This is a genomic window from Empedobacter sp. GD03797 (genome assembly GCF_029842105.1).
Lineage (GTDB): Bacteria > Bacteroidota > Bacteroidia > Flavobacteriales > Weeksellaceae > Empedobacter > Empedobacter falsenii_C.
Window position 1 is genome coordinate 1 of record NZ_JAOCFS010000011.1, and the last position, 57,671, is coordinate 57,671.

The 57,671-nt window shown below is 31.7% G+C and carries 57 protein-coding genes and 2 tRNA genes (1 of these 59 running past the window's edge); 13 read left to right on the top strand and 46 right to left on the bottom strand.

Annotation, left to right across the window (positions count from 1 at the left end):
* Positions 1 to 1,269, bottom strand: a 1,269-nt coding sequence (locus tag N5D90_RS09020) for an alpha/beta fold hydrolase (protein ID WP_280062222.1), incomplete at its 3' end; no start/stop codon positions are given.
* A 166-nt stretch (positions 1,270 to 1,435) separates the two neighbouring features.
* Here N5D90_RS09020 and pgi point away from each other — a divergent pair.
* Complete coding sequence (pgi, locus tag N5D90_RS09025; protein ID WP_280062223.1) at positions 1,436 to 3,088, top strand: glucose-6-phosphate isomerase; 1,653 nt, start codon at positions 1,436 to 1,438, stop codon at positions 3,086 to 3,088.
* Between the two features lie 46 nt (positions 3,089 to 3,134).
* On the opposite strand, the gene N5D90_RS09030 is transcribed toward pgi, so the two are convergent.
* Together N5D90_RS09030 and N5D90_RS09035 are read right to left on the bottom strand one after the other, a co-directional pair.
* Positions 3,135 to 4,373, bottom strand: coding sequence for an MFS transporter (locus N5D90_RS09030; RefSeq protein WP_280062224.1), 1,239 nt, complete (start codon positions 4,371 to 4,373; stop codon positions 3,135 to 3,137).
* Entirely contained in the window at positions 4,373 to 6,106 is a 1,734-nt protein-coding gene (locus N5D90_RS09035) for a thiamine pyrophosphate-dependent enzyme (RefSeq protein WP_280035186.1), read from the bottom strand. The genes N5D90_RS09030 and N5D90_RS09035 overlap by 1 nt, the downstream gene beginning before the upstream one ends.
* A 432-nt stretch (positions 6,107 to 6,538) precedes the next feature.
* Between N5D90_RS09035 and N5D90_RS09040 the strand changes: the two genes are divergently transcribed.
* The 3 genes from N5D90_RS09040 to N5D90_RS09050 are packed head-to-tail and all read left to right on the top strand — an operon-like array spanning position 6,539 to position 9,054.
* Complete coding sequence (locus tag N5D90_RS09040) at positions 6,539 to 7,030, top strand: hypothetical protein (protein ID WP_280062225.1); 492 nt, start codon at positions 6,539 to 6,541, stop codon at positions 7,028 to 7,030.
* A 47-nt stretch (positions 7,031 to 7,077) separates the two neighbouring features.
* Positions 7,078 to 8,529, top strand: a complete 1,452-nt coding sequence (locus N5D90_RS09045) for a hypothetical protein (RefSeq protein WP_280062226.1) — start codon at positions 7,078 to 7,080, stop codon at positions 8,527 to 8,529.
* A 12-nt stretch (positions 8,530 to 8,541) separates the two neighbouring features.
* The gene (locus N5D90_RS09050) at positions 8,542 to 9,054 is read left to right on the top strand and encodes a hypothetical protein (RefSeq protein WP_280062227.1); all 513 of its coding nucleotides are present in this window, start codon (positions 8,542 to 8,544) and stop codon (positions 9,052 to 9,054) included.
* Positions 9,055 to 9,108: 54 nt separating this feature from the next.
* Here N5D90_RS09050 and N5D90_RS09055 read toward each other — a convergent pair whose 3' ends face one another.
* From N5D90_RS09055 to N5D90_RS09075, 5 genes are all read right to left on the bottom strand, one after another.
* On the bottom strand, positions 9,109 to 9,630 hold the full coding sequence (locus N5D90_RS09055) for a plastocyanin/azurin family copper-binding protein (RefSeq protein WP_180905630.1): 522 nt from the start codon (positions 9,628 to 9,630) through the stop codon (positions 9,109 to 9,111).
* A 96-nt stretch (positions 9,631 to 9,726) separates the two neighbouring features.
* Positions 9,727 to 10,374 carry a 7-carboxy-7-deazaguanine synthase QueE gene (locus tag N5D90_RS09060; protein ID WP_280062228.1) on the bottom strand — a complete coding sequence of 216 codons (648 nt, stop codon included), beginning with the start codon at positions 10,372 to 10,374 and terminating at the stop codon, positions 9,727 to 9,729.
* A 4-nt stretch (positions 10,375 to 10,378) separates the two neighbouring features.
* Entirely contained in the window at positions 10,379 to 11,254 is an 876-nt protein-coding gene (locus N5D90_RS09065) for a bifunctional 5,10-methylenetetrahydrofolate dehydrogenase/5,10-methenyltetrahydrofolate cyclohydrolase (protein ID WP_280062229.1), read from the bottom strand.
* 189 nt (positions 11,255 to 11,443) lie between these two features.
* Positions 11,444 to 12,289: a hypothetical protein gene (locus tag N5D90_RS09070; protein ID WP_280062230.1), complete on the bottom strand. Its 846-nt coding sequence runs from the start codon at positions 12,287 to 12,289 to the stop codon at positions 11,444 to 11,446.
* 83 nt (positions 12,290 to 12,372) lie between these two features.
* Complete coding sequence (locus N5D90_RS09075) at positions 12,373 to 14,487, bottom strand: prolyl oligopeptidase family protein (protein WP_280062231.1); 2,115 nt, start codon at positions 14,485 to 14,487, stop codon at positions 12,373 to 12,375.
* A gap of 200 nt (positions 14,488 to 14,687) precedes the next feature.
* Between N5D90_RS09075 and N5D90_RS09080 the strand changes: the two genes are divergently transcribed.
* Positions 14,688 to 16,112 (top strand): MATE family efflux transporter, encoded by a 1,425-nt coding sequence (locus N5D90_RS09080; RefSeq protein ID WP_280062232.1) that lies wholly within the window; start codon positions 14,688 to 14,690, stop codon positions 16,110 to 16,112.
* Between the two features lie 35 nt (positions 16,113 to 16,147).
* Here the strand turns inward: N5D90_RS09080 and N5D90_RS09085 are convergent, their stop codons facing one another.
* Positions 16,148 to 17,473, bottom strand: coding sequence for a hydroxymethylglutaryl-CoA synthase family protein (locus N5D90_RS09085; RefSeq protein ID WP_280062233.1), 1,326 nt, complete (start codon positions 17,471 to 17,473; stop codon positions 16,148 to 16,150).
* A 174-nt stretch (positions 17,474 to 17,647) separates the two neighbouring features.
* Between N5D90_RS09085 and N5D90_RS09090 the strand changes: the two genes are divergently transcribed.
* Complete coding sequence (locus N5D90_RS09090) at positions 17,648 to 18,286, top strand: HdeD family acid-resistance protein (protein WP_280062234.1); 639 nt, start codon at positions 17,648 to 17,650, stop codon at positions 18,284 to 18,286.
* Positions 18,287 to 18,328: 42 nt separating this feature from the next.
* On the opposite strand, the gene cls is transcribed toward N5D90_RS09090, so the two are convergent.
* On the bottom strand, positions 18,329 to 19,819 hold the full coding sequence (gene cls, locus N5D90_RS09095) for a cardiolipin synthase (protein ID WP_280062235.1): 1,491 nt from the start codon (positions 19,817 to 19,819) through the stop codon (positions 18,329 to 18,331).
* Positions 19,820 to 19,952: 133 nt separating this feature from the next.
* On the opposite strand from cls, the gene N5D90_RS09100 reads away from it, so the two are divergent.
* The 4 genes from N5D90_RS09100 (at position 19,953) to der (ending at position 22,366) form a co-directional block, all read left to right on the top strand.
* A tRNA-Phe gene (locus N5D90_RS09100) sits at positions 19,953 to 20,028 on the top strand.
* A 112-nt stretch (positions 20,029 to 20,140) separates the two neighbouring features.
* The gene (locus N5D90_RS09105) at positions 20,141 to 20,491 is read left to right on the top strand and encodes a phosphomannose isomerase type II C-terminal cupin domain (protein ID WP_038336510.1); all 351 of its coding nucleotides are present in this window, start codon (positions 20,141 to 20,143) and stop codon (positions 20,489 to 20,491) included.
* Between the two features lie 35 nt (positions 20,492 to 20,526).
* Positions 20,527 to 20,955: an adenylyltransferase/cytidyltransferase family protein gene (locus N5D90_RS09110; RefSeq protein ID WP_180905607.1), complete on the top strand. Its 429-nt coding sequence runs from the start codon at positions 20,527 to 20,529 to the stop codon at positions 20,953 to 20,955.
* Positions 20,956 to 21,058: 103 nt separating this feature from the next.
* Positions 21,059 to 22,366 (top strand): ribosome biogenesis GTPase Der, encoded by a 1,308-nt coding sequence (der, locus tag N5D90_RS09115; protein ID WP_180905606.1) that lies wholly within the window; start codon positions 21,059 to 21,061, stop codon positions 22,364 to 22,366.
* Between the two features lie 108 nt (positions 22,367 to 22,474).
* Here der and N5D90_RS09120 read toward each other — a convergent pair.
* Positions 22,475 to 22,548: transfer RNA gene (locus N5D90_RS09120), tRNA-Arg, on the bottom strand.
* A gap of 190 nt (positions 22,549 to 22,738) precedes the next feature.
* Here N5D90_RS09120 and N5D90_RS09125 point away from each other — a divergent pair.
* On the top strand, positions 22,739 to 23,806 hold the full coding sequence (locus N5D90_RS09125; protein ID WP_280062236.1) for an ABC transporter substrate-binding protein: 1,068 nt from the start codon (positions 22,739 to 22,741) through the stop codon (positions 23,804 to 23,806).
* The gene (locus N5D90_RS09130) at positions 23,807 to 24,298 is read left to right on the top strand and encodes a MepB family protein (RefSeq protein WP_280062237.1); all 492 of its coding nucleotides are present in this window, start codon (positions 23,807 to 23,809) and stop codon (positions 24,296 to 24,298) included.
* Between the two features lie 364 nt (positions 24,299 to 24,662).
* Here N5D90_RS09130 and N5D90_RS09135 read toward each other — a convergent pair whose 3' ends face one another.
* The 30 genes from N5D90_RS09135 to N5D90_RS09280 all read right to left on the bottom strand — a co-directional run bounded on the left by N5D90_RS09135 (position 24,663) and on the right by N5D90_RS09280 (position 50,438).
* The gene (locus tag N5D90_RS09135) at positions 24,663 to 25,682 is read right to left on the bottom strand and encodes a phenylalanine--tRNA ligase subunit alpha (protein ID WP_038336503.1); all 1,020 of its coding nucleotides are present in this window, start codon (positions 25,680 to 25,682) and stop codon (positions 24,663 to 24,665) included.
* A gap of 149 nt (positions 25,683 to 25,831) precedes the next feature.
* Positions 25,832 to 26,968 (bottom strand): DegT/DnrJ/EryC1/StrS aminotransferase family protein, encoded by a 1,137-nt coding sequence (locus tag N5D90_RS09140; RefSeq protein WP_280062238.1) that lies wholly within the window; start codon positions 26,966 to 26,968, stop codon positions 25,832 to 25,834.
* A 35-nt stretch (positions 26,969 to 27,003) separates the two neighbouring features.
* On the bottom strand, positions 27,004 to 27,609 hold the full coding sequence (locus N5D90_RS09145) for an acetyltransferase (protein ID WP_280062239.1): 606 nt from the start codon (positions 27,607 to 27,609) through the stop codon (positions 27,004 to 27,006).
* 6 nt (positions 27,610 to 27,615) lie between these two features.
* Complete coding sequence (locus N5D90_RS09150) at positions 27,616 to 28,275, bottom strand: acetyltransferase (protein WP_280062240.1); 660 nt, start codon at positions 28,273 to 28,275, stop codon at positions 27,616 to 27,618.
* A gap of 6 nt (positions 28,276 to 28,281) precedes the next feature.
* Complete coding sequence (locus N5D90_RS09155) at positions 28,282 to 28,881, bottom strand: MBL fold metallo-hydrolase (RefSeq protein WP_280062241.1); 600 nt, start codon at positions 28,879 to 28,881, stop codon at positions 28,282 to 28,284.
* The gene (locus tag N5D90_RS09160; RefSeq protein WP_280062242.1) at positions 28,881 to 29,624 is read right to left on the bottom strand and encodes an SDR family NAD(P)-dependent oxidoreductase; all 744 of its coding nucleotides are present in this window, start codon (positions 29,622 to 29,624) and stop codon (positions 28,881 to 28,883) included. Before N5D90_RS09160 ends, N5D90_RS09155 begins: the two co-directional genes overlap by 1 nt.
* Before the next feature lie 9 nt (positions 29,625 to 29,633).
* Complete coding sequence (locus N5D90_RS09165) at positions 29,634 to 30,395, bottom strand: SDR family NAD(P)-dependent oxidoreductase (RefSeq protein ID WP_280062243.1); 762 nt, start codon at positions 30,393 to 30,395, stop codon at positions 29,634 to 29,636.
* Positions 30,388 to 30,609, bottom strand: a complete 222-nt coding sequence (locus tag N5D90_RS09170) for a phosphopantetheine-binding protein (protein WP_280062244.1) — start codon at positions 30,607 to 30,609, stop codon at positions 30,388 to 30,390. The genes N5D90_RS09165 and N5D90_RS09170 overlap by 8 nt, the downstream gene beginning before the upstream one ends.
* 18 nt (positions 30,610 to 30,627) lie before the next feature.
* Positions 30,628 to 31,695 carry a ketoacyl-ACP synthase III gene (locus tag N5D90_RS09175; protein ID WP_280062245.1) on the bottom strand — a complete coding sequence of 356 codons (1,068 nt, stop codon included), beginning with the start codon at positions 31,693 to 31,695 and terminating at the stop codon, positions 30,628 to 30,630.
* Positions 31,695 to 31,925: an acyl carrier protein gene (locus N5D90_RS09180; protein WP_280062246.1), complete on the bottom strand. Its 231-nt coding sequence runs from the start codon at positions 31,923 to 31,925 to the stop codon at positions 31,695 to 31,697. The genes N5D90_RS09175 and N5D90_RS09180 overlap by 1 nt, the downstream gene beginning before the upstream one ends.
* The gene (locus N5D90_RS09185; RefSeq protein ID WP_280062247.1) at positions 31,906 to 32,736 is read right to left on the bottom strand and encodes a GNAT family N-acetyltransferase; all 831 of its coding nucleotides are present in this window, start codon (positions 32,734 to 32,736) and stop codon (positions 31,906 to 31,908) included. Before N5D90_RS09185 ends, N5D90_RS09180 begins: the two co-directional genes overlap by 20 nt.
* Positions 32,737 to 32,749: 13 nt before the next feature.
* Positions 32,750 to 34,255, bottom strand: a complete 1,506-nt coding sequence (locus tag N5D90_RS09190; protein WP_280062248.1) for an amino acid adenylation domain-containing protein — start codon at positions 34,253 to 34,255, stop codon at positions 32,750 to 32,752.
* 6 nt (positions 34,256 to 34,261) lie between these two features.
* The gene (locus tag N5D90_RS09195) at positions 34,262 to 34,867 is read right to left on the bottom strand and encodes a sugar transferase (protein ID WP_280062249.1); all 606 of its coding nucleotides are present in this window, start codon (positions 34,865 to 34,867) and stop codon (positions 34,262 to 34,264) included.
* 1 nt (position 34,868) lies between these two features.
* Positions 34,869 to 35,765 (bottom strand): glycosyltransferase, encoded by an 897-nt coding sequence (locus N5D90_RS09200; RefSeq protein ID WP_280062250.1) that lies wholly within the window; start codon positions 35,763 to 35,765, stop codon positions 34,869 to 34,871.
* Complete coding sequence (locus N5D90_RS09205; RefSeq protein WP_280062251.1) at positions 35,766 to 36,743, bottom strand: EpsG family protein; 978 nt, start codon at positions 36,741 to 36,743, stop codon at positions 35,766 to 35,768.
* A gap of 1 nt (position 36,744) precedes the next feature.
* Positions 36,745 to 37,629: a glycosyltransferase family 2 protein gene (locus N5D90_RS09210; RefSeq protein ID WP_280062252.1), complete on the bottom strand. Its 885-nt coding sequence runs from the start codon at positions 37,627 to 37,629 to the stop codon at positions 36,745 to 36,747.
* Positions 37,630 to 37,640: 11 nt separating this feature from the next.
* Complete coding sequence (locus N5D90_RS09215; protein WP_280062253.1) at positions 37,641 to 38,912, bottom strand: flippase; 1,272 nt, start codon at positions 38,910 to 38,912, stop codon at positions 37,641 to 37,643.
* 12 nt (positions 38,913 to 38,924) lie between these two features.
* Entirely contained in the window at positions 38,925 to 39,785 is an 861-nt protein-coding gene (gene rfbA / locus N5D90_RS09220; protein WP_280062254.1) for a glucose-1-phosphate thymidylyltransferase RfbA, read from the bottom strand.
* A 296-nt stretch (positions 39,786 to 40,081) separates the two neighbouring features.
* Positions 40,082 to 40,657, bottom strand: a complete 576-nt coding sequence (gene rfbC / locus N5D90_RS09225) for a dTDP-4-dehydrorhamnose 3,5-epimerase (protein ID WP_280062255.1) — start codon at positions 40,655 to 40,657, stop codon at positions 40,082 to 40,084.
* Between the two features lie 82 nt (positions 40,658 to 40,739).
* Positions 40,740 to 41,090, bottom strand: a complete 351-nt coding sequence (locus tag N5D90_RS09230; protein ID WP_114998499.1) for a four helix bundle protein — start codon at positions 41,088 to 41,090, stop codon at positions 40,740 to 40,742.
* A gap of 103 nt (positions 41,091 to 41,193) precedes the next feature.
* Complete coding sequence (gene rfbB, locus N5D90_RS09235; protein ID WP_280062256.1) at positions 41,194 to 42,240, bottom strand: dTDP-glucose 4,6-dehydratase; 1,047 nt, start codon at positions 42,238 to 42,240, stop codon at positions 41,194 to 41,196.
* Between the two features lie 6 nt (positions 42,241 to 42,246).
* Entirely contained in the window at positions 42,247 to 43,590 is a 1,344-nt protein-coding gene (locus tag N5D90_RS09240) for a nucleotide sugar dehydrogenase (RefSeq protein ID WP_280062257.1), read from the bottom strand.
* Positions 43,587 to 44,603, bottom strand: a complete 1,017-nt coding sequence (locus N5D90_RS09245; protein WP_280062258.1) for an NAD-dependent epimerase/dehydratase family protein — start codon at positions 44,601 to 44,603, stop codon at positions 43,587 to 43,589. Before N5D90_RS09245 ends, N5D90_RS09240 begins: the two co-directional genes overlap by 4 nt.
* A complete protein-coding gene (locus N5D90_RS09250) occupies positions 44,603 to 45,022 on the bottom strand; it encodes an adenylyltransferase/cytidyltransferase family protein (protein WP_114998507.1) in 420 nt (139 codons plus the stop codon). Before N5D90_RS09250 ends, N5D90_RS09245 begins: the two co-directional genes overlap by 1 nt.
* A 101-nt stretch (positions 45,023 to 45,123) precedes the next feature.
* Positions 45,124 to 46,116 carry a mannose-1-phosphate guanylyltransferase gene (locus tag N5D90_RS09255; RefSeq protein WP_280062259.1) on the bottom strand — a complete coding sequence of 331 codons (993 nt, stop codon included), beginning with the start codon at positions 46,114 to 46,116 and terminating at the stop codon, positions 45,124 to 45,126.
* 128 nt (positions 46,117 to 46,244) lie between these two features.
* On the bottom strand, positions 46,245 to 47,687 hold the full coding sequence (gene pyk, locus N5D90_RS09260; RefSeq protein ID WP_280062260.1) for a pyruvate kinase: 1,443 nt from the start codon (positions 47,685 to 47,687) through the stop codon (positions 46,245 to 46,247).
* A 32-nt stretch (positions 47,688 to 47,719) separates the two neighbouring features.
* Positions 47,720 to 48,178 (bottom strand): IPExxxVDY family protein, encoded by a 459-nt coding sequence (locus N5D90_RS09265; protein ID WP_280062261.1) that lies wholly within the window; start codon positions 48,176 to 48,178, stop codon positions 47,720 to 47,722.
* 4 nt (positions 48,179 to 48,182) lie between these two features.
* A complete protein-coding gene (gene rnc, locus N5D90_RS09270) occupies positions 48,183 to 48,935 on the bottom strand; it encodes a ribonuclease III (RefSeq protein ID WP_221854049.1) in 753 nt (250 codons plus the stop codon).
* Complete coding sequence (gene fabF / locus N5D90_RS09275; protein ID WP_280062262.1) at positions 48,935 to 50,188, bottom strand: beta-ketoacyl-ACP synthase II; 1,254 nt, start codon at positions 50,186 to 50,188, stop codon at positions 48,935 to 48,937. The genes rnc and fabF overlap by 1 nt, the downstream gene beginning before the upstream one ends.
* 13 nt (positions 50,189 to 50,201) lie before the next feature.
* Positions 50,202 to 50,438 carry an acyl carrier protein gene (locus N5D90_RS09280; protein WP_038336002.1) on the bottom strand — a complete coding sequence of 79 codons (237 nt, stop codon included), beginning with the start codon at positions 50,436 to 50,438 and terminating at the stop codon, positions 50,202 to 50,204.
* Positions 50,439 to 50,666: 228 nt separating this feature from the next.
* Between N5D90_RS09280 and pckA the strand changes: the two genes are divergently transcribed.
* Entirely contained in the window at positions 50,667 to 52,238 is a 1,572-nt protein-coding gene (gene pckA, locus N5D90_RS09285) for a phosphoenolpyruvate carboxykinase (ATP) (RefSeq protein ID WP_280062263.1), read from the top strand.
* Between the two features lie 194 nt (positions 52,239 to 52,432).
* Here the strand turns inward: pckA and N5D90_RS09290 are convergent, their stop codons facing one another.
* The 5 genes from N5D90_RS09290 to N5D90_RS09310 all read right to left on the bottom strand — a co-directional run.
* Positions 52,433 to 53,083 (bottom strand): tRNA1(Val) (adenine(37)-N6)-methyltransferase, encoded by a 651-nt coding sequence (locus N5D90_RS09290; RefSeq protein WP_280062264.1) that lies wholly within the window; start codon positions 53,081 to 53,083, stop codon positions 52,433 to 52,435.
* 49 nt (positions 53,084 to 53,132) lie between these two features.
* Positions 53,133 to 54,581 carry an ATP-binding protein gene (locus tag N5D90_RS09295; RefSeq protein ID WP_280062265.1) on the bottom strand — a complete coding sequence of 483 codons (1,449 nt, stop codon included), beginning with the start codon at positions 54,579 to 54,581 and terminating at the stop codon, positions 53,133 to 53,135.
* Between the two features lie 2 nt (positions 54,582 to 54,583).
* Positions 54,584 to 55,171 (bottom strand): riboflavin synthase, encoded by a 588-nt coding sequence (locus N5D90_RS09300; RefSeq protein WP_221854045.1) that lies wholly within the window; start codon positions 55,169 to 55,171, stop codon positions 54,584 to 54,586.
* Positions 55,172 to 55,274: 103 nt separating this feature from the next.
* Positions 55,275 to 57,122, bottom strand: coding sequence for a glutamine--fructose-6-phosphate transaminase (isomerizing) (glmS, locus tag N5D90_RS09305; protein WP_280062266.1), 1,848 nt, complete (start codon positions 57,120 to 57,122; stop codon positions 55,275 to 55,277).
* A gap of 45 nt (positions 57,123 to 57,167) precedes the next feature.
* Positions 57,168 to 57,671: the 3' end of a DUF4270 family protein gene (locus N5D90_RS09310; RefSeq protein ID WP_038336008.1), read on the bottom strand. The gene runs 1,107 nt beyond the window's last position; 504 of the gene's 1,611 nt are visible here — the last part of the coding sequence; the start codon falls outside the window, past its right edge — the gene reads right to left on this strand; the stop codon is at positions 57,168 to 57,170.

Consider the following 57,671-nt stretch of genomic DNA (forward strand, 5'->3'; position numbering starts at 1 on the left):
AGAATGTTGAACGTTAAAAATTAAAGCTGTATTTCCACCATCACTCCAACCAACAAGATTGACTTTCTTTAGATTAAGTTTTTGAATGACTTGAAATAAATCGTTTGCAAATTCTTCGTAAGTGTATGGAGTATTTGTCAAATCGGTACTTCTTCCTTGCCCACGCGTATCAACAACAATTACTCGATAATGCTTGGCAAAAAATGGAATTTGTTGATAAAAATCTTCTATACTTCCATTATTTCCATGTAGAAATATCAAAGGCTCACCTTGTCCATATTCTTCATAATAAATTTTCGCATCATTTATATCAATATATTTTCCTGACTTATTTTTTCCATAAATCGACTTTTTAGCACTCTCTTTATGTTGATAATATGAAATTAATTCTTTCGTTTTTGCATCAATTTCTTCAGGCTTTTCCTCATTTATAGTCAATTTATCTTTTGAATATAAAATATCTAAGTTAGCTATAAAAACCCCTGCAGAAGCTTCCCAATTACCTTGACTTTGATATCTAAACAACAAGTCTTTTGCTAAAGATTTTTTAGCAGAAACACCAAAAACAAAATCTTCTTGAGCAAGCTTTTTATAATCAACTAATTGTAGTGTCACAGCTATTTTATCCACATTTTTGAATCGAAATTTATATGGTGTTAAATCAATTTTTTGCCATCCAGTTGTAGATGTTTTATAAATAATATTTTCATCTAAAAGCGATTCTGTTGGCAAACCATTTTTAACAACGTAAATATTAACTTTTAACGTGATTTCTTCATATTTGGAACTTGGAATAATATGAAAATTAAATGCATTTAGTTTTGTATTTGGGTAAATTTCAAAAATATTTCCTTGTTCAATTGTTGGTACATTTTGATTAAACATTTTAGAAAAAGTAAGCATTGGACGAGTTTTTTGACCAATAATTTTCTCTTTCATTTTTTCTGTTTTAAGCGTAACTTCTGACAATGAAATTGATTTTTCATTCAAGATTATAATTGAATTCTGTTGAACTTCTTCTATAGATTTTGAAATTTCATCATAACCTAATGCATCAAAAATTAATTGACTTTTAGATAGATTTTCTGGAATTTCGATAGAAAAGTTACCATTTTCATCTGTAATTGCTCCAACTTCTGAATTTTTTATTCCAATCGAACAATATGAAATTGGCAAATTATTACTGTCTTTTACACTTCCTTTTAATTTAATTTGAGCTTGAAGAATTGTACAAATTGTTACGATTAATATAAAAAAATAGTTGCGCATATTTTATTGTTTTGGTTATAAGACGAATTGTTTTTAAAAAGGTTACATGAGAAGATTGATAATTATTTCTTAAATTTTTGTTTCCTACAACGTTATCGTGACAACATTGATTTTGAGATGAAGTTGAAATGATTAAATTTGTTAAGGAAAGAATACTAAAAATATTATGGCTTTAAATACAATCAATCCAACAACTACAAAGGCTTGGAATGCTTTAGAACAACATTTTCAAACGATTCAGCATACATCAATCAAAGAATTATTTGCTCAAAATGCAAATCGTTTTGAAAAATTTTCAATTCAATATCCTTCATTATTAGTAGATTATTCAAAAAATAGAATTAATGCAGAAACGATTCAACTTTTGGTTGATTTGGCGAAAGAAATGGATGTTGATACGGCAATTCAGCAAATGTTTGAAGGAGATGTCATCAACGTGACAGAAAAACGAGCTGTTTTGCATACAGCTTTACGTAATCGCTCTAATGAAGAAGTTTTGGTTGACGGAAAAGATGTGATGCCTCAAATTAATGAGGTGTTAGATCAGATGAAATCTTTTTCGGAAAAAGTAATTTCGGGTGAATGGAAAGGTTTTTCAGGAAAAGAAATTACAGACGTTGTCAACATTGGAATTGGAGGTTCTGACCTTGGACCTGTGATGGTGACGGAAGCGTTGAAACATTATAAAACTCGTTTGAATATTCATTTTGTTTCGAATATTGATGGAACTCATCTAGCAGAAACTTTTAAAGCAATAAATCCAGAAACAACTTTATTTATAGTTGCTTCAAAAACTTTTACGACGCAAGAAACAATGACAAATGCTTTTTCTGCGAAAGAATGGTTTTTGAATTCTGATGCGCAAGAAGCTGATGTTGCGAAACATTTTGTTGCGTTATCAACCAATGCAGAAGGCGTTGCAAATTTCGGAATTGATACGGCAAATATGTTCCAGTTTTGGGATTGGGTTGGCGGTCGTTATTCATTGTGGAGTGCGATTGGTTTGAGCATTGCTTTGGCAGTTGGTTTCGATAATTTCGAAGAATTGTTAGAGGGAGCGCATGAAATGGATGTGCATTTCAAAACAGAAACTTTAGATCAAAATATTCCGGTTGTATTAGCGCTTTTAGGAATTTGGTACAACAATTTCTTTGGTGCAGATTCGGTTGCTTTGTTACCTTATGAGCAGTATTTATCGCGATTTGCAGCATATTTTCAGCAAGGTGATATGGAATCGAATGGTAAATATGTTGGTCGAGATGGGAAAAAAGTGGATTATGAAACGGGACCAATTATTTGGGGAGAACCAGGAACAAATGGACAACATGCTTTTTATCAATTAATCCATCAAGGAACAAAATTAATTCCAGCCGATTTTATTGCAGGTGCTAATTCATTGAATGTTTTAGGCGATCATCATGCAAAATTATTATCAAACTTTTTTGCTCAAACAGAAGCTTTAGCTTTTGGGAAAGATGAAGAAACAGTTGTTGCTGAATTGGAAAAAGCAGGGAAATCGAAAGAAGAAATTGATTTCTTAACTGCTTTCAAAATTTTTGAAGGAAATCGTCCTACAAACTCAATTTTATATGAAGTGTTGACTCCAAAAGTTTTAGGAAATTTAATTGCGATGTACGAACACAAAATTTTTGTGCAAGGAGTTATTTGGAATATTTTCTCTTTTGATCAGTGGGGAGTAGAGTTAGGAAAACAATTAGCAAATGTGATTTTACCAGAGTTAGAAAATGATGAGCAAGTTACTTCTCATGATGCTTCTACAAATGGATTAATCAATGCTTATAAATATTGGAGAAAATAATTTATCAATATAATTACTAAAAAATCCGCTCAATGAGCGGATTTTTTTATGAATTTTTGTGACCAGTTTCTTTTAAAAATAAGGTTAGAATAATGGCAATAAATATTCCGATGATCCAAAACCAAATTGCTTGATGATAATGTCCAGTTTTATCCGTAACATTTACAATTTCGTTTCCATATAATTTAGCAAAAACAGGATTTACTAGAGAAGTTACACCAAACGTCAAAAAGTTTTGAACTCCAGTAGCAGAGCCTTTTACATAATCTGGATTAGCTTCTTTGATAACCGAATATGGAATCATTGCGACTCCAGAGAAAAGCCCAAAAACGAAAAATGTAACTTTTATTGGAATTAAATCTGGAAGATAAATGAGTTGTAAAAACATCAAGATCATTCCGATACAACCAAAAAGAATAACAGGTTTTCTTTTTCCTATTTTATCCGTTACATAACCCATCAATGGACATCCAACTACCCAGCCTAGTGACGCCATAGCAGCAGTCATAGCAGCAGTGTGAGCATCATAACCTAAGTCTAATTTGAAAAAAGGAACAGCCCAAGTCATGGCAAAAATCGTTGTCGGTATAAATAATAATCCAGAAATAATACCAGTTAACCAAGAATTTGGATTGCTGAAAATAATTTTGAAAGGTTCAATAAAAGAGGTTTGTTTACTTTTTTCGATCTCTTCTTCAGACGATTTTGGAGTTATGAACAGCATTGCTACAGCTGGAATTATACATAAAACTCCAGCAATTATCCAAAATGTTTTATATCCAAAACCATTTTCTAATAATGGCGCAACCACAAATTGACCTGCCGCTCCACCAAGCATTCCTATACATTGAGAGAAGCCTATTGCTGTTGCTAAAGATTTTGAAGAGAATCCTTTGGTTGCTAAATAGACACAACCAGGAAAAGCAAATGCGCTACCCGCTCCTTGTAATAATCTGCCTGTTGTTCCAGCAAATTGGGAGGAAGCGATAAATAAAATACATCCTATTCCGAGTATAAAACATCCTGCAAACATCGAATATCTTGCACCAAATTTGTCTAAACATATTCCAGCAATTAAAGCGAATATCGAATAGGTGTAATAATATGTTCCAATGAGAGAAACTAAATTTTCTTTAGAAATGTTGAAATTCTGAGCCAAATCTGTGATCATTAATGAAGGCGCAGAACGAGTTGCGTAATCAATGAAATAGAAGACTAAGCCTAAAACCCATGCAATGATGAAAAGTTTTTTACTTGATTGTGTGATAGATGATGATTGATTCATTATAAATCTTTTAAATGTTTATAATTGGATTTAATCGTTTCCATTACTTCATCCATTTTTCCACCTAACATTAGTTTTGCCATAGATTTTGTCATTCCAATCATTTGATCAAGATCTACTTTTGGAGGCATTGCTAAAGCGTTTGGATTTGTAAATACATTTAATAAATACGGTCCATTATGAGCAAAAGCTCTTCCGATTGCATCAGGTAAATCATCAGGATTTTTAACTGATTCGCTTTCTATTCCCATTGCTTTTCCAATCAAAGTAAAGTCAGGATTTTCCATATCTGTTTCATTGTCAGGTAAACCAGCAACTTCCATTTCCAATTTAACCATTCCTAATGTTCTATTATTAAAAATAATAAGTTTAACAGGTAGATTATATTGTTTGATGGTTGCTAAATCTCCTAATAACATTGAGATTCCACCATCACCACACATAGCAATAATTTGTCTATCAGGATATGCCATTTGTGCACCAATCGCTTGAGGCATTGCATTTGCCATAGAACCATGATTGAAAGATCCTAACATTTTTCGCTCTCCCGTACCCGTTATATAACGTGCTCCCCACACACAACACATTCCTGTATCAACTGTAAAAATGGCATCTTTTGTAGCTAACTCATCTAATAAATAAGCTGCATATTCGGGTTGAATGGCATTTTCTTTTCCTTTTTCATGAACAAATGTCATTTTGCTTTCAAGAACTTTCTTGTACATTTCTAATTGACTATCCAAAAAATCTTTGTCTTGCTTTGGTTCTAATAACTCAATTAATTCGTTAATTGTTTCTTTTGCATTTCCGACTAATCCTAAATCAATTTTAGCTCTTCGTCCAAGTTTAGAGCCATCTGAATCAATTTGAATGATTTTTTTATCTGTTGGAATAAAATCTTTATAAGGAAAATCGGTCCCAATCAAAATAATTAAATCAGCTTTGTGCATAGCATGATAAGCAGATGGTTGACCAAGTAATCCTGTCATTCCTATTTCATTTGGATTATTGGGTTGAATACTCATTTTTCCTTTGAACGAATATCCAACTGGAGCATGCAAATGACGAGAAAGTTTTATAACTTCTTCATTTGCTTGAGATGCGCCAATTCCACAGAATAAGGTAATATTATTAGCATCATTTATAATAGAAGCAGCTTCTCTTAATTCAGTTTTATTTGGAGTAATAATAGGTTGATTGAAATAGAAATTCGAGGTATAATTACTTTCAACGGCTTCCATTTCTGCAATATCTCCTGGAAGTCCAATAATTGCAACATCTTTTTTTGAAATAGCATGTTGTATAGCTGTTTGTACCATTCTAGGAACTTGTTCTGCTCGAGTAATAATTTGATTATAACAACTACAATCATCAAAAAGTTTAATAGTATTCGTTTCCTGAAAATAATCTGTACCAAATTCTATTGTAGGCAGAGTAGAGGCAATTACAACTAAAGGAGTTCTTGATTTATGCGCTTCATAAACTCCGTTAATTAAATGTACATGACCAGGACCAGAACTTCCAGCGCAACATCCAATCCCATTTAATTCTGATTCGGCAGTTGCAGCTATTGCACCAGCTTCTTCATGTCTTACATGAACCCAATCAATTTTGTCACTTTGTTTAACTGCGATATTAAAAAAATTGAGACTATCACCAGTTACTGCATAAACACGTTTTATGTTCGCTTTTTCTAGTAATTCTACAATTTGATGTGCTACATTCTTTCCCATAATAAAGTATTTTTTGATTGTGACTAACAAGTTATGAAATTATAGGATAAAAATATTTGAAATAAGTGTTAAATATTTGAATAATAAATTGTTGTAAAATAAAAAAGCCTGTTGAGAAACAGGCTTAAAATTAACACATGAGGACAAAATTTACTCTACTAAATCTTATACGATTAATATAATTCAATATTTGTGCCAAAACTATATTTGACATATAAAATAAATGTTTAATCTATGTTTATTAGTTTTTATTTTTAATGATTAAAAACAGTTTTATATAAGAGTTTTTAAACGAGATAATATATATAAATACTTTACTTTCGTATAGCTTTAGGCTTTACCCACTTCTCTTCCTACTATCTCTAGTTATTTTTAATAATTTAATGAATTATTTTCTCAGATATAGAAATATAGGACTTCTATTTTTTTTTGATGTTTTCTACTATTCTTTTTGGTTACCAAAAAGATACAATAGTCGAAAGTGGTCAAATACTTATTTTTATATCTAAGAATACGGAAACGAATTTATTAGAAAAAATAACAGTAGATAAAACCATAAACAAAACCACTGTCGAAAAAAAGACGATTACTAAACCTAAAAAACTCAAAAAGGTTTTAGTCGTTAAAAATGAGAATAAGCAACAAAAAGAACATGTCTACAAGCCAAAAACAGCTATTTTATCGTCTAAAATAAAAATTTTATCTGGTTGTAATCTTCCTGATAGCTCGGGGAAAATAGTTTTAAAAGAAAATTTTTATAAATATCATCAAAAAGTAGCGAGGACAAATTCGATTTTTAAAATAAATCTGTCTGATATTTCTAATAATTTACTTTCGATTAATAATTCTTTTATTCATATTCGAATAAATGTAATCGATAACATTTTAACTCGTCCACCTCCATTATTTATTTTTCTTTCGTAAAACCATCAACTAAATCTACTGTATTAGTTTTAATAATATAGTTATAAATGAACAATTTAAGAAAAATAATAAGCGCAATTGTAGTGATGATTACATGCAATTTGAGTGCGCAAACTGTTATCTTCAAAGAAGATTTTGGGAAAAGTACAATAAGAACATCATCTCAATATGTACCACAAACAGGAAAAGATGGAAGTTTAGGCTTCTTCAAACACGGATCTTCTTTTTATCGACTTGCAGATAAATATTTGTCTGATTTATCAACTTTACCTTCAACCAATACTTATGGTACAAATAAAGGTAGTTATAACCAGGATGTGTGGAATATTGATAATGGTTTTTATGCCGTAATAGCACCTAGCCATATTTATGATATGACTAAAGTAATGCCAGATGGTAATAATATTGGATGGATTGGAGAATGGTGGTACAATCAAAATCCAAAACCAGCAGATCATACTGATGGATCTTTGGATGGAGCTGTATTGGTAGTAAATGGAGGTATGGTTCTTAACCAATATTACCGTCGAGTAGTACAATTAGAACCTGGGAAAACTTATAAATTATCTGCTTGGTTATATGGAGCAGGAGGAAAAATAGTGGGAGTAAATTTTGAAGCACAAGATATACTAACAGAAAAAGTATTAGGATCATCCAACATTGATCATAATATTACTGATTTTTCTGATAGAGCGGATAATGTGATGAAATTAAGTGCTGAAAATACTTGGGAACAAAAAACATGGACTTTTAAAGCTCCGAATGACGCAAATTGTATTAATATAGCTATTGCTCTAAGAAATAATATATCTTCAAATAGTGGTAATGATTTTTTTGTAGATGATATTACATTAGAAGAAACAACAGAAACTGGTACAGAGTATGACTGTCCAGATACTAATGTTGTAATTGATGATATAATTAAAGCAACAGATGACCATATAGATTTATCAACTACTTCTAGCATAAATATTATTGATAATGATTTATACGGAACAAGTGGTGAAAAAGTTACACTTTCTGGCTCTAACAAGAATTCTACAATTTCTATAATTGGAGAATGGCCTGCGGAAGCGATTTTAAATACAGAAACAGGTGTTGTTACATTTGCAAGTGGATTTATACCACCAGTTGGAGGATTAAGATATCAAATATGTAGCTTAATTGGGATTTGTTCTTCTGCAACAATTACATTTAGTACAACTCCAACTCCCGGAACACCTTGTACGAAAACACCAAATACAACAACAGCAACTTCTTTTACCAATGTTGGAGTTTCTACCATGTCAACAAAATTAGAGAATTGGCCAACTGCAATTCCAAATGGATTTTTAGCATTAGAATCTTCAACAAAAGGTTTTGTCATTACAAGAACTGCTGATGTAGCTAAAATTGTTGATGCAAAAGAAGGAATGATTGTGTATGATACAACCGAAAAATGTGTCAAATTATACAACGGAACTATTTGGCATTGTATCGAAAAAAGTTGTAACGAATAAAGATTATTAAAAATGAAAAATATAATATACGCTGCTATTTTATGCGGTTTTGCATCAATTTCTTTTGGTCAAGTGTCAATTGGTAAAAATGCAGTGGATGGGAATAATACAATTTTAGATTTCGAAGAATCAACAACAAATGGAATTATTTTACCAGCTGTTACTACTGTACCTACAGGTTTGGATGCAACGAATAATGGTGGAACCTTTGCTTTTGACTTAACAGATTCTAAAGTGAAAATGTATGAGAATGGTATTTGGGTTGAGTTAAGTGATGTTGGAGAAAAAACAGCTTTATTAACAAATTCTTCTAATGAAGTAGGTGATGGAGTAATTATTGGAGCTGAAACAACGACTGCAACAGGAATTTTAGTTTTAGAATCGGATAAAGATGCGATGATTTTACCTAAGGTTAATCAACCTGAAATTAATGTAAAAAGTCCATATCCTGGAATGATTTGTTACGATACAGCAAGTAAAACTGTTGCCATTTTTGATGGTAAAGTTTGGAATTATTGGAAATAATCATTCAATCTATTCATAAAAAAATGCGAGAAAAACTTCTCGCATTTTTTATTGTTATTTAACTGCTTTTATTTTTCCATTCATTGTTGCAAAATGCCCTGGGAAAGAACATAAGAAATCGTATGTACCTTCTTCTAAAGTAAATTTGATTTGATCATTTTCTTTACCACCTAATAATTTTGTATGTGCAATAATTTCTGATTGTAATTCGGTCGGAATATAATCTGTCGCCTTAGCAGAAGCCGCTGTATTTGCAAAAGCAGAAGCATCAGAACCAGGTTTTAATAAAATAAAATTATGTCCCATTGCTTCTTTTGACATTTCACCAGCATTCATCAAGATTAAAGTTACTTCTTCGCCAGCTTTCACTGTAAACTCAGTTTTATCGTAGCGCATATCATCACTTGCTTTCAAAACAATATGATTGTTTGTAGCAGGCGTAGCTGTAGAAGTTTCAGCATCTTCTGATGGAGCTGTACTATAATCTATTTCTGGTTGAGTTGATTCATCTTTCTTAGAACCTCCGCAGCTCATCATCAAAATTGCCGCGAAACTCATCAAAGCTATTTTTTTCATTATTTCAATTTTTTGTTTGATATAAAAATAATGAAATTCAGTAACTTAAAAAAGTTTACTCAGTCTAAATAGAACTGATTTTAAACAGATAAATATCTAAGGAATATCCAAATATTTGTGTGTTTGTAAAGAATAACGCCATTTCGGATTTTCTTTTACATATTCCACAATCAATGGAAGGTTTTTGTCACGTTTGCTCCATTCTGTTTGCAAGAAAAGCATACAATCTTTTCCAACACGAGCAGCTTGTTCTTCAGCAAACTGAAAATCGTGATTATTGAACACAATACATTTCAATTCATTTGCAGCTTCGCAAACTTCGTCTAACGGCAACATTAATTTCTTCGGAGAAAGACAAACCCAATCAATTTCTCCGCTCAACGGATAAGCACCCGAAGTTTCAATATGGATTCTTGCACCTTTCTCGTGTAGTTTTTTTGTCAAATAAGTCAAATCCCACATCAATGGCTCTCCTCCTGTAATGATGATTGTTTTGGCTTGAGAAGTTGCCAAGTCTACCAATTCATCAACATTAGTTAAGGGATGCTTGTCAGCATCCCAACTATCTTTTACATCGCACCAATGGCAACCTACATCACAACCTCCTAATCGAATAAAATAAGAAGCCACACCTGTGTACATTCCCTCACCTTGAATAGTGTAAAAATGCTCCATTACAGGCAATAATTTCCCTTCTTGTATCAATTGTTGTTCTTCTGCAGTTGTTGATGCAATGTGTATCATAATTTTATTTTTTGTTGTTGTATGCCAACAATGTGTTTTTTAATAACATAGCGCGTGTCATAGGTCCAACTCCTCCTGGAACTGGCGTTATCCACGATGCTTTTTCTTTTACATTATCAAAATCTACATCACCAGCTAATCTAAATCCTCGTGGATTAGTTTCGTCATCAACGCGTGTAATTCCTACGTCAACGATAACTGCTCCATCTTTTACCATATCAGCTTTTAAGAAACCTGGAACACCTAATGCAGTGATCACAATATCAGCTTCTTTTGTAAATTGTTCTAAATTTTGAGTTTTCGAATGAGTTAATGTAACTGTACTGTTTCCAGGATTTCCGTTTTTACTCATCAAAATACTCATTGGGCGACCAACGATGCGAGAACGACCAATCACAACTGTATGTTTACCAGCTGTATCAATGTTGTAACGCTCTAACATTTCCATAATTCCGTAAGGCGTAGCAGGTAAAAATGTTTCCATTTCTAATGCCATTTTACCGAAATTCATTGGATGAAAACCATCTACGTCTTTCTTAGGATCAATTGCATTGATAACCGCTTCTTGATCGATGTGTTTTGGTAATGGTAATTGCACGATAAATCCGTCCAATGTATCATCATTGTTCCATTTTTCAATTTCTGCAATCAAATCTTCTTGAGAAATTGTATCAGGCAAACGTAATTCTGATGACTCGAAACCTACAAAATGACAATCCTTGATTTTATTGTCAACATAGGTTTGAGAAGCACCATTACCTCCTACTAAAATTGCACCCAAATGTGGTACACGAACTCCTTGGTCCTTGTAATTCTGCACCAGCTCCTTGATCTCTTGTTTGATCTCTTTTGCCAGTTTAATACCGTCTAAAATTTGCATTGTTTTGTTGTGTTTGCGCAAAGATACGGACAAATTGGAAAATAAATCATTAAGTTTTGAGTTGATGATTTTTTGATTAAATAGAAAAACCACTTCGTTGTGAAGTGGTTTTAGCGTTATTGATATTTTTTTATCTATCTAAACTCTATGATTAAGCAAATCAGATGGATTTTGATTTATTATAATTATTTATTCTTGTAAAATCATTAGTTTTCTTACATCATCTAAAAAATCATTATCCTTTTCACAAGGAATCCTTTTATTCAATTTATTTTCAAAATATTCATTAAATCTCTTACAGTTTTTTACAGCATAAAATTTTTGTTCATTATTAAATAAAATAAAAGGATATAAAATATATTTTAACCTATAAGGTGCTCCATAATAACTTCCTACAGCCATTTTTGTAATTGCTTCACCTGAAGGAATAGCAGATATTTCGCTGTAAAAATAATCCGAATTTGCAAACTTTACTTTTAAGAAATAGTTTTTTGAATAATCTATCATAAAACCACCTTTCATTTCCTTCGCTTCGTTTTTATTAGATGCTTTTATGCTTAAGTAAAGATTTCCTTTGTAAACAACTGCAAAAGTATTTCTTAAAATATCATCACTTCCAACATATTTAAAAGCCATTAAGTCTTTTGGATTATCATAATATTTTTGACCTTCTTCTCTTCCAACAACCTTTTTTGTTGAGGAAGGAATTTTTTTATAAAAATCTTCAATTGTTTCATAAATACCTTCAGGCAAATCATTTTCATAATATTTATCCTTTATTTCGGTATAAGTATTTTGATCCACTTTATTAATAAAATCAATAGAATCAAAAATAATTTCAGAAACATCTTCTTTTATTATTGCTTGATTAGAAGACTTATTCATTTTAAGTTTATATTCATAAACTTTATCTCCATAAAAAACATCTTCAACTTCCATTTTTTTTCCGTCTGATAAAACTAAAGTTGCTTTTTTAATATACTGTCCAAAAGAAAGAGTAGAGCATAAAATAAATAGTGTTAATAATTTTTTCATTCAATAATATTTTGGATAAAATTAAAAAATCCACCTGAATAATCAGATGGATTTTGGTTTTATTGACTGAATTAAAAAATCTTTTATTTCAATTTTTTGATTCCCATGTTCCACAAAGTGAATGCATATTTATCAGCTGTTTCATTGATCACAACTTCTGTCGAACGACCTGCTCCGTGACCAGCTTTTGTTTCAATTCTGATTAAAACTGGATTATCACACGCTTGTTTCGCTTGTAAATTAGCCGCAAACTTATAAGAATGCGCAGGAACTACACGATCATCATGATCTCCTGTTGTGACTAATGTTGCAGGATAACATGTTCCTTCTTTTACGTTGTGAACTGGTGAATATCCTTTCAAATACTCGAACATTTCTTTACTATCATCAGCTGTTCCATAATCATAACCCCAACCTGCACCTGCAGTAAATGTATGATAACGTAACATATCTAAAACACCAACCGCAGGCAATGCTACTTTTGCTATTTTTGGATTAATTGTTTCTGTTGCTCCAACTAATAAACCTCCGTTAGATCCTCCTGATAATGCAGTAAAATCTGGTGAAGTGTAATTGTTTTTCTGTAAATATTCTGCAGCAGCAATGAAATCATTAAAAACATTTAATTTATTGAATTGACGCCCTCCATCGTGCCATTTTTTACCATATTCTCCACCTCCACGTAGGTTTGGAACAGCGTAAACTCCACCATTTTCAATCCAAGCAGCAGTTGCTGGACTAAATCCTGGTGTTAAACTAATATTGAATCCGCCGTATCCATAAACAATTGTAGGATTTTTACCATTTTTCTTCAATCCTTTTTTATACGTAATAATCATCGGAACTTTTGTCCCATCTTTTGACGTATAAAAAACTTGTTCAGAAATGTAATCATCTGAATTAAATTTCACATTTGGTTTAATGTAAACATCCGAAGAACCCGTTTCTACATTGTATTTGTAGCTTGTAGATGGTGTGATATAATTTGAAAATCCGAAATAGATTTCTTTCTCTGATTTTTTTCCTCCAAATCCTGATGCAGAACCAACTCCAGGCAATGTAATTTGACGAACTTTTGATCCATCATATTTGTATTGCTCTACAACCGAAATTGCATCTTTTAAGTATTTAGCAAATAAATAACCTCCTCCTGTAGAAACAGATAATACATTTTCAGTTTCTGGAATAACTGTTTTCCAAGCAACTTCGCTCAAATCAGAAATAGTTGCTTTAACTACTTTATTGTTTGGAGCTTTGTTATTCGTAAAAATGTAAAAAGTTTCTCCATCATTGTCAATCACAGAAGTATTTGTGTCAAAATTATTCACAATCGTTTTGATTGGACTATTTGCTTGAGACAAATCTTGATAATACAACTCATTTCCTGTTGTTGTATTCGCAGCTGTAATAATTAAGAAACGCTCATCATCCGTCAAATAAGCACCAACATAGCGACGAGGTGTTTCAGTTCCTCCAAAAATCAATTGATCTTTTTTCTGAGCCGTTCCTAATTTGTGGTAATATAATTTGTGTTGATCTGTTTTTTCTGATAATTCAGATCCTTTTGGTTTATCATAAGATGAATAATAAAAACCTTCGTTTCCTTTCCAAGCTGTTCCAGAGAATTTAACATCAATCAATGTTTCTCCAACTTGTGTTTTATCTTTTGCATTAAGAACAATAACTTTTCTCCAATCCGATCCACCTTCTGAAATAGAATATGCGACTAAACTTCCATCTTTAGAAAAACTAACATCTGCTAAAGAAACAGAACCATCTTTTGAGAATTTATTTGGATCTAAAAAAACTTCTTCTGTTCCGTTTTCACCTAATTTACGGTACAAAACTGAATGTTGTTGTAAACCATCATTTTTGTAGTAATACGTATAATCTCCTTCTTTAAAAGGCGTCGAAATCTTCTCATAATTCCAAATATCCGTCAACGATTTTTTCAATTGCGTACGTAACGGGATTTCATTCAAATAAGCATAAGTTGCTTTATTTTGTTCAATTACCCATTTCTTCGTATCCTCAGACAAATCGTCTTCCAACCAACGATATGGATCTTGTACATTCTCTCCAAAATACGTATCAACATGATCAATTTTTTTTGTATCTGGATACTTTTTCTTATAACTCTGTGCATTCACTCCTACCATAAGGGCAACATTAAATAAAATAAAAGCAGTTTTTTTCATTTCTTCTTAGTATAGCTGTTTTGGTAAAGATAATAAAATCAAAAAGATAAATTGGTATTGAAAAAAATGATTTAAATTTGCGCAAAATCCTCTCAGATTTTAATTAAAATGAATACTTAACACTTCGCGGCAACTTAACGTTTAATTCATTTTTATTTAAAAATTTATCAAGTATTTTTAATTTTTAAAAACCAAAAAAAATGACTGTAGAAAAGTCTTTAACAGCCAAAATTGGGTCTATTTTTTCGTTAATAAAACAATCTTTTTCAAGCGAAAACTTAGATTTAACCGCATTACCTCTAAAAAAATCAGTATTTCTATTAGCTATTCCGATGATGTTCGAAATGGTGATGGAATCTGTCTTTGCATTGGTCGATTTATATTTTGTAGGACATTTAAAAGAAAGCGCTTTCGCTATACAAACCGTTGGTCTTACAGAATCCTTATTAACAATTGTTTATTCGATTTCGATCGGAATAAGTATGGCTGCAACTGCCATTATTGCACGAAGAATTGGTGAAAAGAAACCCGAAAAAGCTTCGGAAAGTGCTTCGCAAGCAATTTTATTATCGATAATAATTACAATTCTGTTGAGTATTTTCGGATTTATATTCGCAAAAGATTTATTGATTTGGATGGGCTCAACCGAACAAGCCGCAGAATATGGGAAGAATTTCACTAAAATAATAATGGCAAGTTGTTTATCAATTGTATTATTATTCTTGATTAATGGAATTTTTCGTGGAGCTGGGAATGCAGCAATTGCCATGAAAAGCTTGTGGTTAGCTAATGGAATCAATATTATTTTGTGTCCAATTCTTGTTCGTGGATGGTTCTTTTTTCCTGAAATGGGATTAGAAGGAGCTGCCTTAGCAACTGCTATTGGACGAAGTGGCGGAGTGATTTATCAATTGTATTGTCTAACGAAAAAAGATTCATTAATTCAAATCAAATGGAGCTATTTCGTCCCAAAATCTAAACTCATTATCAATATTGTAAAAATTGCAGTTCCTGCTATTGTACAATACATTATTGCAAGTTGTAGTTGGATTATTCTCGCTCGAATTGTTGCTCAATCTGGTGGAGAAATTGCATCGTCTGGTTATCAAACTGCTTTACGATTGATGATGTTTTTTATGTTACCTGCTTGGGGATTGAGTAATGCTGCGGCAACTTTAGTTGGTCAAAACTTAGGAAATAAAGATCCCGAAAAAGCAGAAAAATCAGTCCTTATGACCATGAAATTTAACATCATTTACATGTTGATTGTAAGTGTTATTTTCTATGGATTAAGCAATTATTTAGTCTCAATTTTTACAACAGAAGAACATATCAAAATCGTTGCAAAAGAGGGAATGTACATTCTTGCAACTGGTTTTTTATTATACGGAATTGGAATGGTAATGATGAATGCTTTTAACGGCGCTGGAGATACGATGACGCCAACCATCATTAATTTTGTTGGATTTTGGTTATTCCAAATTCCATTAGCGTATGTGTTAACGTATCATTTCAACCTAAAAGAAGAAGGCGTTTTTATAGCAATTCCTGTTTCGGAAACGTTTATTGCAATTTTAGCATTTATTCTCTTTAAACGAGGGAAATGGAAGCAGAAAATAGTATAAAAAAAATCGCTCAAATGAGCGATTTTTTTATGTTTTTATCCTTTGTAAGTATAATATCTTGCACCTTTCAAATCTGGAATTTCAGTTTCAATGCGATCTAAGGCAAAACCTTTCGAATCATTAATAGATGTTTTTAGATTTTTATTGTGTAGATCTTGGTATTGTTCAAAAGAAATCGCTTCTCTTTGATTCAAATAATTGAACAAATCTATTTTATTCATCACATTTTTCCAACCTTCGCCAATTTGTCCTTGAAAAACTTTTGATTTAGATCCAGAACCATACGCAATAAATCCAACAGTTTTTCCATTCAACTCTTCATCATTATCAGCACTAACTTGTAAAGCTGATAAAAATGCCGTGAAAACAGAAGCTGTGTACATATTTCCGATCTCTGAAGAAGCACGTTGAGTTGGTTCTACTTTTTCTTTGATTAAGGCTTTATATTCATCCGATTTTGAAACAATTTTCAAGTTCTCATTCGAATTATTTTGACCATTTTCTAACGCAAAAACATCCGAAAACATTCTTTTTCCTTGAAATGCATAAGGCAAGTGAAAAGCAATAAATCGCCAATTTTCATACAATTTACCTTCAACAGCAGCTTTTTCTTTAAAATCAAAATAAGCTTCTCTAACTCTGTTTTTATAACATTCGTTAGAATATTGACCTTCGAAAACTGGTTCATCAGAAAAGATTTCGATTTCAGATTTTGTAGTTCCTAAAGCATTCAAAATATTTGCATCAGAAGTTGATTGATGAGGCTTGAAGAAATCAAAAACAGATTCCATTCCAATTCCCCAATTGTTATCAAACGCAATCAAATCTGGTTGATTAGAAATTAACATCGCTACTGCACCAGCACCTTGTGTATATTCTCCCGTCGATTCTAAACCATATTTTGCATAATCGGCCGCAATTACAATCGCCTTTTTAGCTGGATTTACACGAACATAATCGATAGAATTGTGCATTGCATCTACTCCACCCACGCACGCAAACGTCATATCCACAACATCTGTGTGCTTGAAAGGTCGTTCTCCGAATTGATTTGCCAAAACAGATTCTACCAATTGAACTGCGTAAGTTGCCGTTGGTTTTGCGCCATCCAAAGCACTTTCTGTTCCTAAATAAATTCGTCCGATTTCGTTTGGATTAATATTAAAATCAGTCATCAATTTCAATAAAGCATTCGCAGCAATCGTTGCTGTATCTTCGTGAGCATCTAAAACTGACATTTTCTTTAAACCCAAACCAATTTCAAGTTTATCAGGATCAATATTACGCTGAATTGCTAAATCTTTTATTGGTAAATATATATGCGGAACGTAGATAGAAGCCGCCTCTATTCCATACTTCATTTTCGTTATTTTTTAAGCGAACTTCAAAGTTAAGCGTATTTTAATTTTTATTAGGTATGAAATAAATCCTGAATTTTAAGAAATCGATATTCATTATAAATTAATCAAAAAAGTATAGGTTTAATTGTAAAATGTCTTAAATTTAGGAGTAATATTTAAAATATTTTTTTCAAAATGGCTCGTACTTTTTACAAATCAATCAAAAATTCAGTCAAATATTGGTGGATTTTATTAATCATAGGATTATTATTCGTTGGACTTGGAATTTACACATTCGCTTTTCCAACAGCATCGTATGTTGCACTTTCAGTATTTTTTGCTGTATCTTTTTTATTTTCTGGAATTTCGGAAATCATTTTCTCGATTTCAAATAAAGATGAAATTGACAGTTGGGGCTGGACATTAACTTATGGAATTATCACAGCAATTGTCGGATTTATGTTAGTTGTTAATCCAATTTTAAGCTTAGAAGTTTTTGCTTATTATGTTGGGTTCTTAGTGTTATTCCGCTCAATTTCTGGAATTAGTTATGCTTTCGACCTAAAAAATTATGGTGTAAAAGATTGGGGTGTTTCGTTATTTTTGGCAATTGTAGGATTAGTTGTTTCGCTTATTTTATTATCAAAACCACAATTAGCAGGTTTAACAGCTGTTGCATGGCTTGGTTTAGCGGTTATTTCGACAGGATTATTTGCGATTTTTATTTCACTACAATTGAAGAAGATTAAAGATATCCCGAATAATATTTCAGACGATTTGAGAAGTCGATATGAAGAAATTAGAAAAGAAATCGAAGATTTTAAAAATCAATAAAAAACAAAAACCTCCACTTTAATTGAAGTGGAGGTTTTTGTTTTACAATATTGGTGCTAATAATCTACAAATTGATGCAAACGCACGGTTATACCAAGGTCTATTTTCCCATTTTTCAATAGTTAATAATTCGGAATCGTCTTTATCTCTATCAAATTGAACACTCATTTGTTGTAATAACGTCACGTTTTCAATCACCGAAGTAATCTCGAAATTAATCATAAAACTACGGTAATCTAAATTCACTGTTCCAATAAAAGCCAATTTGTCATCGACCGTAATTGTTTTGGCGTGAATAAATCCTTTTTCATACAAATACACTTTTACACCTCGCTTCATCAAAGGTTTTAGGAATGATAATGACGCTTGTTGCACCACAATAGAATCGCCTTTTTTAGGAATAATCAACTCCACTTCTACTCCACTCGAAACCGCAATCATCATCGCTGTCTTAAATTCATCACTTGGTATAAAATATGGCGTGCACAATTGCACTTTCTTTTTCGCCAAAGTAATTGCCAAAATCATAGCTTCCATTGCCGAGTGTAAATCACTTCCTGGTGAAGAAAGTCCGAAACTAACCGTTGAAAAATCGTTCTTTTCTTTACTTGAATAAAAATATTTTGGATCAGAAATATTGAACTTTTTGCCTTCCGTCATCATCCAATTTAAGTAAAAATGCAATTGCAAACTATTGATAGAATCTCCTTCAATCATCACAGAAGTATCACGCCAATAAACCTTATTATTTGGGCTTATTACACCATTTTGATTGATGTATTTATCACTAATGTTAATTCCGCCTACAAATGCTTTTTTGCCATCAACAATCAAAATTTTGCGGTGATTACGGTAATTAGAATTCGCCAAAGAAGAAAATCGAACAGGTAAAAATGTTTGAAATTCGACTCCTGTCCCATCAAATCTTGATTGATGTTTATTTAGTTTCGGCGAGCCAAAATCATCCGCAGTAACACGAACTTCTACACCATTTTTAGCTTTTTCAATCAGAATATCAATGATTTCATTTCCGATATGATCTTCATCAAAAATATAATATTCGAGATGAATATGATCTTTCGCTTCACGTAAAGCTTCCAAGAAAAGAGGGAATTTTTCTTCTCCATTTGTCAACAACTTTACTTTATTATTTGTTGCAGGATAAGCAACTCTTGCATTATTTAAATAACGATAAACCTGCGACAACGAACCTATTCTTGTATTTACTTTATCTAAATCATCTTGAACAAATTGATCCATTTCAGTCCATTTTTCATTGATGATTTTTTGATGATTTTTATCTATTCGACTAAAAAATTGATCTTTTTTGAATTTCTGTCCAAAGAAAAAATATAGAATTATTCCTATAAATGGTAGAAAAACAATCACTAATATCCATGCAATTGTTTTGGTTGGATTTCTATTTTCGATCAAAATAGTAACAATCACCATTATATAAAGGATTGTAAGCGGTACCCAATACCATTCTTTGATAAAGTTCCAGATGTGCAAAAGTGTGATTGACCATTCCATTTGTTACAGATTCGTAATTTTTTTATAAAAATAAATGAATAAAAATCAACTGCTTAAAAAATTAACAGAAAATATTTAAAAATAATTTTGGAAATGATGAATAAACCTTCTTATATTTGCAATCCAAAATGACGGTGCCTTAGCTCAGTTGGTAGAGCAAAGGACTGAAAATCCTTGTGTCCCTGGTTCGATTCCTGGAGGCACCACCACATTTATAAAACCTCAAGCATGTGTTTGAGGTTTTTTTTTTGAATGAACATAACAATTTATTCATCGAGTATTTTAGAGTTGTATCTAAATATTCCGTAAATTGCATAAAACATGGAAATAGGAAATAGACCTTGGGGTTCTTATTATGTATTAGAGGACACCGATATATATAAATTAAAAAGAATAGAAGTGAATGTTGGTGGGCGTTTGTCTTACCAATATCACAATCATCGTGCGGAAGTTTGGACAATTGTTCAGGGAACTGCAATGGTGACACTTGACGATAAAGAATATGAATACAAGGCGGGAGAAGTCGTTATTATTCCATTAAAAGCAAAACATCGTATTCAGAACATAGGTAATGAGACATTAATTTTTATCGAAGTTCAGCATGGTACGTATTTTGGGGAGGAAGACATCATTCGCATCGAAGATGATTACAACCGATCATCTGAAGATTAACAAAAACTAACTATAAAATACTAAACTAATTGACTATGAAAATCGGAATTACATTTAGTGCTTTTGATTTGCTCCATGCTGGACATATCAAAATGCTAGAAGACGCAAAACAACATTGCGATTATTTGATTGTGGGTTTACAAACTGATCCTACATTAGATCGACCAGAAAAAAACAAACCAACACAAACTGTTGTAGAACGCTACATTCAGTTAAAAGGCTGCAAATTTGTTGACGAAATTGTACCTTATGCAACTGAAGAAGATTTGGAAGATGTTTTGAGATCGTTCAAAATTGATGTGCGTATTTTAGGTATTGAATACCAAGATAAAAACTTCACAGGACGTAAATATTGTGAAGAAAAAGGAATCGAATTGTACTACAATTCAAGAGACCACCGTTTCTCAAGTTCTGGACTTAGAAAAGTGGTTGCTGAAAAAGAACTTCTTAAAGTTGTAAAATAAAAATGGAGTAAGGTTAGAGTTTATCTAACCTTTTTTATTTACAATACTTTCTCAATCAAAAAATTAATGTAAAAAATAATTCTAAAAATTATACCTTTGCAAAATGTCAAATATAGTTGCAATTGTAGGAAGACCAAACGTTGGTAAATCTACGTTCTTCAACAGAATGATCCAAAAAAGACAAGCTATCGTTGATGACACTTCTGGTGTTACACGTGACCGTCACTATGGAAAATCTGATTGGAATGGAAAAGAGTTTACCGTAATCGATACCGGAGGGTATGTCGTTGGTTCAGATGATACCTTTGAAGAAGAGATCCGCAAGCAAGTTGAATTAGCTATTGATGAAGCAAATGTAATTTTGTTCATGGTAGACAATCAAGTTGGTTTAACGGATATGGATAAGGAAGTTGGCAACCTTTTAAGACGCACTAAGAAGCCTACATTCTTAGTTGTGAATAAGGTCGATACCAACAAAAATTTAGACGATTCTTATGAGTTTTATAACTTAGGATTCGAAAAAATGTACACAATCGCTGCAATGAGCGGAAGTGGAACAGGTGAATTATTGGATGATGTGGTAGATTGTTTTACAGAAGAAGAACACATTGATCCATTCGAAGGTTTACCTAAAATTACGATCGTAGGTCGTCCAAATGCTGGAAAATCTACATTAATCAATGCATTATTAGGTGAAGAACGTAATATTGTAACGGATATCGCAGGAACAACACGTGATTCTATCGAAACGTTGTACAATAAATTTGGACACGAATTTGTTTTGGTAGACACTGCCGGAATGCGTAAAAAAGGGAAAGTTAGCGAAGATTTAGAATTCTATTCTGTGATGCGTTCGGTTCGTGCAATCGAAGAATGTGACGTTTGTGTCTTAGTAATTGATGCAGAACGTGGAATTGAAGCACAGGATTTGAACATTCTTTATTTAGCAGAACGTAACCGAAAAGGTGTTGTCATCTTAATCAACAAATGGGATTTATTGGAGAAAGAAACCAATACAATGAAAGAATACAAAGATGCTATTCTAAAACGTATTGCGCCTTTTACAGACGTTCCTGTGTTGTTTATCTCGGCTCTTACAAAACAACGTGTCTTGAAAGCTGTTGATACATTTATCGAAGTTTACGAGAATCGTAGTCGCCGTATCAAAACAAGTAAATTAAACGAAACTTTGTTACCGATTATCGAGATTACACCTCCACCTGCAGTAAAAGGAAAATACATCAAAATCAAATATGTAACGCAGTTACCTACAAAAACGCCTCAATTTGCGTTTTTCTGTAACTTGCCGCAATATATTAGAGATCCTTACAAACGATTTATTGAAAATCAATTGAGAAAGGAATTTAATTTTGAAGGAGTTCCAGTTGAAGTTTACTTCAGAAAGAAATAATAAAAATCCAAAAAGTCCATTTACAATTTGTAGATGGACTTTTTTATTGATAACAATAGAATTTAACATTCATAAAAAAAGCTCAACGATTGACGCTGAGCATTTTTGTGACCGAGACAGGATTCAAACCTGTAACCTCTTGAGCCGTAATCAAGTGCGCTATTCAGTTGCGCCACTCGGCCGTTTGAAATAATTGAAAGTATTTTCCCTTATTTCGAATGCAAATATACAGCACTTTTATCGTAAAAACCTAAGCTTTTCGAGAAAAATTTTTAACAATAATTTAATTTACAACGTATCAATTGCTTACAAAAATATTTTTTTATGATTTTGGCAGAATTCTTAACTTGCTTCCACTAAATTCAAACCAAAATGATTAAAAAATTAATTCTAAGTTCATTCATTCTTCTTGCCATTAGTAGTTGTAAACAGTCGAAAGAAGCTGTTAAAACTGAACAAGAAAATACAACTTTTCAGTTTGCAAAAAATATTTCTATCGAAGAAAACAACGAAACAATCACGATAAAATCATCTGGAAATACGATTTCTTTTGATAAAAAAGACTTGCCAATCAAAACTGTGATGGTAGAAACTTCGTCTGCTGTGACGTTTTTAGATCAATTAGGAAGTCTTAATTTAATCAAAGGAGTTTGCGATGCAGATTTTATTTACAATCCTAAAATTGCTGAAGGGATCGCGAATAAATCAATCTTAAAAGTTGGAAATTCGAACGAATTATACACAGAAATCATCTTAAAAAATAAACCACAATTGATTATTGCAAATTCAAATCCTGTTTTGGCAAAATTTCATCAACAATTGGAACAAAATGGGATAAAAGTATTGTATTTGGATGAATACAAAGAGCAAAATCCAATGGGACAAGTTGAGTATTTGAAGGTTTTCGGAAAATTATTCGGAAAAGATACAGAAGCTGAAAAACGTGTAGAAACGGTTAAAAATAATTATGATTCGATCAAAAATATCATTCAAACCAAAGCACAAGGTAATGTTTCAACAATTGTCAATACAATGTATGGCGATATTTGGTATGCTCCGACAAATGATTTGTTGCAAGCAAAATTGATTGACGATGCGAAAGGAAATTATATTTTCAAGAATAAAACAGGTGAAAATAGTTTGAGCTTAACGTTTGAAGAAGTTTATACAGTTGGAAAATCTGCAAATTATTGGATCAATGTAACAAACGTAAATTCATTAGCAGAAATGAAAGCTTCTTATCCAAATTATGCGTGGTTTGATGCGTTCAAAAAAGGAAATGTATATGCTTACAATAAACGAATGAATGCAAAAGGTTCGAATGATTATTTTGAGCAAGGAATTCTTCGACCAGATATTATTTTGAATGATTTAGGAAAAATTTTCTATCCAAATTTATTTCCAACTTATGATTTATACTTTTATCAACAATTGAAATAAATGACTGAGATTATTCAAAAACTTGAAGATTTTGTTCTAAAATCAATGAATTTATCCATTTCTAAGCTAGAAAAAGATTTAGAATGTGATGAATGTGTTGGTTATAATTTCAATGTTAATGAGTTTTCTATAAAATTTAGAAAAGCGAAAATTACGCCTAAAAAAGTTGGTCAATTTGTAACGTTATGGAAACGAAATACAGCTAAACAAACCGAACCTTTCGATGAAAATGATGTATTTGATTATTATATTATTGCTGCAGAAGATGATTCTAAACTAGGTTTTTATATTTTTCCGAAATCAATTTTAATTGAAAAGAATATTTTGACCTCAATTAAAAAAGAAGGAAAAAGAGGTTTTAGAGTTTATCCGAATTGGGTAAAACCTGAAAATAAACAAGCGGAGAAAACTCAAAATTGGCAACAAGATTATTTTGTAGAAATCGACAATCAACAGATTGATTTAAATAAAGTTAAATCATTATTCAAATAATAATTTAGATGTCTCGACTAGCTCGACATGACATTTCCTGAATACTTTTTTATGAAAATTAAAACTAGGGAAAATGTCATTCCGACATTAGGAGAAATCTCTACTATATTTATATTTGAAAATTTGAGATTTAAATAAAAATATCCTATAAATTAGATATTCCTTATATTTTTATGTCACTTTTTACTTGACTAAAAAGTAACCAAAAAGTCAAGGCTGTAAATCTATGACGTTAAGACCATTTTAATAAGACGATACATTAATTATTACTTTGTAAAATATTCTTAAAAAGAATCAAATCAATGTTTTTCAAAATAAAAAAATCCGCTTGATAAGCGGATTTTTCATTTATATTCTATTAATCTTAAAATAATTCTGATTGGAATTGCTCTAAGAAACGTTTATCATTCTCTGTGTACAAACGGATATCCCCAATTTGATACAACAACAACGCAATACGCTCAATTCCCATACCGAATGCATAACCCGAATATTTTTCAGGATCGATATCTACATTGCGCAAAACGTTAGGATCTACCATTCCACATCCCATAATTTCTAACCAACCTGTCCCTTTTGTCATACGATAATCGGTTTCAGTTTCTAATCCCCAATATACGTCAACCTCTGCAGAAGGCTCTGTAAATGGGAAATATGAAGGACGTAAACGAATTTCAGATTTACCAAATAACTCAGTTGTAAAATAACTTAAAGTTTGTTTCAAATCTGCAAACGAAACACCTTCGTCGATATACAAACCTTCGATTTGGTGGAACATCATATGCGAACGAGACGAAATCGCTTCGTTACGGTAAACACGACCTGGCGCTAAGAAACGCATTGGCGGTTGATTTTTCTCCATATGACGAATCTGCGTAGAGGATGTATGCGTACGCAACACAATATCTGGATCAGTTTCGATAAAAAATGTATCTTGCATGTCTCTCGCAGGGTGATGCGCAGGCAAATTTAACGCTGTAAAATTGTGCCAATCATCTTCGATTTCTGGACCTTCAGAAACGCTAAATCCAATGCGATTAAAAATCTCGATAATACGATTTTTTGTAATGTTAATTGGATGACGAGATCCCAATGTAAAAGGCTCTCCAGGACGCGTTAAATCTAAAGAAGAATCTGTTTTTCCTTCGTTTGAGATTTCATTTTTAAGAACAGTTGATTTTTCAGTTGCTAATGTTTTTAATTCATTCACAACTTGACCAAATTCCTTTTTTTGTTCATTCGGAACAGATTTGAACTGTGTAAACAAGTCCGTTAAAATTCCTTTTTTTCCTAAAAATTTAATTCTGAATTCTTCAATTTCAGCAGCATTTGTTGAATGGAAGTTTTTTACTTCTTCAATATATTGTTTGATTTGGTCAATCATAATTTCTGATCAATTTGATTACAAATTTAACCGATAATCAACTTATAACAAATTATTCGAGTACTTTTATTAAAAACGTCTAATTCTTATAAATAAAAATCCTCCTAAGAAAACTTAAGAGGATTTGATTGATATTATATTTTTAAAAATTATTTTCCAAATACTTCTTTTACTTTAGCTGTAATTCGTTCGCGTTCTGCATCTGTTAAATTAGAACCAGAAGGAAGACATAATCCATTTTCGAATAATTCTTCTGCTACCGTTCCTCCATAATAAGGTGCATCTGCAAAAACAGGTTGCATGTGCATTGGTTTCCATAATGGACGAGATTCGATATCATCTACCAAGAATGCTAGACGCAAATCTTCACGCGTTTTCCCTGCTACTTTTGAATCAATTAAAATCGCAGATAACCAATGGTTAGAGAAATAATCAGAACTTGGTTCTACAAAAACAGTTACGCCATCAATATCCGCAAACAACTCTTGGTAGAATTTATTCATTGCACGACGAGCTGCTACTCTATCCGCTAAAACTTCCATTTGTCCACGACCGATACCTGCTGTAATATTACTCATACGGTAATTGTACCCAATATGTGAGTGTTGATAATGAGGTGCATTATCACGCGCTTGTGTCGCTAAAAATACCGCTTTATCTTTATCTTCTTGTGTATGGGAAACCAAAGCTCCTCCACCCGAAGTGGTGATAATTTTATTCCCGTTGAATGATAAAACACCAAAACGTCCAAATGTTCCCGCAGATTTACCTTTGAAAGTAGACCCTAAAGCTTCCGCAGCATCTTCGATCACTGGAATGTTATATTTATCGGCAACAGCATGTACTTCGTCAACCTTATAAGGCATTCCATACAAATGAACCGCTAATATTGCTTTTGGCGTTTTTCCTTTTGCAATACGATCTTTAATAGCCTCTTCTAATGCTATTGGACAAAGATTCCATGTATCTTTTTCAGAATCGATGAAAACAGGTGTTGCGCCTTGATAAGCAATTGGATTTGCAGTTGCTGAGAATGTCATTGATTGGCAAAGAACCTCATCTCCGTAGCCAACTCCACATTCAATCAAAGCTAAATGAATTGCCGCTGTACCAGCAGATAAAGCAGCTACTTTAACATCTGCATTTAAGAATTTTTCTAAATCTGCTTCAAAACCATTAACATTTGGTCCTAAAGGCGCTACCCAGTTTGCATCGAATGCTTCGTGAATATATTTTAATTCATTTCCACCCATATGTGGAGATGATAACCATATTTTTTCAGCCATTTTTATAGTTGTTTTTGTTGTACAAATTTAGTTAATTATAAATTTGAAATATCTTTAATCTTAATAATTTTTCCAGGATTTCCTACGACTGTTGCACCATCAGGAACATCTTTTATAATGACAGCTCCTGCACCGATTGTACACCATTTACCTATTTTGATTCCTTGAATAATACATGCACCAATCCCAATATGTGTACCTTCGCCTACCTCAACATTTCCTGCTAAAGCAGCATTTGGAGATATATGCACATAATCACTAATTATACATTCGTGGTCAATAGAACCATTGGTATTAATAATACAATGTTTACCAATGTTTACTTCCGAATTAATCGAAACTCCTGACATTACAACAGCACCTTCTTCTATTTTTGCTCTTTTTGAGATAGAAGTTTTAGGATGGATTAATATAGGAAAATTAATATTTAAATTTTGTTGTACTATATTCTTTCGAATACCATTATCACCGATAGAAATGAACAGCTCTTTGCAATTATTTGGAATACTCGGAAGAACGGGATAACCAAACAATTCATGAGAAACAGGAGCATTATCAATGATTCCATTGATGGTTAAATCAAGCAATTCTGCTATTTCAACAACCACTTTTCCATGACCATTTGCTCCAAACAAATACATCGTTTCTTATTGTTTTATAATTGTCACCTTCTCTTTAAATCGATGAAAAACAGTTTCGTTATCTGTTACATTTTTATCAATAACCATTCCTGCTTGAATTATATTATTTGAACCTATCGTAACGGATGGGATAACTGTACTCCTAATTCCAAAAAAATTCTGGTTACCAATGTTCACATTACCAGCTAAACCTGCTGTTGATAAAAAATTATAATCTCCAATCACACAGTCGTGACTAATGAAACTATACGAAGTAACTAAATTAAAATCACCAATACTTACATTAGGACCAATAACCGAATTTGGGTAAATTACATTTCCTTTTCCAAGCTTTGCAGACTTAGAAATAACAACTGATGGATGAATAATGTTTGGGAAATCTAAATTTTGAATATCTAATTTTTGAGCTATTTTAGCTTTACCTTCTGGTGATGCAAATCCAAAAATATAAGAATATTTATCTGAAAAATGATGTTCTGCAATCGGTCCTAAAAAAGATCCCTCAAAACCATACTTTTCAGATTTTAACTTAAAATCTTCTTCGCTATCATTCAAAAAACCATAGATTTCAAATGTTGCAGAAGGATCTTGCTTTTGAATATCTTCCAAATAAGAAATTACCTCCGAAGCTACAGCTCCACTTCCTATAAATATTATTGGTTTCATTTTTTATTATTGGTTATAATTGTATTCTTCTCCATGTCCTGGATAAATAGTTAATCCATTCAACATTTCTTTATATTTTTCAATACTTTCTTGGTATTGCTTTTTGGATCCTGTTGGCAGATTGGTAACGATTCTTGTTCCTTGCAGTAAAAAATCTCCTGAAAAAAAAGAATCGTTTATTTTTAAACTAATAGACGAATCGGTGTGACCAGGTGTTTTAAAAACTTTAAATTTCAAATCAATCATCTGTAGGTCTCCTTCTTCTATGATAAGATCTGATTCTTCTACAATTAAATTAATTTGATTGTGAAAAATGGCTAAATTCTTCTTCGGATTCGGTAAACGTTCAGATGTTTTTTGAGATGAAATCACCTTTACTTCAGGAAAATTATTTCTCAAGAAATTAACACCTAAAATATGGTCAAAATGCTCGTGGGTAAGAAAAATAAACTCCAATTCTAAATTACTTTCTTTTAAAAAGTCAATAATTCTTGCATCATTTTCAGTTCCAGGGTCAATAATAATTGCCTTATTATTACTTGGATTAGAAATAATATAGGTTATAGAATCAATTGGTGTATTTTCAAACTTTTGTAAAGCGAACATTATCCTGTGATATTGATACTTCTACCTCCGTCAACTGTTAATTGCTGTCCTGTAATCCAACTTGATTGCTCGGACAATAAAAAGTTAACTGCATCTGCAATATGATTTGGCAAACCAATCCCTAACGGATATTGGGCAGACATTCTATTGCTTACTTCCTCATTTTCGAAGATAGATTTCGTCATTTCTGTAATTACAGCACCTGGCAAAACAGAATTTACTCTTACTTTTGGAGCCAATTCTACAGCCAAACTTCTCATTAAACCATCCAATGCAGCTTTTGAAGCACCATAAGTACTCATTGCTTTTGCTCCTCTATTGCTAATATTACTCGAGATTAAAACAACACTGTTTAAAGCAGAATTATTTGCTTTTTTGTTTGTTAAAAGCTTAATAATTGTATTTGCTGAAAAAACATTGGTTTTAAAAGTTTCCAACATCAAATCTTGGCTTACTAACTTCAACGGAACCATTTTCATAAAACCTGCACAATGCACAAATTTTTCAATAGAAATCTGATTTTCAGTATTAAAACTAGAAATATTTTTTTCTAAACTATCCAAATCACATAAATCTAAAGGCAGTGTATAAACTGTATTCTCAGTTGAACATTTAGCTTTTAGAGCCTCCAATTTTTCTATATTTCTACCACTAAGAACAATATTGTATTGTTTAGAAACCGAAATCGCAATTTCTTCTCCAATACCAGCTGTTGCTCCCGTTAATAAAACTGTTTCTTTCATAACCTAAATTTATTGTGCTGTAAAACCACCATCAACAGACAAAATAGAACCTGTAACCCATTTACTCATATCCGATAAAAGATAGGTAATTCCGTAGGCAATATCTTCCGCTTCACCCAATCCTAAAGGATGTAATTGGTTTAAACGATTATTGTATTCATCATCAAAAGAACCTGAAACATCATCTAACATTTGAGTTTTGATAAAACCTGGTGCAACGCAGTTTACACGAATATGTTTTGGTGCTAATTCTATCGCTAAAGATTTTGTAATTCCGTGCAAAGCCGATTTTGACATTGCATACGCAACATTTGCAGCAGAACCAACAAGTCCATATACAGATGAAATGAAAACAATTGATGGGTTTTCTATTTTATACATTTTATGTTTGGTAAATACTTTTGCTAACTCTAAGGCTGCAACCGTATTTATTTTTAAAACTTTATCCACAGTATCTGTATTTAAAGTTTTAAGCGGAGAAACATAAGGAATTCCAGCGATATGAACCATTCCATCCAAAGGACCGAAGGTTTTTATTTTATCTCCAACCAAATTCTTAATACCATGACTATCTGATAAATCTATTGCTAAATAATCACATTGATCATTACAAGATTTCAAAGTAGCTTTTAATGCATCTTCGTTAATATCTAACAAAAGAAGCTTTGCATTTATCGATGATAAATACAAAGCTGTTGCTTTTCCTATTCCAGAACCTGCTCCTGTGATTAAGATAGCTTTATCTGAAAAGTCTAAGAAATTTTTATGCATTTTTCTTACTTAAAATTAATTGATGCAAACCTTCGATTGTATTTGCTTCAGCAATTTCTGCATTTGTTAATGACACACTAAATTCATCATCAGCTAATGCAATTATAGATAAAGTTGTTAAAGAATCCCAAGCTTCAAAAGATGTTAACTCATCTGAAGGGTTTACAGTATCAACTTCCATAATTTCTGCCATTTGTTCTAAGAAATCTTCCATGTTATGATGTTTTTTATTTTAGTTATAGATTAGTTTACAAAAGTCCAAATTTCCAAGTTTCATAATGATAGTGCCCCAAGTAAGGCCTACTCCGAAACCAGAAAAACATACTTTTAATTCTGAATTTTCTAATTTTTCTCCTAAATTGTATGTTGTTACAACTGGAATGGTAACTCCACTTGAGTTTCCAAAATTTTCTACCACATTTGATGGTAATTTTTCTCTGCTAACACCAATTTTATCTGCTAATTTTTGTAGCATAAAGCGATTTGGTTGATGAAATAAGAAATAATCAATCGTTTCTACACTATCATTCGAATTTTCAACGATATTTTTAATCTGCTCAGGTACTTTAGTTTGAACAAAGTTGAACACATTATCCCCTTGCATCACCAAATGATTTTTGCTTCTTTTGTTACCAAAAGCATCTTCATAAAGTTCAGATGTTTCTTCGGTAATAGGCATTCTTGCTCCACCTGCAGGCACATTCAATGCCATTGCTCCGCTTCCATCCATGCGAATTTCACCTACAATTGATGTGGCATCAGTTGTATTTTCTATAATAGTAATTGCTGCTGCATCACCAATTAAAGGGTTACTATTTCTATCGAATTTTGAAACTTTAGGGCTTAAAACATCTGCATTACACAAAACAACTTTGTTAATACCTTCGTTATTCAATAGCATAAAAGCTTGTTGCAAACCCACTACAAAACCTGCGCAACCTTGATTGATATCCAAACAAATTACCTGTTCATCTAACTCATATTTTCCGTGCAGGATATTACTTGTTGGTGGCATAATGTATTCTGGACTTTGGCTTACAAAAAGTATAGCGTCGATAGAATCTTTGTTTAGCAAATTGTTCTCAAACAAATAATCTAAACCTTTTACTACTAAATCGTAACTTGTTGTAGATTGATCTGCCACAACTCTTTTCGATTTAAATCCCATTGCTGTTTTCAACTTTAGTGATTTGGCTTCAGAAAAGCTATAATTGTGCATTTCATCTTCAAACATCACTTCGTTTGAAGGTAAAATACTTAGCATTCCTGTAATTTTTTTATTTGAGAAATTGATTTTCATTATTTCGCTCCGTTCTTTATTAATAATGCTTCAATCGCATCTATCGTTTCAAAGTTTTCTGGTAAAATATCTGTACCGTCTATTGAAATTCCGAAAGTTTCGTCAAGTTCCGTTACTAAAGTGATTAAATCAAACGAATCTAACATTCCATTAGAAATAAACTCTGTTTCTGTTCCAAAATTAAATTCTGGACGAATTCCGTTCAATATTTCAATAATTTGGCTCTTCATATTTTTTATTTTTATTTATTAAAATTAGGTTGTGCATATCTTCTTCTACGAACCCAAAATGCTTATATCTTTTTATGGCATTCTCGTTGCTTTCTATCACCCAAAAAAGCTCTCTTTTTACGTTTTCACCAATATTGAAAAACAATTGAATCAATTTTGATCCAATCTTTTTTTCTCTATAATTCGGGTGTACAAACCAATAACGCAAATGACTTGTTATTCCGTGGATTTCAAAAACTATAAATCCTTGAATTTCATTATTATCCGAGAAATAATATGCACTTTTATTTTCGATAAAGGCATCAATTTCTTCAGAAGTCGGAATTCGTTCTACAAATTTATCAAAATATTTTTTGTAAAGGCTGTGAAATTCCTCTTTCTTATCTATGGTTAATAAATGAATATTCTCAAAATTCAATTCCTCTTTTTCATTTCGAATTTTACTCATTCTTACCATCGAAGAATATTCGAAAAACCCATTTTGAAGAAATGTTTCTTTAATTTCTTGTAAATAATTAGAATTACCTGCAGTTTCAACTGAAATCTCGCTTTGGTAATTAGCTGTCAAATATTCTAAAAAAGGGTTTAACTCGAGTGCATTCGAAACGATAAAATACATTCTTTTAAAACCAAAGTCATCTGTTAACAAAAAGCAAGCCTTTTCAGTTTTGAAAACGATAATTTTATTTTCAGATAATAATTGATTAAACTGAGATTCGGTCATAAAGAAATTTGTTTTCATTTCTTTCGACTTCAAGCGAAACAACTCACTTTTTATTTCGGCGTAAGTAAAATTCTTAATTTCTTCCATTCCGTCTAGATTACTAATTAAAAAGTTTTTTTAATTCTAATCTATTTATTTTCCCGTTTGCATTTAATGGAAATTCTTCCATTATTTCCCAACGAGTAGGAATCATATATTTAGGTAAATTATTCATAATTGTTTTGCGTATATTGGCTGAACTTTCTGTTGTAATAACAAAAGCAATTATTTGTTTTTGAACATCATCATACAGAACAGCAACGTTATCTACATTTGTTACTCCTAAGATTGCATTTTCTATTTCTCCTAATTCTATTCGATATCCCATGTGTTTTATTTGCGAATCTTTTCGACCTACAAATATTATTTCATTCAACTCATTAGTATATACTAAATCACCTGTTTTATATATTGTATCAGGGTAGTTGTTATGTAATGGATTCTGAACAAATGCGCTTACCGTTTTTTCAAGATCATTATAATAACCTAATGATAGAGAAGAACCTCTAACACAAAGTTCTCCTAATTCACCTTGTTCTGTTATTTTATTTTCCTCGTTGAAAATTAATATCTGCGTATTCCTACATGCATTACCAATTGGTAAAGATTCATCATCAAGAAAATCTCTTTCAACATTGTAGAATGTACAATCTACAGTAATTTCTGTTGGTCCGTATAAATTAGAATATAGGGAATTTGGATAGTTTTTTCTCCAATAATTTAGATGCTTATTTGGCATTGCTTCACCTGCAAAAAGAATTTTATCTAGAAATTGAGGTTTTATCGTATTGAAAACATCAAAATTAGCGATATTAACTAAAACAGATGGAACCCAAAAAACGAAGTTAATTTCCTTTTCGTTAATATATTCTATTAATTTTATTGGAAATGTAAATCGATCTTCCGGAATTATATTAAGTGTTGCTCCCGTGCAAATCATCAAATAAATATCCAGTGTTGAGTTATCAAAATAAAAAGGGGCTTGATTACCTATTGCGTCACTTTCTGTTATATCGTACGTTTCTTTTGCCCATTCTATATAGTCAATTACACTTCGATGTGAAATGAGCACACCTTTTGGTAGGCCAGTAGAACCTGATGTAAAAATTGCATAAATAGGATCTACATCTATAATATTTTGGCTAAGATCATCAAGCTTTTCGTCGTCTACTTTTTGATTCTCAATTTGTTCAACAATAATTATCTTTCCTGTAAAATTAATCTTTTCTAAAATTGCACTATGTTTTTTATCTGTAATAATACAACTTGATGATAAAGTACTGATAATTTTTTCAATTCTTTCTACAGGCGATTTAGTATCTAAAGGGATGTAGAAATTCCCGCTCTTCATAATTCCAATAAATGACAAAATAGCATTATTACTTTTAGGTAATAAAACTGCAATAGGATTCCGTTGTTTTATGAATTTTGAAATCTCTAAGGCTATTTTATTTGATAATTCATCAACTTGATTAAATGTCAGTTTTTCAGAATTATCATCTAAAGCGATATGATTTGGAAATTTTGATACACTATCTTTAAAATATTCAACTAAATTTACTTTCATTTTACATTAATTATTACCATTAAATCCTTCCATTGTAACTTGCCCTTCTTGAGAAATACCTTCTCGAATAACAACTTTTTTAATAGTTAGGAAAAATATTTTAAGGTCCAAAATTAAGGATATATTATCCACATACCAAACGTCTAATTCAAACTTTTTTGTCCACGAAATAGCATTTCTACCATTCACTTGTGCCCAACCTGTAATGCCTGGACGTACATTGTGTCGACGTTTTTGCGTTTCGTTATATAAAGGCAAATATTGTGGTAACAAAGGACGTGGACCAATGATTGCCATATCTCCTTTCAAAACGTTGATTAACTGCGGAATTTCATCCAATGATGTTTTACGTACAAAAGCTCCAATAGGAGTTAAACGCTCAGCATCAGATAATAGATTTCCATTAGTATCTTTCTTATCGTTCATAGTTTTAAATTTGATAATCTTAAAGATTTTCTCGTTCAATCCTGGACGCGACTGAAAGAAAAATGGTTTTCCTTGATTAGCAAAATATAAGCCTATCGTAACTCCAATAAATATAGGTGAAAGTACAATAAGTCCTATTAAAGCTATAAAAAAATCGAAAACTCGTTTGAAAAAGTGTTTGTACATTCTAAAATTTCAATAAATTTAACACTGCAAATATCATAAACTTTCTATTATCTCTCATTAACTGTGTATTATATTTCCATATTATAAAATTTCTTTGGAAATAATTACCTAAGAAGCTTTTATAAATTTTATATTCTGCTGAATCTTTATCTAAATATTGAATGTAATTCATCACATGATTTTGATAATACCCTTTTAAAACTTCTGAGGACTTTTCTTTTATAGTATTCCAAGATAGTTTATTTAGATGCCCATGTACATTTTCTTGATGTAAACGATAATGAATAAATGAATTACTATCAATAAAAACTTTAAAATTTCTCGAACGCGCAAAAAAGTACACCAGCCAATCATGAGAGAATCCTTTCCAATTTGAAGTATCTAATTTTACTAAAAAAGACTGCAACTCCTTTGCAATTTTTTTAGTAAAAACATAGGTACATCCTGCACTACCACCTTCAAACAAATAATCAAATTCCTTCTGAGGGAAATCTTTTTTAAGTTCACTAAAACTTCCGTTTGAGGTGTCCCATTTTGTAAGGTTTGAACAATATAAGTCTGCATCATTTTTCTTTAATAATTTCAATGCTGATAACATCTTTTCTGGCAACCATATATCATCTTGGTCTGAAAAAGCAATGTATTCAAAATCTTCATTAAAATCTAAATTAATAACCATTTTTAGAAAATTTTTCGCTGCAGAACCTGTTCCTGGAAAGTTTTGATTAACAGAAATATGAGGATAAAATTCTTTTATAATATTTACTGTATTATCTTTACTTCCATCATCACTAACAACAGTATCTACTAAAACATCTTTTTGAGCAAGAATAGAGTTAATTTGTTGTTTTATATATTTTTCGCCATTGTATGTAGCGAGAAGGATTTTAATTTTCATTTATAAATTGGGGTGTGTTGAATAAAATGTATAGATAAAATAAAACATTAAAAAAATACTTAAATAATTTATATATCCTGTGAACTTACTTATTTTATATGGATAAAAACACAAAAATGTTATTAAATAAATAGAATATCTAAAAGACATTACTGGATTTAATATAAAAAGTACTAAGTATAAAATAAAAACAAAAATAAAATAAGAGTTATAAACTACTTTTCTATTCTTAAAATAGATAAGTAAAACTACCAAGTTAAAAATTGTAAAATAAAAAAAATGGAATGCTACATTATATTTTGCTCCCCCAGCTGAATAAGCATCAAACTTCATCAAAATATGAGAAAAAATTGGAAGATTAATAATTACTCCTAAAGATATTGCGCCTGTTAATATATAAATCAAAACCTTTTTTTTAGGTTTCTTAAAACCTAAAAATGTAGATAGTATCACTGGTAATGAGCTAACATGAAATAAGAAGGCAAAATATCCTAAAATAAATCTAGAATTTCTTAACATTTTATACAAAGCCATCCCTACTAGTAAATATGCTAAAGAATTTCTTATAGCTGTATAAGTAAACAAAAAATAATATAATGTGAAAAATATTATTTTTAAGTAGAATAATATAGATTTATTGTAGGCTAACCAAATAAAAAATAGATTACAAATAAAAAAATTAAATAAGTAAACATATTCTAAAGCTAATGAATTGGAAGGCGCTATTTTTTTAAAAAAATCATATATTATAGGAAAATAAGGCTCACTTAATATTTTATCAATACCAAAACTAAAGCTTTCTCCGGAAAGCAAATAATAGCCATAATAATCAGCATTAGACTTGTAATCTACATGAATTCTAAAATAATATCCTATTCCTAAGAATATTAAACTAATTCCCAGAAAAATAGGAAAGTGTTTTCTAGCTCTACATAAAAAGAAATAAGATAAAAAAATCAAAATCAAATATTCTAACATATTATCTTATTTTGTTTTGAATTTGATTAATATTTTTTGGAAAATTTTTCACATAATAAATTATTAGACTACGGAGCACTTTTGAACTCCAATATAATTTAGCTAAAGGTTTAATTATTCTATAATATAATAGATATTTTTTTGGCATTCTCTCAAAGACAATAGGTTCAATATATGCAGCATAATTTGAAAAACATATTATCTTATCTTTTAATTGTTCAGTTGTATTATTTGTAACACCTCTATTATACCAACCTAAATGTCTTGCTTCTATTAAATTTCTATCTGTTCTACAAGTATAATAATAAGGTCTAACAAGTGAAGCGTGTCCAATAGATAATTTAAATTTATTCATAACAAAAAGATCTTTACGATAAATAGCTAAAGTCGTATCTACAGGAACAATATTATTATTTCCTATTTTCGGTTGCGTATCAAAAAACAATTCTTGTTTAGTAACTTTTTCATACAATTCTCCTTTATCTATATCAGAATACTTCAAAGCTATTCCTAATTTTCCTATACATCTATTCATATTCATTTCATCTACCATTCTTTCTAACCAACATTTACCTTCTAAATATGGAACTTCTATATCACAATCTGAAAATATATAATATTGATAATTTTCTTCTCTCCACTTTGGATGTTTAAATGCTAGGTTAAAACCAAGTAACCAATTATTTTTTTTTGAAAAAATAATATTCAAATCTTTATAAGAATTTTCAAGTAATTTTAATTCTTCTATTATTTTTGGAGTAGAAAAATTATCAATTAGAAATATTTGATGACTATAGCGCGTATTCAATTTTAATGACTTTAACATTAAATTTAAATTCGTGATATCATTTCGATGTAATATTATAATTGGAATTATAGGTTTCATACATAAAAAGTTTAATTAATCTTTGGTAAAATATTGTATTTTTTACAGCTAAAAAATAATAGTATTGTTATTAACAATTCACATATTAACATTGATACTGCTGCACCAGTAGAATTAAAAAAGTATATTAATGGTATTGCTATTAACAAATTTAGCCCTCCTACAATTGTAACAACTAAGCTATATATTTTATTTAAATCGAAAATTAACAATGAAAATGTTGCTAACACAGTATCAAAAATCAAAAGTATAGGTATAAAAATCATTAATCTTAAAGCAATCAATGCCCCAATACTATTACTCCCAAATAAATTTATTAAAATATATTCTGAAAAAATAAATACTAAAAAACAAATTAAAAACATTATAGAAGCTCCAAATTTAATAAATCTATAGTTAAATTTAAGAACTTCTTCTTTATTCTTAATCGCTTTTATGCTAAGAAAAGGATATAATGTTTGAGATATAGGATTAATAATACTTTTTAATGCAGCTACAATTCTTTCCGCTAAAGTGTAATAACCTACTATTGTATCTGAACTAAAAAATCCCAAAATTATTGTAGTAGTAAATGTATATAATGTAACGGATAAGTTAGAAATAAATAATGGAAAAGACTCTTTTAAATAAAAAAACATTGAAGATAATTCAACTTTAACCAATCTTACTCTAAAATTTTGATACATAATGTAAAATGATACAATAACAGAAATAAAATTTCCTATGGAATAAAACAAAGGAACTTTTTCTATATCATTACTATTTTTTACAAAAACAAAAATCAATACTGTTGATAAAAGTTTTGTTAAAACATTTATTATAGTTAGATTTTTCATTTTTTCTATACCCTGATAAAACCAGTTTAAAAGAAAACTTTGTAAGAAAACAGCCAAAAAAGAATATAAATATAATTGAGGTGATTGATTTAATTTATCAATAAATATTATACATATAACTAATATAATAAAACTTAAAAAACTTAAAAATAATTTACAATAAATTATAGATGAAACTATATTATTAATTAATAAATTATCTTCTTTATTAATTGCTACTTGTCTAGTTCCTGATAAGTTAAAACCAAAATCAATAAATATCTGAAAATAAAATAAAATTGCGGTAGAAAAAGATAATAAACCAAAATTATTTACCCCTAAAGTTTTAAAAAGATAAGGAAAAGTTATTAATGGTAGTATATAATTCACTCCTTGTAGTATTACTAAAGAAATAAAATTATTAAATTGAGTTTTATAATTAAGAAAAAATTTTTTTAGCTTTTCCATTTAAATCTTTAACTATTTACAAACCTTCATCAAGTACTCACCATAACCACTCTTTCTAAGCGGTTCTGCAATTTTGATTAATTGTTCCTTATTAATATACCCCATACGATAAGCAACTTCTTCGATTGCACCAATTTTCATTCCTTGACGTTCTTCAATCACTTGAACAAATTGTCCAGCTTGCATCAACGAATTGATTGTTCCTGTATCTAACCAAGCTGTACCTCGGTTGAACACTCCAACTTTTAATTTTCCCCTCTTTAAATATTCCGCATTAATATCTGTAATCTCTAATTCTCCTCGAGGAGAAGGTTTGATGTTTTTTGCAATTTCTACCACATCATTGTCGTAAAAATACAATCCTGGAACGGCGTAATTTGATTTAGGCTCAGTAGGTTTCTCTTCAATTGAAACGACTTCATTATCTTGATTAAATTCTACCACTCCATATCTTTCTGGATCGCTCACTTGGTAAGCAAAAACTACGCCACCATTTGGATCTGCCGAATCTTGTAATAATTTTGACATTCCTGAAGCATAAAAAATATTGTCGCCTAATATTAAAGCTACTTTATCGTCTCCAATAAATTCTTCTCCTAGAATAAACGCTTGAGCTAAACCATCTGGACTTGGTTGTTCTTTATATGAAAATTTACATCCGATTTGAGATCCGTCGCCCAGTAATTTCTCAAAATGAGGTAAATCGTGAGGCGTAGAAATAATCAAAATCTCATTAATTCCTGCCAACATCAACGTTGACAAAGGGTAATAAATCATGGGTTTATCATATATTGGCATTAACTGTTTACTAACCGCTAATGTTAAAGGGTGTAATCGCGTTCCTGAGCCTCCGGCTAATATTATTCCTTTCATGTTTTTTTTTGTTGTTAAAACGGTTAGATGGTTAGATGGTTATATGGTGATATGGTTATATGGTGATATGGTTAGATGGTTAAAGGGTGAACTTGTAAACTTGTAAACTTGTAAACATGTGATCATGTAAACTTCTTCACTTTTTCACTCCTTCACTTCTTCACTTGTTAACTCCTTCACTTGTTAACTCTTTCACTTCTTCACTTGTCAAATTGTGAACTTGTTAACTTGTAAACGTGTGATCATGTAAACTTCTTCACTTTTTCACTTGTTAACCTCTTCACTTCTTCACTCCTTCACCTCTTCACTTGTTCACTTGTTAACCCCTTAACTTTAAATCCTTCAAACGACTGTGCTTCTTGATCTTTTTCAGAGATTATCATTTTATCTGTTGGAATTTGCCAATCTATATTCAGTTCGCTGTCTAAAGGGTTAACGCCGTCTTCTGACTCTTTATTATACCCATTGTCACATTTATAGAAAAACGTAGCTGAATCAGAAATCACCGAAAATCCATGTAAAAATCCTCTCGGAATAAACAATTGTTTTTTGTTTTCTGCAGATAACTCAACCGCTACTGATTGACCATAGGTTTCAGAATCTGGACGAACATCAACTGCAACATCAATCACAGCTCCTTCTACAACACGAACCAGCTTTGCTTGCGCATGTTCTCCCGCTTGCATATGTAAACCACGAACAACTCCGTAAGATGAATTAGACTGATTATCTTGTACAAAAGTTGGCTTGTATCCCAAAATTTCTTCCAATTTATTCTCGTTATATGATTCGAAGAAATATCCTCTCGAATCTTCAAAAACTGTCGGTTCTAAAATAAAACAACCTTTTAATTTAGTTTCTGTTGCTTTCATTTAATTGTCAATATTGTTTTATAATGTTAATAAAGTTGATAAGGTTATAAAAGGTTAATAAGGTTAGATAGATATAAAAAGGTTAATCTATTCTCAATGATTTAATCAATTTAGAAAGCATACTTTTTATATAATTTATACTCTTTTGAAATTGTATTAAATTACCAATAAATCCTAATCGAAAAGCTATTTCCAATTGCGTTTCAAGTTCACTTACTGAACCTAGCGCAATATAAAGAAAACGTATAAACTCAGCTTGACTTTGTCGACCTGCTCCTTCTGCAATATTACTTGGGATAGAGACCGCACTCCGTTTCATTTGACTTGTCAATCCGTAAAGTTCTTCTTTAGGGAAAATTTTTACAGTTTCATAAATACAGACGACTAAATCCATAGATTCTTGCCAAACTTTTAATTCTTTATGACTAGCCATATTTTTTAAAGTTTTATATGTGTGGTGGTAAAAAAGGCTTAAGTTGAAATGAGAAAATAGAGAAATGGGGAGAACTAACTTTCTTAACCTTATAACCTTCTCCTTATTTATACTGATTTTCGTAATAATTTTGGTAATCGCCAGACGTTACATTGTCTAACCACTCTTTGTTGGATAAAAACCAATCAATTGTTAGACTCAAACCTTGCTCAAACGTCACACTTGGTTTCCAGCCTAATTCTTCGTTGATTTTTGTTGCATCAATTGCATAACGTAAATCATGTCCTGGACGATCTTTCACAAATGTGATTAATTGTTCTGAAGTTCCTGCTTCTTTCCCTAATTTTTCATCCATTTGCTTGCACAATTCTTTTACCAAATCGATGTTTTTCCATTCGTTGAAACCTCCTACATTGTAAGAACCTCCATTTTTTCCTTCATGGAAAACTAAATCAATCGCTTTTGCATGATCGATCACAAATAACCAATCGCGTGTATATTTTCCATCTCCGTAAATTGGCAATGGATTCCCGTTTAAAATATTATGAATACACAACGGAATCAATTTTTCTGGAAAATGATTTGGTCCATAATTGTTTGAGCAATTCGTCATCACAATTGGTAAACCATATGTATCATGATATGCTCTTACAAAATGATCCGAAGATGCTTTTGATGCTGAATATGGCGAATGCGGATCATAAGAAGTTTCTTCTGTAAAAAAACCTTCATCTCCTAAAGCGCCAAAAACCTCATCTGTCGAAACATGATGAAAACGTTTTCCTTCGAAATTATTGTTCCAAATCGTTTTTGCAGCATTCAATAAGTTTACTGTTCCAATCACATTCGTCATCACAAAATCCAACGGATTTGTAATAGAACGATCCACGTGAGATTCAGCTGCTAAATGGATTACTCCATCTGGCTGATATTTTTCAAAAACTTCTAATATATGTTTTGCGTCGGTAATATCAGCTTTTACGAATTCGTAATTTGATTTACTTTCGATGTCTTTCAAATTCTCTAAATTTCCCGCATACGTCAACGCATCAAGGTTGATGATTTTTGTTTCAGGATAGTTTAAGACAAATTCTCTTACAACGTGAGAACCGATAAATCCAGCTCCACCTGTAATTAAAATAGTTTTCATAGTATTTTATAGACGTTTATTAACTTCTTCTTTAGGCAAAGCCCCTTTTACATCATAAATGACACCATTTTCTTTTAAATAATCCGTTAACTGAAGATTTAAAAATTCGTCGTGTGATACTGTTAGAATGATGGCGTCGAATTGGTGAACTGGTGAACTGGTGAACTGGAAAACCTGATCCCATGTATTACAAAAAGTTATTCCGTATTCATGGTTTACCTCATCTGGGTTAGCCCAAGGGTCTAACGTTGTCACCTCTATTCCATATTCTTCTAAAGCATGAATCACATCAATTGCTTTTGAATTTCGTATATCGGGGCAATTTTCTTTAAAGGTAATTCCTAAATTTAGAATTTTCGCGCCTTTTACTTTGATATCGTTGTTTATTAACAATTTAACAACCTGAGAAGCCACAAAGGCTCCCATCGAGTCATTTAGTCGTCTTGCTGCTAAAATTAATTCTGAATAATAACCAATTTCTTGAGCTTTTTGAGCCAAATAAAATGGATCAACACCAATACAATGTCCTCCAACCAAACCTGGTTTGAATGGTAAAAAATTCCATTTTGTTCCAGCTGCTTCTAATACGTCATTGGTATCAATATCCATTAGCGAAAAAATCTTCGATAATTCGTTAATAAACGCAATATTGATATCACGTTGCGAATTTTCGATCACTTTCGATGCTTCTGCAACCTTGATTGTCGGTGCTAAATGCGTTCCTGCGACAATTACGGATTGATATAAATCATCAACAATTTTTCCAATTGCTGGCGTTGAACCTGATGTTACTTTTAAAATTTTCTCAACCGTGTGTTTTTTATCGCCTGGATTAATTCGCTCTGGTGAATATCCCGCATAAAAATCTTGGTTAAATTTCAATCCCGAAGAATGTTCCAATACTGGAATACATTCTTCTTCTGTAACACCTGGATAAACCGTAGATTCGTAAATAACAATATCATTTGGTTTCAACACTTTACCTACTGTTTCTGAAGACTTTTTCAAAGGAGTCAAGTCTGGTCGATTATTCTTATCTACTGGCGTTGGAACGGTTACGACATAGATATTAGCGTCTTTGATATCGTCTAAATTAGCTGAACAGAATAAACCATGGGTTGGTTGAGCTGTTGAATCGTTTAATTGATTAATTGGATTCTCAGTAACTAAAACTGATTGCAATACTTCATCAGAAACCTCTAATGTTAAGTCGCGTCCTTGGTTTAATTCAGCAATACGTTTCTGATTGATATCAAACCCAACAACAGGGTATTTTGTTGCAAATAATCGAGCCAAAGGTAAACCTACGTAACCTAAACCGATAACTGCTATTTTATGTTGTTGATTCATTTATTATAATATTTTCTGTACCATTGTACAAAGTTATACACTCCTTTGTCAACAGGATAATGAGGATGATAACCAAATTTATCTTTCAACTCTTGGACATCTGCCCATGTTTGATTGACATCTCCTGCTTGCATCGGATACATTTCTAAAATAGCTTTTTCTCCTGTTGACTTTTCGATTTCTTTTATAAAATCCATTAATTGAACAGGTTTACTATTTCCTATATTGTATAATTGGTATTTTTCGTTTGTATTTTTATCTTCAAGTATTTTGTCTATTCCTTGAATAATATCATCAATGTACGTAAAATCGCGTGACAAATCGCCGTGATTAAACACTTTTAAGGGTTGATGATTCAAAATAGCATCTGTAAACAAAAACATGGCCATATCTGGTCGTCCCCAAGGTCCATAAACCGTGAAAAAGCGCAAACCTATCGTTTGGAAATTGTACAAATGACTATACGCATGCGCCATAAGCTCGTTTGCTTTTTTGGTTGCAGCGTATAAACTAATAGGATGATCAACATTTTGATTTGTTGAAAAAGGAACATCTGAAGAGTTTCCGTAAATACTTGAACTACTTGCGTACAATAATTTTTTGACGTTATAATTTCGGCAACATTCTAAAATGTTTAGAAAACCAACTAAATTACTTTGTCCATAGGCATCAGGATTTTCGATACTATAACGAACACCAGCCTGAGCTGCCATATTAACAACCGCATCAAACGAATATTCTTTAAAAAGTTGAGCCAATGACTCTTTATCTTCTAAATTCATTCGATAGAAAATCATCTTTTCTTCATGTTTAGAAGAAAGAACTTTCTGACCAAAATTTGAAGCAAATTCTTGATTGATTCCTAATTCTTTTAATCGATCATATTTTAACTGAACAGTGTAATAATCGTTAATATTATCAATTCCAACAACTTTGATATTTTTTTCGATTAATTTTTCAGCTAAATGGTAACCTATAAAACCAGCTACACCAGTTATTAATACTGTTTTCATTATTTCTCCTTTTCAGAAGTCGCAACTACTTTTCTTAATCCAGAACTAGAGAAGCGGTGTGTACGCTTATTGTAGTAAATTTGAATATTATTATCTAAACAATATTGTTTTCCTGTAAAGTCGATATTTCGATATTCTTCCCCAATAACTCTAACATTTATTGGTAAAGCACTTAACATATCAAACAAATCTTGTTCGGTTTCGTAGGGAATAATTTCGTCGACATATCGACAACCTTCTAATTGAATATAACGCTCTACTATGGATTGCGTAGGACTATTTTTAGAAGGATCTACACTTGCAGGATCAGTATTAAGTCCTACAATTAAGTAGTCGCATTGTCTTTTGGCTTCTTCGAGCATCATCACATGACCTGCATGAAGAAGGTCAAATATACCGAATGTAATTCCCGTTGTCATTTTATAATAATATTGTTGGAACGACAAATTTACGGATTTATATTGAATTAATTTTAAGCTTTTTTGACATAAAAAAAGCACTCAAATCGAGTGCTAAGTATTTAAATTAATTCAGAATTTCTTTTTTCTAAATGCGTGTAAACATTCTTTACTTCTTGCGAATATTCTTTTTGTAGAATTAAATTCGCGGTTGGTGTATTGACAAAAATTGTATTTTGCAGACCAACAAAAGAAGTATAAACATCTGTTCCAATCACCATATTTCCATTACGATCGACATAATGTCCGTTCATCACAAAATAATCATACAACGATTCGAAAGAACCTAAATCATTCCAAACAAATTTTGCTGGAACTACTTTTATCTTTTTACTACGCTCCATTACGGCGTAATCGATACTATTTGATGGAATATTCATTGAAAGTTCTTCGTTCAATTCTCCGTTTATATTTTCTGCCCAAGCAATTTTAGAAGCTTCGTAAATATCTTTCTCAAATTTCTTTAATTCTTTCAATAAAACTCTCGCTTTGAAACAAAACATTCCACTATTCCACAAAAAGTTTCCTTGCTCGATAAAATCTTGCGCAGTAATATGATTTGGTTTTTCGCGAAAAGAAAGTACATTATCTCCTTTGTGCTCAATATAGCCATAACCCGTTTCTGGACGAGTCGGATGAACACCAAATGTTACGATATAATCTTTTTCAGCTAACGCAATCGCTTTTTTCATTGCAACTTGATAAGCTTCCATATCTTCGATCAAATGATCAGATGGTGTAACAATTAGAATATCATCATCCTCAACTGCCAAAGCTGCAAATGCAATCGCCGCAGCTGTATTACGAGGAACAGCTTCTACAATTTTTGTGTATTCAACATCAAGTTTATCTAAAGCTTCTTGACTTAAATGGTCATTATCTTTATTCCCAATCACAATTAATTTATCAGCAATTGGACGATTACGTTGAATCGTTAACTCAAATAATGATTGCTCATTAAACAAAGGTAAATATTGTTTTGGATGACTTTTACGAGAAAGTGGCCATAAACGACTTCCTACTCCTCCAGATAATATCACGTTATAAATACACATAAATTCTTCTAATTCGAACTTGTAAAGTTATTAAAAACTACTATATCATAGCATTCTATTATGATTTTTCTTTTAAATACAAAAAAAGCGTTCAAAATTGAACGCTTTAAGTATTATTATTGATTTTATTAAATCATCGAAATACGTAATGTATTTGTAATTCCTTTCTCAAATGCTGGCATTGCATTAAGATTGATGATATAATCACCATATTCTACGTAACCTGCATTCTTCGCTAAGATATTTACCTCAGTTACCGTTTGATCGGTAGAAGTATCGCGAGGATCGTAATTGATTGCTTTCACTCCCCATAACAAATTCAACATACGGTTAATACGTTTACTTGGGTTGAAAACTAAAATAAATGAATTTGGACGATGAGAAGAAATTTGGAAAGCTGTATAACCAGAATACGTTAAAGTTGCAATTGCTTTCGCTCCTGTATCTTCTGCCATTCTAGCTGCATTATAACAAACCATATCAGTTACGAAACGTTCGTTTTTGATCTTTGGTTTGTGCTCTGGTACATGCACGTGATCATCATCTTCAACTGTTTGAAGAATCTTCGTCATTTTCTCGATAACTTGTACAGGATATTGTCCTACAGAAGTTTCTCCAGATAACATTACCGCATCTGCTCCATCAAAAACTGCATTCGCAACATCAGAAACCTCAGCACGAGTTGGTGTCAAACTAGAAATCATTGTTTCCATCATTTGCGTTGCAACAATAACTGGTTTACGAGCTAATTTCGCTTTGTCAATTAATTGTTTTTGCGCTTTTGGAACTATTTCAAACGGAACCTCAACTCCTAAATCTCCACGAGCAACCATTAATCCATCAGAAAATTCTAAAATATCATCGATATTTTCTAATGCTTCTGGTTTTTCAATTTTAGAGATAATTGGAATTTTTAATGTTCCATTTTCTTTGATAAATTCTGATAAATCTTTTACATCTTGTCCAGAACGAACGAAAGATAATGCAAACCAATCTACACGATTTTCGATTGCGAATTTTGCATCTTCTTTATCTTTTTCTGTTAAAGCTGGTAAAGAAATATTTGTATTTGGTAAGTTAACTCCTTTTTTAGAACGTAATGGACCTCCTTGAATCGTTTCTGCTTTTACAGTATCTGTTCCGTTTGTCTCGATTACTTTGAAGATTAATTTTCCGTCATCAATCAAAATATTTTCTCCCACTTGCACGTCTTGCGCAAACTTTTTGTACGTCATAAAAACTTTTTCTTTCGTTCCTACAACATCTTCGTTTGTGAAAGTTAAAATATCACCTGGATTGATGATAAAATCTTCGTGTTCCATTTTTCCAATACGCAACTTAGGACCTTGTAAATCTGCTAAAATTGCTGTATTGTAGCCATGATCGTTATTTAATTGATGAATTGTTTCAATCTTACGTTTCACATCCGCATAATCTGCGTGCGAAAAGTTGATACGGAACACATCTGTTCCTTTTCTCATCATTTCTAATAAAATCTCTGGACTTTCTGTTGCCGGACCTAAAGTCGCGACAATTTTTGTCTTTTTAAGATATTGTCTATCGTAAATCATAATTTTTCCCTTTTTTTATGCACAATATTTTGTTAGAAAACCAATTGATCCGCATTGCTAATCAAATCGATATCTATTTTTTTGATCGTTTTTATAAAATCTTTTTCTACAAATGGTAGTTGAAGATATTGTAGTTCATCTTCCCAACCAGAGATTTTTACAACATAATTGCAATCCTTGTAATTTGGCACAAGAATAACGCTCTCTTTGAAAAGATTTGATAAATCTACTTCATTTTTTTTAAAATCGGATTGATTTGGTGTATTTTTAATGATATGATAATCTATTTTATTTGCTTCGTCTAACCATTGATAGGTTTCGAAAAAATAAGTATGCTCATCTAACCGAATATCCAAATCCTGAATACGCTGAAAACGCGTATCAAAAGTAGAGTTGAGATGGAAAATAAATTGTGTAGAAGTGTTAAAACTAGAATTTACGCCTATGAGATGAAAATCTATCCAATCATCATATAAGAGTAATTCTGCCATGTTTCTAAACTTTTTCTATTTTCTTTTGTAGCGAATAGTAGGCGCGTTTTGCTGCACTTTCTTCCGCTTTCTTTTTAGAAGTTCCTCTCCCTTTCGAGATAACTTTATCATTGAGACGGATTACTGACACAAAAACCTGCAAATCTTCTGCGTTTTGCTCCTCAAATGTATTGAATCTTATCGTATTTCTCGTTTTTTGACTCCATTCCAAAATCAACGATTTGTGACTTGTAATCGTGTGCTCCAAACGATCTAAATCCGCATAAGGGTCAATAATTTTGACTTGAATAAATTTTTGTACTGCAGCTATACCTCCATCAACATAAATTGCACCAACCAAAGCTTCCAACATATCACCATTTACGTCTTCACCTAAATTGTTGTGATTGTTCATTGGGTCCAAATAATCTAACAAGCCAAGTTGTTTGGAAACGGCATTCAATTGTTTACGTGAAACAATTTTAGAACGCATTTTTGTCAAATAACCTTCTTGTTGATCTGGCGCTTTGTAGTATAAGTGCATTGCTGCAGAAGCACCAAGTAATGCATCTCCTAAAAACTCTAATCTTTCAAAGTTTATACTGTTTCCGTTTTCATCTTTTTTCTGTGCAGATCTGTGGGTAAATGCTTCTTTAAAAACCTCAACATTGCGAGGAGTATAACCCAAAATCGACTTCAAAAATTTCAAAAAAGGATCAGATGAATTTGAATCATCACGATGATTTTTAAAAGAAAATAATTTTTTTAAGAAAGACATTACTTATACTTCTTAAATATCACACAAGCATTGTGACCACCAAAACCAAAAGTATTACTCAATGCATAATCTACATTTTTCTCTTTTGCTTTGTTAAATGTATAATTGATTTTCGGATCAAGATTTTCATCATCCGTAAAATGATTAATTGTTGGTGGAACGATACTGTTATTGATTGCTCCAATAGCCGAAATCGCTTCAATAATTCCTGCACCACCTAATAAGTGACCAGTCATAGATTTTGTTGAATTGATTTGAATATTATAAGCATGTTCTCCAAATAATTTTTGAATTGCTTTAGATTCTGCAATATCACCTAATGGTGTAGATGTTCCATGCATATTAATATGATCTACATCTTCTACATTGATATTTGCGTCTAATAAAGCCTCTCTCATCACATTAAGTGCGCCTAATCCTTCTGGATGTGGTGCTGTAATATGGTGAGCATCTGCTGTCATTCCTGTTCCTACTAATTCTGCATAAATTGTAGCGCCACGTGCAATTGCATGTTCGTATTCTTCTAAAATAATACTTCCAGCTCCTTCTCCCATTACAAAACCATCGCGGTCTTTATCGAATGGACGAGAAGCAGTTTGCGGATCATCATTTCGTGTAGATAACGCATGTAATGCATTGAAACCTCCAATACTTGCAGCTGTAATCGCAGCTTCTGACCCTCCTGCAACAATTGCATCAGCTTTTCCAAGTCTTAATAACATGTAAGCATCAATAATTGCGTTTGTAGAAGAGGCACATGCCGAAACAGTTGTATAATTAGGTCCCATAAGACCAAATTCCATTGAAATATGACCAGGCGTGATATCTGCAATCATCTTAGGGATAAAGAAAGGATTGAAACGTGGTGTTCCATTTCCTGTTGCGTAATTAGAAACTTCTTCTTCAAAAGTTTTAATTCCACCGATACCAGATCCCCATATAACGCCGATACGCTCTTTGTTTACATTTGCATCTTCTAAGATTCCACTGTGTTTTATTGCCTCTCTAGCTGCAATAATTCCCAATTGGGCACAACGGTCAATTTTTCTTGCCTCTTTACGATCAAAATGATCTTCAATATTGAAGTTCTTGATCTCACAAGCAAATTGTGTCTTAAAAAGAGTTGCGTCAAAAAGCGTAATAGGCGCAGCGCCACTTACACCATTCACTAATCCATTCCAATATTCTTGGTATGTATTTCCGATTGGTGTTAGCGCGCCTAAACCTGTTACTACTACTCTTTTTAATTCCATAAAATAGGAACTATTACTTGTTTAAGTCTTCGATGTATGTTACAGCTTGACCTACAGTAGAAATTTTTTCTGCTTGATCGTCTGGAATTTGGATATCAAATTCTTTTTCGAATTCCATGATTAATTCTACTGTGTCTAATGAATCAGCTCCTAAATCGTTAGTGAAACTTGCTTCTAGCGTAACTTCGCTTTCGTCAACTCCTAATTTATCTACGATAATTGCTTTCACTCTTGATGTAATGTCAGACATAATTTTCTAATTTTAATTGTTGTAAACTAGTGCAAAAATATAAAACTTATATTAAATACAAGCTTTTTTTTATATGCACGCATAAGAACTTGCAAATATATGGTGAATAAATATTCACGAAAACGTTTAAGTGAATGACATAAGTCAAATTTTTCACGCTTCTTTTTATTGTAACTTTGTCCAAAGTTTTTACCTTTAATATTTTAAAATACTATAAAAATCACAAAAATGAGCATAGAATTGGCATCTTACGGAATAAAAAATTCCAAAATTAACTATCAATTATCTCCTCAAGAGCTTACGGAGAAAATGGTAGAGCTAGGACAAGGAGAAATTACATCTTCTGGAGCAGTAAATATGTTAACAGGAGAATTTACAGGACGTTCTCCTAAAGACCGTTTTATTGTAAAAGATGATATTACTGCAGAAAACGTTTGGTGGGATGGAAACATCAATATTCCTTTTGACTCTGATAAATTTGACGCTTTGTATGATAAAGTTGTTGAGCATTTAAGCAACCGCGAAATTTATGTACGTGATGCTTTTGCTTGTGCTGATGATTCTTACAAAACAAAGATTAGAGCAATTACAGAAACTCCTGCTGCTAATTTATTTATCTATAACATGTTTATTCGTCCAACGGAAGAAGAATTAAAAAACTTTGGTGATGCTGAATGGACAATTATCAATGCGCCAACTTTTGTTGCAGACGCTAATGAAGATGGTACAAGACAACACAATTTCTCTATCTTAAATTTTAAACGTAAAATCGTTTTAAACGGAGGAACTGGTTATACAGGAGAAATGAAAAAGGGTATTTTCTCTGCCTTAAACTTCATCATGCCAGTATTCAGAAATACTTTACCAATGCACTGTTCTGCAAACTCTGGTGAAAATGGAGATACAGCAATGTTCTTTGGTTTATCTGGAACAGGAAAAACAACTTTATCAGCAGACAAAAACAGACGTTTGATTGGTGATGACGAACACGGATGGACAGAAGACAATACGGTTTTCAATTTTGAAGGTGGTTGTTACGCAAAAGTTATCAACTTATCTCCAGAAGGTGAACCAGAAATTTTTGCAGCGATCAAAGACGGAGCTTTATTAGAAAACTGTAAATTAATTCCAGGTACTAACGAGGTTGATTTTACAGATACATCTATCACAGAAAATACACGTGTTTCTTATCCAATTGATTATATCGAAAATATTGCAGTTCCATCTGTAGGAAAAAATCCTAAAAATATTTTCTTCTTATCGTTTGATGCTTACGGAGTTTTCCCTCCAATTGCAAAATTAAACCCAGATCAAGCAGCTTACTTGTTTATCTCAGGATATACATCTAAAGTTGCTGGTACAGAAGCTGGTGTTACAGAGCCTCAAACTACATTCTCTACATGTTTTGGTGCGCCATTTATGCCGTTACATCCAACTAAATATGCTGAAATGTTGAGCGATAAAGTTGAGAAAACGGGAGTAAATGTTTGGTTAATCAATACAGGTTGGAATGGTAAAAAAGAGCGTATGTCTTTAAAAGATACACGTGCGGTTATCAATGCAGCTTTAAACGGAGATTTGAACAACGCTGAATTCAAAAAAGATCCTTATTTCGGGTTTGAAGTTCCAGTTGCAATCGAAGGTGTTGCTTCAGAAAAATTAAATCCAGCGACTTCTTTTGATTCTACAGCAGCATACGAAGCAAATGCGAAAGTATTGGCAGCTAAATTCAAAGAAAACTTCAAAAAGTTCGAAGAATTTGCAACGGCTGATTTATTAGCTGGTGGGCCAACGATTTAAGGTTAAGATTGAGGTTGAGAATGAGTTTTTAACTCATTTTGAAAATCAGAAATAAATATAAAACCGAGCAAATTGCTCGGTTTTTTTATGTTTTTAAATGTTGTATAATTCTTTACATAGATGCATAGAAATACAATTTTCTATTTGACATCAAAATCAGTAGTTTACTTATCGTTTTTCGTCTTTGATGAAAATTACATTTTCAAGTAAAAATCCTTTGTCAACTGAATATAATCTTCTGTGTACTGATGTCGATCGACTTCAATGATTAGTTCTTGTTCTTCTACTTCTTTTTCATGAAAACTAAATTCTAACAACACACGTTTTGTAACCGTTGTCGAATTCCCTTTGATATAAACAACTCTAGATAATTTTAAAGCGTTTTGAGCCGTTATCATACAAAAATCACCCATTTGATCGTATGGAATTATAAAACTCGCTAATCCGTCTTTTTGTAGTAATTCGGCAGTTTTTTTTATTAATTCTTCGAAAGTCAAGGTTTCTTGCTGGCGTGCTTGTTTACGCGCATCAAAATCAACAGTATCATTCACCACAAAAAAAGGTGGATTACTGACAATCAAATCATATTTTTTATTGGTTGAATAATCTTGAAGCGATGAATTAAAAATGGTTAATCGATCTGAAAAAGATGCATTCTCGAAATTTTCTTTTGCTTGTAAAAAAGCATCGTTATCAATTTCTATTGCCTCAATCATAGAAAGAGGAAAACGTTGCGCTAACATCAACGAAATTAATCCAGTTCCTGTACCAATGTCTAAAATAGTATTTCCACTTTTTAAATCAGCCCAAGCGCCAAGTAAAACACCATCTGTGCCTACTTTCATTGCGGTTTTATCTTGAAAAATTTCGAATTGTTTGAATCGAAAAGGTTTTCTATTCATTGTAAGGAATCAAAATGTAGAATGTTGTACCGACAGAAATTTCGGTTTCGAAACGAATTGATCCGTCATAATCGTCAATAATTTTTTTGACCATTGGTAAACCAATTCCCATTCCACTATTCTTTGTTGTAAACTTTGGAACAAAAATAGAATCTTGCGATTCGACAGGAATTCCATCCCCATTATCTTGAATGGTTAGATGTAAGAAACCTCCTACTAAAAACACATCTACTTTAACTTTCGCAATACGAGATTGTGGAATAGATTGAAACGCATTTTTTGTAATATTTGTAATAATTCGATTCAAATATTGTTTATCAAAACGCATCATGATGATGTTTGGAGAATAATTAAATTCGATGAACTCCATTGGAAAAACATAAAGCGTGTTTTTTATAACATCAACCACATCAATTTTTTCATCTTTACGAGAAGGCATTTTAGCAAAATCTGAAAAAGCTTCGGCTATCGCAGAGATGGTATCAATTTGTTGCAATAAAATAGTAGTTGTTCGCATCGTCTTTTCTTCAAGATTTGGATCATTTACATCAAATTTTCGCATATAATTCTGTAGCATTAATCGCATTGGTGTTAATGGATTCTTGACTTCATGCGCAACTTGTTTCGCAAAATCTCGCCATGCTTCTTCACGCTCTTGCTTAGCTAATAAATCTGATTGTTCCCGCAATCGGTTCAACATATCATTATAAGAATCTACCAGAACCTTTATTTCATCGTTACCATCATAACGAATAGGCATATTGTTTACAATAACTTCTGTTTCTCGAATCCGATCTGCAAACGACCAAAGTTTATTAAGCGTACGTTTAGTAACAAAATAGACCGCAAATGTTCCAAACAAAAGAATAACTCCAAAAGCCAATCCATAACTACCAATTAATGTAAACATGTCTTGTTGTAAAAAATCTTGGTTAGATTGATAAGGTAGACAGAGAACAGCAATATTTTCGTTGTAATAATTTTTGATATGACTATAAGACGAATAAACATTATTGTCGTCGGCTGTATCTTTATTCGTTACAATAAAATCATTTGATTTTTGTAGTTGGTCTAATATTTTCTGAGGTAAAACATTATAAGTCGTTGAAACCGGCTGAGTGGTTAAAATTTTATTACCACGTAAATCATAAATTACAATATCGGTTTTATTGATATCAGCAATGCGAAGAAAACCATCTTCTAAAATGTCATGAATATTATCTTTGGTTGCAATTCCAGGATAATTATCCATTTCATAATCTATCGCAGATTCTACCGCTCTAACTTTTCGTTTGAGAATATCTTCGTGATATTGTTTAGTTTGTGCATTGAAATGATTGGCAGTAATCAGCAAGATAGCGCCTGCTGTAAATAACAAAATCGTTACCATATAAATGATAATACGAACGGGTAGCGATAGGTTATTTTTTTTTCTAATCATTTTTATTTTTGGAATAATCTTTTGACGTATTTTCCTAAGATATCAAATTCTAAATTCATTGTATCGCCAACTTTCACTTGATTAAGGTTTGTAAACTCCCAAGTATATGGAATAATTGCAACCGAAAACTGCCCTACTTTACTGTCAACAACTGTTAAACTAATTCCGTTAAGACAAATCGAACCTTTTTCTACTGTAACATTTCCAGACGATGCTTCATCATATTCTACTGTAACAAAAAAGCTACCATTTTGGTTTTCTATCGAAACAATTTTTCCGGTTTGATCTACATGACCCTGCACAATGTGACCATCGATACGACCATTGAATTGCAAACATCGTTCTAAATTGATCAAATCACCTTCTTTTAAAGTGTTAAAATTTGTTTTTTGTAAGGTTTCCTCTATAGCAGTAACTTTATAAAGTCCATCTTTGAAATCAACAACCGTTAAACAGACTCCATTATGTGCAACACTTTGATCAATTTTTAATTCATCACAAAAATCAGCTTCAATCCATAAATGTAAATTAGATTGCTCTTTCTCTGCTTTTATAAGCTTTCCTACTCCTTCTACGATTCCTGTAAACATGATGTTATTTTTGGTGAAATTAATAATTAATTTAAACTTATAAAATGAAAAAGGGATGATTTTAAAACATCATCCCTTAAATATATTAACTCTGTAATAATTTTTACTCTACAGTAACTGATTTTGCCAAGTTACGAGGCTGATCTACATTCTTACCTAATTTAACGGCAATCCAGTACGATAATAATTGTAATGGAATAGCTGTTAAGATTGGAGAGAATTCTTCTGCTGTTTCTGGGATTACTACGTAATCATCTGCCATAGCAGTTACTTGCTCATCACCATCATTCACAATTGCAATTACTTTGGCGCTACGTGATTTAATTTCTTGAATATTAGAAACTACTTTTTCGTAATAACCTTTTTTCGTTGCAATAACGATAACTGGCATATTTTCGTCCAATAACGCAATTGGCCCGTGCTTCATCTCTGCTGCTGGATAACCCTCTGCGTGGATATATGAAATCTCTTTCAATTTTAATGCTCCTTCTAAAGCCGATGGATAGTTGTATCCACGTCCTAAATAGATTGCATTTCTGTTATCTTTGTATTTATCAGCGATTTGATCAATTACACCTTCACAGTTATCTAAAATTTGTTGAACTAATTCAGGAATACGCTCTAATTCGCGTGTTAACAATGTAAATTTCTCTGTTGATAATTCACCATTGTGTTTTCCTAATTTTAATGCAATCAATGCTAAAATTGTTAACTGAGCTGTAAACGCTTTTGTTGAAGCAACACCAATCTCAGGACCTGCATGCGTATAAGCACCAGCATCTGTAATACGAGCAATTGATGAACCTACAACATTATTAATTCCAAAGATAAATGCTCCAGCTTCTTTAGCTAATTTAAGCGCTGCTAACGTGTCTGCTGTTTCTCCTGATTGAGAAATTGCAATTACGACATCGTGCTTGTTGATAATTGGATTACGGTAACGGAATTCAGAAGCATATTCCACTTCTACAGGAATACGAGCGAAATCTTCGATCATATATTCTGCTACTAAACCAGCGTGGTAAGATGTTCCACATGCAACAATGATGATACGTTTTGCATTCAAGAATTTCTCTTGATGATCCCAAATACCAGCCATTTTAATTACACCTTCCTCAACTAATAAACGTCCACGCATTGTATCACGAATAGAACGAGGTTGTTCGTTGATTTCTTTTAACATGAAATGCTCATAACCACCTTTTTCAATCGCTTCAATATTTAATTGTAACTCTTGAACATCTAAAGAAACTGCTTCATTGTTATGGATTGTACGTACATCAACTTCTTTATCTAAAGTAATTGTGGCCATGTCACCATCTTCCAAATAAACCGCATCTTTTGTAAACTCGATAAACGGAGAAGCATCAGAAGCAACGAAAAATTCGTTCTCTCCAATACCAATTGCTAATGGAGAACCTAAACGACCTACAACAATTGTATTTGCTTCTTCTTTATCTAAAACAGCTATCGCATAAGCCCCAATCACTTCATTCAAAGCTAAACGAACTGCGTCAGTTAAATTTAAGTTTTGTTCCTCTTGAAATAATTGAATAAAGTTTACTAAAACTTCTGTATCCGTATCACTATGAAAAACGTAACCTTTATCTTTTAATAATTGTTTGATTGATTCATAATTTTCAATAATTCCGTTATGAACCAATACCAAACGTCCATTATTAGACATATGAGGATGAGAGTTTACATCATTTGGCACACCATGTGTTGCCCAACGTGTATGCCCAATTCCTAAATGAGGTGTTTTATCTAAATTTTCTGATTTATCTTCTAAATCAGAAACTTTTCCTTTTGTTTTTACCAATTCAAAATCGGTACCAGTAGAAAGAACTAATCCTGCACTATCATATCCTCGATACTCTAGTCTTTTTAGTCCATTAATAATAATTGGGTACGCTTCGCGATGTCCAATATATCCTACAATTCCACACATAATATTTTATAGTATTTTAGTTAAATTCGTTAAATATAATACGCCCTATTTTTGAGAGTAATATACCAATAATTTCAATTTTTTATCCGCTACTTCCGAATTATTTCCATGTAAAACAATTCTGTATGGATTATAAGCTCTATTATTTTGATAAGGATTTGTACTATTAATAGTTGTTGCATAACTAACAGATGTTATAAAATTACCCATTGTAATAAACATCGTTTGATCTTTAAACTCATTTCCTTTCTCTAACATGCTTTTTAGATGTTTCGTGATATCAATTGTATAATAATCAGTATCTCCTTTTACAATAGGATTAAAGTGAACTGATGTAGGATATGCATTATAGAATTCTAAAACGTCTGCATACAATTCATTTATAACTTTATCATCTTTTTTGTAATTATTCCAAGCAACTAAATAAGGTGGTTTTGGGAAACCTGTAGAACCATCAATATAGAATTTTAATTTTGCACCAAGAATCACAATGTTACTTTTTGTCATCTCAGATTTTAATTCATCTAATTGCGTTTGATTGATTCTTAA

What these genes read in the sequence shown, in the direction of transcription:
- pgi (WP_280062223.1), top strand. Translation starts at nt 1,436, where the DNA reads ATGGCTTTAAATACAATCAATCCAACAACTACAAAGGCTTGGAATGCT.
- N5D90_RS09030 (WP_280062224.1), bottom strand. Translation starts at nt 4,373, where the DNA reads ATGAATCAATCATCATCTATCACACAATCAAGTAAAAAACTTTTCATC.
- N5D90_RS09035 (WP_280035186.1), bottom strand. Translation starts at nt 6,106, where the DNA reads ATGGGAAAGAATGTAGCACATCAAATTGTAGAATTACTAGAAAAAGCG.
- N5D90_RS09040 (WP_280062225.1), top strand. Translation starts at nt 6,539, where the DNA reads ATGTTTTCTACTATTCTTTTTGGTTACCAAAAAGATACAATAGTCGAA.
- N5D90_RS09045 (WP_280062226.1), top strand. Translation starts at nt 7,078, where the DNA reads ATGAACAATTTAAGAAAAATAATAAGCGCAATTGTAGTGATGATTACA.
- N5D90_RS09050 (WP_280062227.1), top strand. Translation starts at nt 8,542, where the DNA reads ATGAAAAATATAATATACGCTGCTATTTTATGCGGTTTTGCATCAATT.
- N5D90_RS09055 (WP_180905630.1), bottom strand. Translation starts at nt 9,630, where the DNA reads ATGAAAAAAATAGCTTTGATGAGTTTCGCGGCAATTTTGATGATGAGC.
- N5D90_RS09060 (WP_280062228.1), bottom strand. Translation starts at nt 10,374, where the DNA reads ATGATACACATTGCATCAACAACTGCAGAAGAACAACAATTGATACAA.
- N5D90_RS09065 (WP_280062229.1), bottom strand. Translation starts at nt 11,254, where the DNA reads ATGCAAATTTTAGACGGTATTAAACTGGCAAAAGAGATCAAACAAGAG.
- N5D90_RS09070 (WP_280062230.1), bottom strand. Translation starts at nt 12,289, where the DNA reads ATGAAAAAATTATTAACACTATTTATTTTATGCTCTACTCTTTCTTTT.
- N5D90_RS09075 (WP_280062231.1), bottom strand. Translation starts at nt 14,487, where the DNA reads ATGAAAAAAACTGCTTTTATTTTATTTAATGTTGCCCTTATGGTAGGA.
- N5D90_RS09080 (WP_280062232.1), top strand. Translation starts at nt 14,688, where the DNA reads ATGACTGTAGAAAAGTCTTTAACAGCCAAAATTGGGTCTATTTTTTCG.
- N5D90_RS09085 (WP_280062233.1), bottom strand. Translation starts at nt 17,473, where the DNA reads ATGAAGTATGGAATAGAGGCGGCTTCTATCTACGTTCCGCATATATAT.
- N5D90_RS09090 (WP_280062234.1), top strand. Translation starts at nt 17,648, where the DNA reads ATGGCTCGTACTTTTTACAAATCAATCAAAAATTCAGTCAAATATTGG.
- cls (WP_280062235.1), bottom strand. Translation starts at nt 19,819, where the DNA reads ATGGAATGGTCAATCACACTTTTGCACATCTGGAACTTTATCAAAGAA.
- N5D90_RS09105 (WP_038336510.1), top strand. Translation starts at nt 20,141, where the DNA reads ATGGAAATAGGAAATAGACCTTGGGGTTCTTATTATGTATTAGAGGAC.
- N5D90_RS09110 (WP_180905607.1), top strand. Translation starts at nt 20,527, where the DNA reads ATGAAAATCGGAATTACATTTAGTGCTTTTGATTTGCTCCATGCTGGA.
- der (WP_180905606.1), top strand. Translation starts at nt 21,059, where the DNA reads ATGTCAAATATAGTTGCAATTGTAGGAAGACCAAACGTTGGTAAATCT.
- N5D90_RS09125 (WP_280062236.1), top strand. Translation starts at nt 22,739, where the DNA reads ATGATTAAAAAATTAATTCTAAGTTCATTCATTCTTCTTGCCATTAGT.
- N5D90_RS09130 (WP_280062237.1), top strand. Translation starts at nt 23,807, where the DNA reads ATGACTGAGATTATTCAAAAACTTGAAGATTTTGTTCTAAAATCAATG.
- N5D90_RS09135 (WP_038336503.1), bottom strand. Translation starts at nt 25,682, where the DNA reads ATGATTGACCAAATCAAACAATATATTGAAGAAGTAAAAAACTTCCAT.
- N5D90_RS09140 (WP_280062238.1), bottom strand. Translation starts at nt 26,968, where the DNA reads ATGGCTGAAAAAATATGGTTATCATCTCCACATATGGGTGGAAATGAA.
- N5D90_RS09145 (WP_280062239.1), bottom strand. Translation starts at nt 27,609, where the DNA reads ATGTATTTGTTTGGAGCAAATGGTCATGGAAAAGTGGTTGTTGAAATA.
- N5D90_RS09150 (WP_280062240.1), bottom strand. Translation starts at nt 28,275, where the DNA reads ATGAAACCAATAATATTTATAGGAAGTGGAGCTGTAGCTTCGGAGGTA.
- N5D90_RS09155 (WP_280062241.1), bottom strand. Translation starts at nt 28,881, where the DNA reads ATGTTCGCTTTACAAAAGTTTGAAAATACACCAATTGATTCTATAACC.
- N5D90_RS09160 (WP_280062242.1), bottom strand. Translation starts at nt 29,624, where the DNA reads ATGAAAGAAACAGTTTTATTAACGGGAGCAACAGCTGGTATTGGAGAA.
- N5D90_RS09165 (WP_280062243.1), bottom strand. Translation starts at nt 30,395, where the DNA reads ATGCATAAAAATTTCTTAGACTTTTCAGATAAAGCTATCTTAATCACA.
- N5D90_RS09170 (WP_280062244.1), bottom strand. Translation starts at nt 30,609, where the DNA reads ATGGAAGATTTCTTAGAACAAATGGCAGAAATTATGGAAGTTGATACT.
- N5D90_RS09175 (WP_280062245.1), bottom strand. Translation starts at nt 31,695, where the DNA reads ATGAAAATCAATTTCTCAAATAAAAAAATTACAGGAATGCTAAGTATT.
- N5D90_RS09180 (WP_280062246.1), bottom strand. Translation starts at nt 31,925, where the DNA reads ATGAAGAGCCAAATTATTGAAATATTGAACGGAATTCGTCCAGAATTT.
- N5D90_RS09185 (WP_280062247.1), bottom strand. Translation starts at nt 32,736, where the DNA reads ATGGAAGAAATTAAGAATTTTACTTACGCCGAAATAAAAAGTGAGTTG.
- N5D90_RS09190 (WP_280062248.1), bottom strand. Translation starts at nt 34,255, where the DNA reads ATGAAAGTAAATTTAGTTGAATATTTTAAAGATAGTGTATCAAAATTT.
- N5D90_RS09195 (WP_280062249.1), bottom strand. Translation starts at nt 34,867, where the DNA reads ATGTACAAACACTTTTTCAAACGAGTTTTCGATTTTTTTATAGCTTTA.
- N5D90_RS09200 (WP_280062250.1), bottom strand. Translation starts at nt 35,765, where the DNA reads ATGAAAATTAAAATCCTTCTCGCTACATACAATGGCGAAAAATATATA.
- N5D90_RS09205 (WP_280062251.1), bottom strand. Translation starts at nt 36,743, where the DNA reads ATGTTAGAATATTTGATTTTGATTTTTTTATCTTATTTCTTTTTATGT.
- N5D90_RS09210 (WP_280062252.1), bottom strand. Translation starts at nt 37,629, where the DNA reads ATGAAACCTATAATTCCAATTATAATATTACATCGAAATGATATCACG.
- N5D90_RS09215 (WP_280062253.1), bottom strand. Translation starts at nt 38,912, where the DNA reads ATGGAAAAGCTAAAAAAATTTTTTCTTAATTATAAAACTCAATTTAAT.
- rfbA (WP_280062254.1), bottom strand. Translation starts at nt 39,785, where the DNA reads ATGAAAGGAATAATATTAGCCGGAGGCTCAGGAACGCGATTACACCCT.
- rfbC (WP_280062255.1), bottom strand. Translation starts at nt 40,657, where the DNA reads ATGAAAGCAACAGAAACTAAATTAAAAGGTTGTTTTATTTTAGAACCG.
- N5D90_RS09230 (WP_114998499.1), bottom strand. Translation starts at nt 41,090, where the DNA reads ATGGCTAGTCATAAAGAATTAAAAGTTTGGCAAGAATCTATGGATTTA.
- rfbB (WP_280062256.1), bottom strand. Translation starts at nt 42,240, where the DNA reads ATGAAAACTATTTTAATTACAGGTGGAGCTGGATTTATCGGTTCTCAC.
- N5D90_RS09240 (WP_280062257.1), bottom strand. Translation starts at nt 43,590, where the DNA reads ATGAATCAACAACATAAAATAGCAGTTATCGGTTTAGGTTACGTAGGT.
- N5D90_RS09245 (WP_280062258.1), bottom strand. Translation starts at nt 44,603, where the DNA reads ATGAAAACAGTATTAATAACTGGTGTAGCTGGTTTTATAGGTTACCAT.
- N5D90_RS09250 (WP_114998507.1), bottom strand. Translation starts at nt 45,022, where the DNA reads ATGACAACGGGAATTACATTCGGTATATTTGACCTTCTTCATGCAGGT.
- N5D90_RS09255 (WP_280062259.1), bottom strand. Translation starts at nt 46,116, where the DNA reads ATGTGTATTTATAACGTGATATTATCTGGAGGAGTAGGAAGTCGTTTA.
- pyk (WP_280062260.1), bottom strand. Translation starts at nt 47,687, where the DNA reads ATGATTTACGATAGACAATATCTTAAAAAGACAAAAATTGTCGCGACT.
- N5D90_RS09265 (WP_280062261.1), bottom strand. Translation starts at nt 48,178, where the DNA reads ATGGCAGAATTACTCTTATATGATGATTGGATAGATTTTCATCTCATA.
- rnc (WP_221854049.1), bottom strand. Translation starts at nt 48,935, where the DNA reads ATGTCTTTCTTAAAAAAATTATTTTCTTTTAAAAATCATCGTGATGAT.
- fabF (WP_280062262.1), bottom strand. Translation starts at nt 50,188, where the DNA reads ATGGAATTAAAAAGAGTAGTAGTAACAGGTTTAGGCGCGCTAACACCA.
- N5D90_RS09280 (WP_038336002.1), bottom strand. Translation starts at nt 50,438, where the DNA reads ATGTCTGACATTACATCAAGAGTGAAAGCAATTATCGTAGATAAATTA.
- pckA (WP_280062263.1), top strand. Translation starts at nt 50,667, where the DNA reads ATGAGCATAGAATTGGCATCTTACGGAATAAAAAATTCCAAAATTAAC.
- N5D90_RS09290 (WP_280062264.1), bottom strand. Translation starts at nt 53,083, where the DNA reads ATGAAAGTAGGCACAGATGGTGTTTTACTTGGCGCTTGGGCTGATTTA.
- N5D90_RS09295 (WP_280062265.1), bottom strand. Translation starts at nt 54,581, where the DNA reads ATGATTAGAAAAAAAAATAACCTATCGCTACCCGTTCGTATTATCATT.
- N5D90_RS09300 (WP_221854045.1), bottom strand. Translation starts at nt 55,171, where the DNA reads ATGTTTACAGGAATCGTAGAAGGAGTAGGAAAGCTTATAAAAGCAGAG.
- glmS (WP_280062266.1), bottom strand. Translation starts at nt 57,122, where the DNA reads ATGTGTGGAATTGTAGGATATATTGGACATCGCGAAGCGTACCCAATT.